Below are 57,671 nucleotides of genomic sequence, written 5' to 3'. Positions count from 1 at the left end.
AACGACAAAGCCACGACAACGGTTCAAAGTACCCAGCAACTTGCACTTTGGTACAAAGGTGCTTTCGATAGCCGTCCAAATGATTCGATTGGTTTTGGTTTGGCCAATTATGTGGTAAACGAGCGTGCACGAGATCGTCAAATTGCAATTGATGAAAGTCGTGGTTATGACCAATACGATGCGTTGGCATCGAACTATATTCCTGTTCAGCACGATGAGCTGAATATCGAACTGAATTACACCTATCAATGGTCCCCAGCAGTCATGCTTCGTCCAAATATTCAATATATTCATCAGCCTGCTGGTGTAAAGGAAGTGGATGATGCATGGGTCGCTGGATTAACTATGCGTTTAAATTTCTAGCAATGACACAAAATGAAGAATAAAAATGTCTAAAATATAGTCAATATCGTTGCTGGTTTTTAAATTTAATTCGAACAGCTAAAGTGGCTTATCCCACTTTAGCTGAATGTGTTTATACATGAGCGCCTTACTTTGAAAACATCAAAGAATGGCAATCATGATAAGTGGAGAAAGATGTATGTCTGACCCTCAAGCGAAGTCTCACATCATATTTAAAATATGGTGTTTTATTCTTGGGCTGGCGTTACTCATTACTGGTGTATTTTATATCATTGGTGGTGGAAAACTGATTAGCCTGGGTGGTTCATGGTACTTCCTGATTGCTGGTTTAATTATTACTGCCTCAGCTTTTTTTATTTTCAAGAAAAAGGCAACAGGGGTGTGGTTATATGCTTTGGCCTTCATCGGTACTGTTATTTGGGCGTTAATTGATGCTGGTTTTGAATTTTGGCCATTGCATTCACGTTTGATGTTCCCGGCAGGTTTATTTGCTGCGGTCATGTTAACCTTGCCATCTATTCGAAAATACCAATATCAAACTCCAATTAATGCGCCAGCATATATCATTGGTGGTTTAACAGTTTTAGGAATGTTTGGCGGTTTATATGGCATGTTTATTCCGCATGCAACAGTAAAAGCATCTGGTGAAGAGTTACCTTTGATTCCGGTTGATCCTGCAAAAAAACAGGTTGATTGGGACCATTATGGTAATGATGCAGGCGGAAGCCGTTTTGTTGCGCTAGATCAGATTAACCGTAACAACGTATCTAAGTTGAAGGAAGCCTGGCGTTTCCGTACGGGTGATTTTACCACTGGTACGGGTAACGGCGCAGAAGACCAGATGACACCTTTGCAAGTTGGCAATAAAGTATTCTTGTGTACACCGCACAACAATATTTTTGCATTAGACGCAGATTCTGGTAAGCAGCTCTGGAAAGCAGAAGTGAATTCTAAAGCAGATGCATGGGAGCGTTGCCGTGGCGTCGCTTACTTTGATTCGACCAAAGCGTTGACTCAACCGACATTGGCTGGTGCAACTCCTGTTACAGCGGTCGCAACCAATACCCAGTGCCCACGTCGTGTGTACACCAATACACCAGATGGTCGTCTGATTGCAGTGAATGCAGATACAGGTGAGCGTTGTAAAGATTTTGGTGTAAATGGTACGGTTGATTTGTTAGAAGGTTTGGGGGATGGCACCAAAGCACCACGCTTTGAAGTCACTTCTGCACCGACTATCGCAGGCACTTCTATTGTTGTGGGTAGCCGTATTGCCGATAACGTAGGTGCTGATATGCCGGGTGGAGTCATTCGTGCATATGATGTCATTACAGGTAAATTGCGCTGGGCGTTCGACCCACGTAATCCAGATCCAAACTATGTGTTGAAGCCGGGTGAAATTTACAAGCGTAGCTCTGCAAACTCATGGGCAGCGATGTCGTATGATCCACAAATGAACACCGTATTCTTACCTATGGGCAGTTCATCTGTCGATTTATGGGGTGCAAACCGCCAGCCACTAGATCATAAGTACAATACGTCTGTTTTAGCGCTAGATGCAACGACTGGTAAAGAAAAGTGGGTGTATCAAACTGTTCACAATGATCTATGGGATTTTGACTTACCAATGCAACCAAGCTTGGTAGACTTCCCAATGAAAGATGGCAGCACTAAACCTGCGGTTGTGATTGGTACAAAATCTGGTCAGTTTTATGTACTTGATCGTGTAACGGGTAAACCGTTAACCAAAGTGATTGAGCAAGAAGTAAAAACTGCCGATATTCCGGGTGAGCAGTACAGCAAAACGCAGCCGCGTTCTGTAGAAATGCCACAAATCGGAAACCAGACTTTAACTGAGTCTGATATGTGGGGTGCAACGCCATTTGATCAGTTGATGTGTCGTATCAGCTTTAAATCGATGCGTTATGAAGGGCTTTATACCGCTCCGGGTACCGATGTTTCATTAAGCTTCCCAGGTTCTTTGGGTGGAATGAACTGGGGATCCATCGCATTTGATCCATCGCATCGTTACATGTTTGTGAATGATATGCGTCTAGGTCTATGGATTCAGTTGATCAAACAAACCCCAGAAGACTTAGCAGTTCAAGCCAATGGCGGTGAGAAAGTTAACACGGGTATGGGCGCAGTGCCGATGAAAGGTACACCGTACAAAGTGAACAAAAACCGTTTCTGGTCTGCATTGAGCATTCCGTGTCAGAAACCACCATTTGGTACGATGACAGCGATTGACATGAAAACACGTCAAATTGCATGGCAAGTACCATTGGGTACAGTTGAAGATACCGGCCCGATGGGCATTAAAATGGGCCTAAAAGCGCCAATTGGTATGCCAACCATTGGTGGTCCAATGGCAACTCAGGGTGGTTTGGTATTCTTTGCTGCAACGCAAGATTACTATCTACGTGCATTTGATACATCAACAGGTAAAGAGTTGTGGAAAGCGCGTTTACCAGTGGGTAGCCAAGGTACGCCTATGAGTTATGTGTCACCGAAAACTGGAAAACAATACGTTGTGATTTCAGCAGGTGGTGCACGTCAGTCTCCAGATCATGGTGACTACGTGATTGCATATGCCCTTGAAAAATAATTCAATCTTTAAAAAAAAGGGACTCTCAGGAGTCCCTTTTTTATTTAAACCAAATTACGCAGCTCATTCGCAGTATTGCGTAATAAAGGTAAAACTTGATCGATAAGATACTGTGGCTGCACCCTATTGGTTTGTGACATACAATTAAGTGCTGCAATGGTAAGCCCCTGTGCGTTTAAAACGGGTACCGCAATCGCAATCACACCCAGTTCATGTTCCTCAGTAGACAAACAGTAGTCCGATTGCCGAACAGCATCTAATGTTTCTAAAAAAGTATGTTCATCGGTAATGGTATAAGGCGTGAGGCGCTTCAGACCATATTTTTTAATCCATTCAATTTGTACTTCACGATCCAGAACAGAAAGTAATACTTTACCGGTGGAGGTAGCGTGGGCAGGCAAACGATTACCCAAATGCATCCCATAGGGACTCACGCGAAGATTATCTTGCTGGGGTAAATAACTACGCGCAACAGGTACAACTTCATGCTCATCGAGCACCACAATTGAAAAGGTGAGGCTGGTTTGAGCACACAGTAGATTTAAAAATGACTGTGCCACTTTGGGTAAATGTGCCGAGCTTAAATAAGAACTAGAAAAACGTAAAACACGATGTGTAAGCCAAAAATAGTGCTCATCGGTATCTAAATAACCCAAAAATTTAAGTGTCTTTAAATAACGCCGTGCAGCTGTTCTGCTTATGCCAGTACGCTCTGCAACCTGTGTCACGTTCAGTCGTTGTCTGTCAATTCCAAATGCTTCTAAAAGCGCTAAGCCTTTGGCCAAGCCTGCAATGTAATCTTCCGTGCGTATTTCTTCACTTGAATGAGGGTGCGCAAGGTATTGGTGATGTTGTTCCATAACATTCAGATCCAAAATGGTTTTGTCCGATCATCGGACAGTTGTAATGCTAATCGGATAATTTTGAGCCTTGATTATAGATGTCTTTTTAATGAGGCGATACTTTAAAAATAGAAAATAGCAAGGATGATGTTATGCAAACTATGAAAACCAAAGTTGCAATTATTGGTTCTGGCCCAGCGGGATTACTACTCGGTCAGCTGCTTTATAAAGCTGGAATTGAACACGTTATTGTGGAACAGCGAAGTGCCGATTACGTTGCATCACGCATTCGTGCAGGAATTTTAGAGCAAGTATCGGTCGATTTACTCGAGCAAGCTGGAGTTGATCAGAACCTCAAAGAAAAAGGATTGCCACACTCGGGCATTGAAATTCTGACCAATGGCCAAAAATTCCGTGTCGATTTATCGGCATTGACCCAAGGTAAACAAGTCACGGTATATGGGCAGACCGAAGTTACTAAAGATTTAATGCAAGCACGTGAGCAGGCTGGTCTTTGCTCATTTTATGAATCGAATGATGTTCAAATCCATGATTTTTATAATGCGCCAAAAGTGACTTTTGAATCCAATGGAACTCACTATCAAATCGAATGTGATTTCATTGCAGGATGTGACGGTTATCATGGCGTGTGCCGTGCTAGCGTGCCTCAAGATAAAATTAAAACCTTCGAAAAGGTCTACCCATTTGGTTGGTTAGGTGTACTTGCCGATGTGCCGCCTGTGGCAGACGAGTTAATTTATGTTCAATCAGAGCGTGGTTTTGCACTGTGTAGCATGCGCTCAGAAACGCGAAGCCGATATTACATTCAAGTTCCTTTAACCGATCATGTAGAAAACTGGTCGGATGATCAATTTTGGGAAGAGCTTAAGAATCGCCTCGACCCTGAAAGCCGTGAAAAACTCGTTACAGGCCCTTCAATTGAGAAAAGCATTGCACCCTTGCGGAGCTTTGTCACAGAACCGATGCGATTTGGAAAATTATTCTTAGCTGGTGATGCCGCACATATTGTTCCACCAACGGGTGCCAAAGGATTGAATCTTGCAGCTTCAGATATTGCATATTTGTCGAGTGCGCTCATTGAATTTTACACGCAAGGGTCTGAGCAAGGTATAGATCAATACTCAGAAAAATGCTTGCAACGTGTATGGAAAGCAGAGCGTTTTTCATGGTGGATGACCCATTTGTTACATCGCTTTGAAACCGAAAGCGAGTTTGATCATAAAATTAAACAAGCAGAATTGAGCTATATCTTAGGTTCTACGGCAGGTCAGACCACACTCGCTGAAAACTATGTGGGTTTACCCTATGAAATCAAATCCCTTGACCATTTAAAACATGCCAGCTAAAACAAAAAAGAGAGCGATTAGTCGCTCTCTTTTTTATCTCGGTTATGTTTATTTACAAGTGAAATTTTCGGCTTTTTCACTGTCACCTGTACCGTTATAACGTGCGATTTTTGGATATGGACACAGTGGTCGAGTTCGATTGGCCGACCAGCTCGATGGTAACTCGCTATTGATTTCGCCACTTGCATTACCGACACCGCGTGCAGAAGCGAGAATTTGATCTGGTGCTTGACCATATTCTACCCAGTTCACCAAAGCAGTAAGGGCATCAAACTGATCGGTCGCAAGCCCACCACGCGAATGATTCATTCCCGGAACGCGATAAAAACGAGCAAAACTTTGTGCATCACCCAAACTGCTGCTCTTGTATTTTGCCATCAGCTTATCGTACCAGTTTTGTGTGTCATCTACCGAAAATACGCCATCTGCTGTCCCTTGCACCACAATCATTTTACCGCCATGCAAGCGTAATTTATCCAGATTGAGCTCATCTGACGGGATCATAAATGACATCGCGCTTTCTGAATAGGTCGAATTGGTTGCAGAAAGTTTTGGGTAATCGGTATCAAAATTATAGTTAAAGGCAAATTGTCGTGAATTTTGCACAATTGTTGGATCTGGTGGTACCTGAAATATAATGCCTACCGCTACTGGGTCGCGTGCCGTACCCACAGAAGAAACAAATTTCCAGCTTGCCCAATTGCTACCAAGTAATCCCGGATCGTAAGGCTGGGTCGCATACAATGCTTCGCCAGATGAATTGACAGGGCCGCGGTAAATATTAGCCACGACATCGATCTGGTCTTTACTCAAACAGCTTCCATCACGTGAACCCGAGCAGACAGGCACATCTTTATGAATATCAAAGGCGGTTCGGCAGGCTTCAACGTCTTGTACCATACCATCTGCTATACCATCGAGTGCATCACAGCGTGTTAAAATCGCATTGGCAAGTACGTTACGTTCTGCATAGGTGAGGGCAGTGCTTAAATCATTTTCATCGGTGGCAACACGACGTAATTGCTGCGCCGTGTATAGCTGTGCCGCTGCTGCACGTGGTAGATGAAATCCGGGTGTACTGGCTAAGATGCCATCGTACTGATCGCCTAAGCGTGTTGCAGCCATCATGGCATGTCGACCGCCGTTAGACGTACCTCCTGCATAAGATCGATCTGGCAATTTACCGTAAGCTGTTTTAATCAGATCTTTGGCCATAGGCGTTAACTTTGTAATAGCACCATAGCCATAGTTGATACGAGCTTGCGGATCTAAACCAAAAAGAGGATTTTGTGCAGATGAATGTCCAGCATCGGATGAAATTACCGCGAATCCGTCGTTTAAAGCATTGCTTAACATCCCGCCGCTGCCCACTTGTCCGGTCGCTGTGGCGATGTTGCCGTCGGTACCACCATTTCCTTGATATAGAAAACGTCCGTTCCAGCTCACTGGAAGTCGCATTTCAAAGCCAATCTGATAGGTTTTACCATCGATTGAGCTAATACGTTGCTCCATATAACCTTTGACCAAACAATGCGCCGGAATATTTTTTCCTGCAACAGTCAGAGCGCCTGCATTTTGTAAAGTTGCACTTTCAACTACGGTGGTATCAAATTTGAAACCGCTTAGATCTGTACAACTGCCTTTGAGCTGAGCACCTACTGCTGGGCTCAATTGTGGAATACTTTGGCTCGACTGTGCCGTATCATGATCGTTATTGTCATTACATGCAGCTACACTGATGCAGACGCCGAGCAATGCAGCATGTTTAAAAAGATGTTGAAGTTTTTTCATTGCAATATCCTTATGCCTGAAATTTATGCATGTGCCAAGACCATGAAATTTGCGGTACTACGCGCCACAAGTTTATGGTTTTGCCACGCTTCACTTTCGATGTTTAAAATGGATTTTCCTTGTTTGATAAATCTACATTTCGTCACTACAATCCCCACCAGACACGGCCTTAAAAAATCTGTGGTCAGATTAATAGTCGTGGCTGCTTGCTGCTGATTGGCATAGTAGGCAAAGAGCCCCATGACATCGTCCAGCATGGCGCAAAGCATTCCACCTTCAATGGTGCCTCGCGGGTTGGTAAAGCTCTCAAGTGCCTGATATCTGACTTCAAGTTCAAGTTGATCTGGGTTCCATTGAATGCTATGACCACCTAGTAAATGATGAATGGGGGGTAAGTGTGCAGGAACAGATAGATCTGGCAGCATAATGAATCACTCCTCACGACTTATTGAAGCGCATACGCGTCATATACAACAGCTTTTCCCAGACGCATGGCACTTCCCACGCCAATGGTATGGTTCAACCACGCGTATTGAGGCGCACTGGTTTCAAACTGCATGGTGACTTTAAAATAATAAGTTTTGGGGTCGACCTCTTTGCCTTGAGCCAGTTGTTTTAAAACGTCTGGCGGACCATATCGATAACCTTTGGTTTGCAGGTAAATCAGTGCACCATCATCGGTTTGAAGTAAATAGCGCGTATCAATAATGGCATGACCTTGCGCATCAACAATTTGCCAATCTGCACCATTGTTCAAAATTTTGCCTTTGAGTGTTTTGCCTTCAAAAGTGCCTCCTGTAATGGGGATAATACGTCGCTTGCCTGCATCACTGGTTGAACCAAGTTCCCAGACAGGTGCGTTTAAATCGACACTAAATGTGGCCAATGGTTGAAGATGTAGCGGTGGTGGTGCAAATTGGGGTACTGCATGTGTTTGGTGTGCACAAGCAAAACTAAAGCAGAGCGCTATTATTTTTTTATTCATATTATTGTTCCTGAAAAAACAAGGCGCTAGCATCATGCTAATGCCTTGTTTGAGTCATTATTTAAATTTCCATGTGTAATCGATGTTAATTCGGGTTTCATTGACTGGCTTGATGTTGGCTGTGGCCAGCATGTTGTTGTCATAGATCGCATAGCGTGCGCGGAGGGAAAGGTTCTTAAGCCAGCCAGTTTGTACGGTGTAGCCAATATCGAAATCTGTTTCGCGCTCTTTTAAATCCGTTCCACCCAAGTTAGGCGCATAAATATTGCGGCCCATGGTGTAGCGTGTCATGAAACGTAAACCCGGCACATAATCTTTAAAATCATATTCGTAACGAAAGCTGTATGCTTTTTCTTTCGGATTTAAAAATTCGCCCGGCCATGTATCGATGAGCAGTCCTGTTTCACCGCCCGTTAAATATGGAAAAGCGGTTTCACCAAAATGCTGAAAGGTACCAAAAATAAATTTATGATTTTGGCGTTTAAGCTCAAAATGCGCATGATATAAATCGTTGTCGACCAAACCAGCCTTTGCTTGGCCTTCATCGCGGCTACGATAGTAATGTAGATAGCTGCTTAAACGAGTTTGCGGATTTATGTCCCATTTGTATAAAAAGCCAGTTGTCATCTGATCGTATAAATTATTAACATCCAGATAAAATAATCCTAAGCGTAAAGCCGGACTTACATTGTAATAGCCACCTGCGTAGTAAAGACCATTTGTTTCAGCACTTTTGAAACGCCCATTCACCGCTGAAATCTTGATATTTTCATAATTGGTCGAGTCGCGCTGATTCACCTTGTCTATAAATGCTCCTTGCAGCTCAAAATTCTTAATATCTTTCGATTCCAGTGAAATACCACGGTAGGTTTGCGGTAGTAAGCGTGCAGGAGAGGCCACCAGCACGGGATTCATCGGTCTGAGTGTTCCTACTTTTAATTCGGTCTGACTGACTTTTGCTTTACCGGTCAGGCCAATTTCGCCGTAGCTGCTGGCGGGTTCATTGGTGATCGTGTCGCGAGGTAAATTGCCTGTACCCGCATATTTGGCACTGGCATCGAGCTTAAATCCTGCTGTAGCCAGAACATCGAGCCCAAAACCAATGGTTCCTTCGGTGTAACCAGAATTTGCTTTAAAAATAAAGCCTTGTGTCCAGTCTTTTGCAGCGGGATATTTAGAAACTTCTTGATAATCGCGATCGAAATAGAAATTTCGTGTGGTGAGTTCGACTGTACTTTTATCAATAAAGTCTGAAGCAAATACAGAACCCGAGAGCATCACAGCAGAGTACATCCATAATTTTGACATTGTATTTCTTCCTGAAACATCTTTGTTGTTTTGACAGGGTTGGTCGTACCAACCATGAGGTTTAAAAAAATATTGGTTATTTTCCGAGTACGTCTCGCGCCACGATTTCCTTCATGATTTCGTTGGTGCCACCGTAAATTTTTTGCACACGTGAATCGACAAAAAAACGAGAAATCGGATATTCCTGCATATAGCCGTATCCCCCAAATAATTGCAGCAGTTGATCGATCACGTCGCACTGGGTATCGGTAATAAAGCATTTCAATGCAGCAACATGGCCCACAGTCAGCGCCCCCTGATGGTACATTTGGGCACATTCATGAATAAACGCTTGCGCTGCTTTGGCTTTGATTTGTGCATTGGCAATCACAAAGCGCGTGTTTTGAAGCTGCGCCAGTGTTTGGCCAAATGCTTTGCGCTCTCGTACATAACTGGTGGTCAGGTCAATCGCGCCCCAAATCGACCCCATACCCATCATCGCGATACTTAAACGTTCACGGGGGAGCTCTTGCATCAGATATGCAAAGCCTTGGCCTTCTTGACCAAGGCGCTGAGTTACTGGTACATGAACGCCATCAAAAAAGAGTTCGGCAGTGTCTTGTGCATGCAGTCCAATTTTTTTAAGCGAACGTCCTTTTTCAACGCCTTCAAGTTGCGCATCGACCAAAAACAGAGAAATACCTTTTGCGCGTGCCTGTGGGTCTGTTTTGGCAACCAGAACAATTAAATCGGCATGTAGTCCGTTGGAGATAAAGGTTTTTGAACCATCAATGATGTAATGCTCGTTGTCTAAAATCGCTTGAGTGCGAATAGCTTGAAGGTCTGATCCGGCATTGGCTTCGGTCATGGCAATTGCTGTTACCACTTCGCCCGATACCATTTTGGGTAACCAGTATTTCTTTTGCGCCTCACTACCCATATTTTGGATATAAGGAGAGACCAGTTCATTTTGTCCACCAATGGCAACCGCAAGTGAGCCAAATCCTGCGCGTGCAGTTTCTTGCACCAGCATGAGCGAGTAGTGAACTGGTGCGCCATATCCACCGTATTCTTCTGGAACATCGATACACAAGAACCCATTTTCACCGAGTAAGTTCCAGATATGTCGAGGAATCAGGCCATCGTGCTCCCATTGCTCGTAATAGGGCGCAACATGATCGTTTAAAAAACGTTTGTAAGTATCGCGGAACAATTCAAAATCAGTATCTTGCTGCATATTTCACCTTTTTTTAGCATGATCAAGGCCTAAGCCCATACGAAATGAGCTTGAGAACAAGAAATAAACTTAGGAGTGATTTAAAACGGGTATACGTACAATCAATGGATTATCTGTTTGTTTGTTATACAGTTCTTCGACCAGTGCAGCACGACGTTTTAAGATGTTACTCTGATTTAAATTGCCTTTATCGGTTACTTCACCTGCATCGAGCTGTGGTGCTTCAGTCATTAAATACAACATTGATACCCGATTTGAACTGCCCGTGGCATCTTTGTTGTACTGAATTAAAAACTGTCGAAACCACTGCTGTACTTTAGGGTGTTGCAAGATATCTGTTGCACTATGATTTTTCATATTCAGACCAGCAAAATCTGCACAGGCATCAAGCTTAGGAAAAACCAAGAAGCCAATCGCATTTAGATTTGACCCGGTAATACAAACATCTTGAATTAACAAATTACCTTGAATGAGTGCCTTGTTGCGTAAAGTACCGACATTAACAAAGGTGCCCGTGTTGAGTTTAAAATCTTCTGCAATACGGCCGTCGTACATCAGGCCCTGTGCAGGGTCGTTTGGATCGACCAGACGTACCGCATCGCCGGTATGGAAAAAACCGTCTTCATCAAAAATTGTGCTTTGCTGATCGGGTTTTAGTCGCCAGTAGCCTTTCATGACATGTAAGCCACGCACGCAAAATTCAAGTTTATCGCCATATGGTACCAGCTTGATTTCGCAGCCTGGAGCAGGGTAGCCAATAAAACCAGCCATTACCCGCGGGCCTGTGGTAAAGGCGCACGATGGTGCCGTTTCGGTCATGCCCAAGCCACTCATGATGCGGATTTTTTCACCGCAATGTGCCTGCGCAATTTTATCGAGTCGGTTCCATCCTGCTTCAGATAATGCAGCACCAGCAAAAAACAAAATTTTAACGTTGGCAAAGAAGCGATCTCTGAGTTCGGCATCTTTTTCCAGTGCATCGGTGAGTTCTTCCCAGCCTTTGGGTACATTTAGATAAACCGTCGGTGAAATTTCTTTTAAATTTCGAATCGTTTCATCAAATTTTCCCGGAACGGGCTTACCGTCATCGATGTAAATGGTTCCGCCGTTATAAAGCGCAATCCCAACATTGTGGCTTCCACCAAAGGTATGATGCCAAGACAACCAGTCTAACAATACAGGCGGTGTGTCTTCAAACTCTGGAAAAGTTTGAAGTAGCATTTGTTGATTGATACACAGCATCAAATGTGTGGTCGGAACAGCCTTTGGAAGCTTGGTCGAACCGGATGTAAATAAAAACTTGGCAATCTGATGCTCATCTAGCGTTTCATAATGCTCTTGAACATCGGTCACGGGGGTATCTAATAAAGACTGAAACGATGTACAGACTTGATCGCCTATAATGCCTTTATTGGTCACAATTTCAATATGATCTTGCGTACAGCTTTGAATGGCTTTAGCAAAAGCTTGTCCATCATTTGCATACACCATGCCTGGGGTGAGCACATCAAACACATGTTTTAATTTGCCAAAATCTTGAGATACCAGTGAGTAGGCTGGCGAAATAGCAGAAAATGGTACACCTGCCAACATCGCGCCCATCGAAAGCGTTAAGTGTTCAAGATCATTTCCCGATAAAATTACCAAAGGTCGTTCTTGGCTTAAGTTGCGCTGATGCAAAGCTTGTGCAATATGCCAAGCACGTTGCAAGGTTTCTGCATAACTGAGCCTGATCCATTCGCCTTGTGTATTGCGTTTAGCGGCAAAGGTATGGTCGGGCTTAACTTTAGCAAAATGAATCAAACGATCGGTCAGTTTTTGCGGATAAGCCTTGAGTTGTTCTTTGGGTTGAATATGTAAAACCGGACCTTTATAAAAATAGTCAATTGCATGTTGTCCAAGTTTTACAAAGCGCTCTCTGTCTTGTGATTGAGTGGCATTCATTTGCATTTCGTTCACTCCATGTTGTACATCGCTGTACTTTTTTGCATCATGCAATTTTTATATCGTTATTTTTTTAAAACCATACCCAATGGTTAAATTGGGTAATGGCGTGGCTGTGTTTGTACGGTAATCCAGCGAAGCTCGGTAAATTCAGCAATGGATGCTTTACTGCCAAAGCGACCATAACCACTCGATTTAGTGCCACCGAAGGGCATCTGTGCTTCATCGTGTACGGTTGCACCATTGATGTGGCAAATCCCGGAGTCAATCTGTTTGGCAACATCCATCGCCAAGCCAAAATTTTGACTAAACACAGCCGAAGATAAACCAAACTCACTGTCATTTGCCAAGCGAACACCGTCTTCAATGCTAGCAAAACGTTGTACTGTACAAACTGGCCCAAATGATTCTTCGCGATACAATAGCATTTCAGGTTGAATATCCAGTACGAGTGTCGGTTGCATGAGGGTATTTTGAATCTGGATACCCAACGGAAGGTTGGCACCTTTTTGCTGTGCATCTTCAAGTAAGTGCTGAATTCGCTCTGCTGCGCGTCGGCTTTCAAGCACACCCAACATACTGCCTTGCTGCGTTGGATTACCTGCTTTAAGTGAGGCTGTTTTTTGAATGAGCTTTTCAATAAAGCGATCTGCAATGCCGTCTTGAACCAAAACACGTTCTGTCGACATACAGATCTGGCCTTGATTGAAAAATGCACCAAATGCAACCGCATTCACAGCTTCATCCAGATCGGCATCATTTAAAATCACCACAGGCGCCTTACCACCAAGTTCTAATAAAACAGGTTTAAGATGCTTTGCTGCTGTTTCGGCAATAATTTTACCCACTTTGGTCGAACCGGTGAAATTAATGCGTTTAACTGCAGGGTGTTCAATCAGACGCTCAACGACTTGTGGTGCATCTTGAGGTGCATGTGTAATCACATTAACCACACCTTCACCCAAACCAGCTTCATTTAAAATTGCACCTATCAAGCGATGGGTTGCCGGGCAAGCTTCCGAGGCTTTGAGTACTACCGTATTGCCACAAGCTAAAGGCATTGCAAGTGCTCGGGTTGGCAAAATAACAGGTGCATTCCAAGGTGCGATCCCGACTACAACACCACATGGCACCCGAATTCCCATTGCCAGATTGCCTGGTACATCAGACGGAATTAAGCTTCCGTCAATTTGAGTGGTCATCGCGGCGGCTTCGCGTAGCATGTTGGCTGCCAGATGTACATTAAAGCCATACCATGTGGCTGTTGAACCTGTTTCACGCATACCGATTTCGATAAACTTTTCGGTATTTTGATCCATCAGATCTGCCGCTTTGAGCAAGCGTAAACGACGTTCAGTCGGCGAAACTTTTGACCAGATTTGAAATGCACGGCCAGCCGATTCAAGTGCACGATCAACATCCTCAAGTGTTGCAGCAGCAACACTTGCAACATGACCGTCTATTGGGCTAATGCGTTCAAAGGTGGCTTGATTGGCAGCATCGACAGACTGACCATCAATAAGTAACTGTACATGTTGCATCGAGTGTATCCTTACTTGAGCATTGATGTTGCGAACTTAACCTGTACGCTTATAGCTTTGCAAACCTGGCTTAATCGATTTTTCATCTAAGAACTGTTTTAAACCCTCTTGGCGGCCGCCCTCAGTATCTCGATGATTACATTGATCCAGTTTGGCATATAAGTAATCTTCATTCTGATCCCATGTCAGCTCACGACAGCGCTTAAAGCCATTTTTAGCTGTACGTAAAACGACAGGGTTTTTCTCGACCAGACACTGTGCCAGTTCTGTCACTTCTGCCTTTAGCTGTGCAAGCGGGACGCTTTTATTAATCAGACCCATTGCTTCAGCTTCTTTACCGGTAAAAGTTTTACCGGTCATAATGTAATACAGTGATGCACGATGACCAACCGTATCTGCCATCGCTTTGCTGACGAGGTTGCCCGGTGGAATGCCCCAGTTAATTTCTGACAGTCCAAAAGTGGCTTCATCGGCTGCAATGGCTAAATCACAGGCCACCAGTGGCGAGAAACCACCACCAAAACACCAGCCGTTAACCATGGCAATTGTTGGTTTAGAGTACATACGAAGTAATTGCCACTGCCAGCGACACGAATCACGTCGAATACGTTCTTGGAAAATTTCAGGTTGAGCATCTACTTCACGGAAATATTCTTTTAAATCCATGCCAGCAGTCCAAGAATCACCGGCACCAGTTAACACCAGCACTTTTGCCTCTGAATCTAGCTCGAGTGTTTCAAGCACATCGATCATTTCACGGTTGAGTGTTGGGCTCATTGCATTTTTTTTGTGAGGGCGATTAAGTGTGACCCATGCAATTCCATGTTCTACTTGTACATCAACGGTTTCCCAACGTTTATCGTATGTCATTTGTTTTCTCCTTGAATGACAAATTATGCTGTCTTGGATTTAATTTAATATCAGTTAAACTTACATTCAAGCGTTTTTTGAAGAATTTTACAATTTTTTTATAATATCTTGATTTTTAATATTAAAAATATTTTTTAGAAAATTTAATAAAAAAACATATTGATTTTTTTATAAGCTTAACTGATATTTTATGTGTGTTCTTTGAACATTGACAATAAAAACGTAAAGGATGTTTAGTCAAAATAAGGAAGAGACTATGGATACCGTATCGAAGGCGTCGGGAAGGGCGAAACTTACGTTACTGCTGTGCTTTGCTATAGCGATATTTGAAGGCTTTGATCTTCAATCGATGGGTGTAGCAGCACCGCGAATGCGTGCCGAATTTATGTTAGATAATGCCCAAATGGCTTGGGCATTTAGTGCTGCAATTATTGGAACCCTGCCAGGCGCGATTATCGGTGGTCGTTTGGCAGATATTGTAGGTCGTAAAAAGATTTTAATTTTGAGTATTATGCTGTTCGGGATCATGTCATTACTGACAGCTTTTGCCGCTAACTATAACTTATTGCTGGTGATTCGTTTTCTTACTGGTTTAGGTATGGGCGGTGCATTACCCATGATGATTACGGTTGCATCAGAAGCTGTGGCTGAAAACCGCAAGGCCACCGCAGTCAGTATTATGTACAGTGGCATTCCATTTGGAGGGCTATTGACCTCTGTTGTGGCTATGCTTATGGCTGGCGATGCAGAGTGGCGGCATATTTTTTATGTGGGTGGTATTGCGCCGATATTACTCATTCCACTCCTAATGAAGTTCTTACCTGAATCCAACAGCTATCTGCAGAAAAAAACACACCTGCAAAGTACAACACCATTTTGGGAAGTGCTGTTTGCAAAAGAAAGACGGATGTCGACCATTCAATTATGGATCAGTTTCTTTTGTACGCTGGTAGTGCTGTATTTCTTACTGAACTGGTTACCACTGCTTATGGGTTCACAAGGATTGTCTAAACTTGAAGCCAACTATGTACAGATGGGATACAACGTAGGCGGAATTTTTGGTTCTATTTTGATGGGTATGCTGCTCGACAAGATGCGTATGAGCAGTGTGATTAAGTTTATCTATGCGGGCATTCTGGTCGCTTTGTGTTGTCTGTCGATTTCACCAACAGTTGCATTGCTGGCACTTTCTGCCGTGGGTTGTGGCTTGTTTATTGTGGGTGGACAATCTGCTTTATATGGTCTGGCGGCAATGTATTATCCAACCGAAATGCGTGGCACGGGCGTGGGTGCAGCAGTTGCAATTGGACGAATCGGTTCTTTTGCCGGACCGTTGGTTGCAGGTTTCCTACTTTCGTTAGGTCAGAGCTCGACCATCGTCATTGGTTCAAGTATTCCGATTATCCTGATTGCTGCAATATCTGCACTAATGCTTGTCAGAAAGCCCAAACACCCTGTACATTTGGCGCATGGCTCAAGCGCTCAGTAACATTCTTTTAAAAGTATGGGGCTGATTGGCCTCATACTTTTTAATTTTTTATGAAGATAAATTATGCTACGTTCAAGTTCAGTTGATAGAAAAAGAGAAGAAGAGCCACGCTTAAGTTATATGATTGCTCGGGTTGACCGTATCATTAGCAAATATTTGACTGAACACCTAAGTGCGCTTGAGATTAGCTTGCCGCAATTTACTGCGCTTTCGGTGCTGGCGGCCAAACCGAATTTATCTAATGCCAAGCTTGCCGAACGTTCATTTATAAAACCGCAATCGGCCAATAAAATTTTGCAAGATCTACTCGCAAATGGCTGGATTGAAAAAGCACCAGATCCAACTCATGGTCGACGTATTCTAGTTACGGTTACACCGAGTGGACTAGACAAACTAAATCAATGCAACCAAGTGGTTCAGCAGCTCGAAGCGCAAATGTTGCAAGGGGTCGATATTAATCTGGCTTTTCTGATTCGTAATAACCTTGAATTAATGGTAAAGAATTTAAGTTCATTTTCTAGTTTAGACCAATCAAAAGAGGAGCTTTAATTATTGTTCAGCTTTCTTAAGCTCGGCATTAATATAGCTCATAATCATGGTTTTCAGTCCATCTACCAACTCGTCAAAACTGATGTAAGGATTGGGCAAAATCAAATGCCGTGCAATATTAAAAATGCCGCTGTTAATACTGACATAGGCTGTAACTGCAAGATTATTCACCTTTAAGTACTTTGGATTATGCATCATGTATTTCATGACAATATTCATCAGTTCCCGCTCAATCTGATTAATATACTTGTCATAACGCAGTTCATTGGCATGTCGTAAACAAATCAGATAGCGTTCATTGTTTCGGGTGAGCAAATCTCGAAAATTATAAAAAATAAGTTCAATGACAGATTCTAGCTCCATATCCATAATGACAGGCGTAAGATCTTTAATCATTTTTAAAATTTCTTGTACAAATGATGCCGCCATCGCATCGTAAATTTCTTCTTTATTTTTAAAGTATTCATATAAAGACCCAACACTGACACCTGCAATATCTGCAATATGCCGAGTTGTGGTTCCACTCATACCATGCAATGCTACAGATATAAATCCAGCCTCAATAATGGTATCTACCGTGACTTTTGCTCGTGTTTGGCGTGGCTTTCGAGTGCTCAATGGATATTCCTTAAATCCGAACAATAATTCAAATTATCATGTTAGGCCAAATACAACAATTTAAAAAACATAAATCCGAACAGCAAAAAACACAACAAACTTCAGCCACTGAGCACCTCAAAAATCGAAGATTGTCAGTTGCGCAAAGCATCAAATTTAATGGTACTTTTAGTCAATATGCTAAATAAATTTATTAAAAATTAATAATTTAAAATAGATGAAGGTTTGAGTATGAATAAATAGCCTAAGCTACATTAAAGTTTATCAGATGATCTAGACCCGAATTGAATCCGAATAACACATCGGATTAGCATGAAGATATGTAAGAAGTCTGAACAATCTTTCAGCTTAATCCATTGAATGCTTTAAGAAGGTGTCGCCATGATCTCGACCGCAGTAAAAAAATCAGTCCAAGCTTTCAAGCCTATGCCTAAATTTGAGTTACCAGATTATACCCAAAAACCTGCAATTCCAATTCGTCATATTGCAGTTGGATTTGATGGAAAAGAGATTGATTTTGCGTTTTACATGAACAATCAATTTGCCAGTACTTTTTTCGCAACGCTCTCTGTGTTTTTAACGTATGGTGAAGATCTGGTCATTGAAACCGCACGGTATCATCGTGATTTCGTGAAAGATCCGCTATTGAAACAGCGTGTGACATCGCTGATCGGACAAGAGGCGATTCACTCTAAACTTCATAATGAATTTAATGACGCGATTGCACATGAAGCCGTTAATTTCCCAGTAAAACTATATCGCTTTTTGGGAGAGAAGTTTTTTGACAATATTTTCTTAAAATTTCCACAACCACTTAAGCTCTCCATGATGGCCGGAATCGAGCATTTTACCGCCGTGCTTGCAGAATACATGATGAAGCACGAGAAAAATTTCTACTATTCAAATGATGCCAAAACACGTGCGATGTGGATGTGGCATATGCTTGAAGAGTCGGAGCATAAAGATATTGCGTATGATGTCTATCAATTACTCAATGGAAACTATGCATTACGTGCAGCAGGCTTCTTTATAGCCTTTGGAACTATTTTGGGATTGATTCCGTTTTCAACATTGTTTGTGCCAGTTTTACGCCAACCAAAAGACCTTGTGACACGCAAATTCTGGAAAGATGCCAAACGCGGTGTAGCGCTGATCTTTAGTCCAAATGATGGTGTTTTTGGTAGCACTATGGGGCAAATCTTTGACTATTTACGTCGCGATTTTCATCCAAATGATCACGATACCAGTGAATACCTTGAGTATTACAAAGAAAAACTACTCAAAGAAGGTGGTGCCATTGCGCCGTATCTTGTGAAAGTTTTTACACCAGCGCTTCGTAGCTAAATCGATGCAATTGCAATGCTCAGAAAAAAGGACACATCACGATGATGCTATTTGGACGGAAAAATAAAAAACCAAGTTTTAACGCCTATGCAGTGGTTACAGGTGCGGGAAGTGGTATCGGGCGCAGTTTTGCTTTGGAGCTTGCAAAACGCAAAGCTACAGTTGTCTGTGCAGATATTAATCTGACTGGTGCTGAAGAAACGGTACGCTTAATCGAGCAATTAGGTGCAAAAGCGTTTGCGATTCAATGTGATGTGAGTCAAGCAGAACAGGTCAAGTCTCTGGCGGAGCAAGCCGAGCATCTCATGCAGCATCCGGTAACGTTGGTGATCAACAATGCTGGGGTAGGCTTGGGTGGAAAGTTTGATGAAATCAGTTTAGACGACTGGCAATGGGTGACCAATATCAATTTATGGGGTGTCATTCATGGTTGTCATTACTTTGTGCCTAAGTTTAAACAACTTGGTTATGGTGCCATCATTAATGTTGCATCTGCGGCATCGTACACTGCGGCACCTGAAATGACAGCCTATAACGTCACTAAAGCCGGTGTTCGTGCTTTGTCTGAAACTTTGTACGCAGAGCTTGGTAAGTTTAACGTAAAGGTGAATGTATTGTGCCCAACTTTAGTACCCACCAACATCATCAAAAACGGCCGTATACCTGGGCGCTATTCAAAACTTGCAGATCATGCCCTGATGAATTTTGCCTTGACCACCAGTGATGCAGTAGCACGTTTAACACTCAATCGTCTGGATGCGGGTGAGCTTTATACCATTCCACAACTTGATGCCAAACTTTTCTGGCTGATGAAACGGACGTCACCTGTGCTTTACACCAAATTTTTAGGTCTATCGTACAGTTTATTTAAGTAAGTTTGATTTGAAGGTAAACCACCATGACAGCAAAATTAAAAGAAGTGACAACTGCTGAAAATGCATCAAAAATGCCGCAACATATTTATGATACTTTTATTGTAGGCGCAGGTATTTCAGGCCTTGCTGCTGCAAAACGTTTAGATGATGTAGGCTATGAGAATTATAAAATTATAGAGAAAGCCACTCGTGTTGGCGGGACATGGCGAGAAAATACTTATCCTGGCTGTGGTTGTGATGTGCCATCTGCCTTGTATTCGTATTCTTTTGCGCCCAGTAGTAAATGGAGCCATTTATTTGCACGCCAGCCTGAAATTTTGAGTTACTTGGAAGAAGTAAGCCAAACCTTTCATATTGATCAAAAAATTGAATTTGGAACTGAGCTCATTAAAGCCAGCTGGAACACCGAACAAAATCTTTGGGTACTGGAAACTTCAAAAGGAACCTATTTGTCACGTACAGTTATTTTTGCAACAGGCCCGATTACCGAAGCACAAATTCCCAAGTTAGACGGTTTAGATACATTTAAAGGTGAAATGTTTCATTCTGCAAAGTGGAATCATGACTATGATTTAACTGGAAAACGGATTGCGGTCATTGGTACCGGTGCTTCGGCCATTCAGTTTGTGCCGCAAATTCAGCCCTTAGCTAAAGAACTGTATGTATTTCAGCGTACTGCACCATGGGTTATTCCAAAACCTGATATGGAATTGGGTAATGTAAGTAAATCGCTTATTGAGCGCTTTCCTATTATTCAGGCCACGTGGCGTCAGGCCGTGGCGCAGTCACTTAACGCTATCAATTTCGGTTTACGTAATCCTGCTGTGTTGAAGCCAGTGGGTGAAATATTTAAGCAAGTACTTAAAACACAAATCAAAGATCCTGAACTACGTGAAAAAGTTACACCAGACTTTACCATTGGTTGTAAGCGTCTATTGTTTGCAAACAACTATTATCCAGCATTGCAGGCAGAAAATACCCAGTTGATTCCTCATGGCTTGGTCAAAGTTGAGGGGAATACCGTGATTGCAGCCAACGGTGAAAAACATGAGGTCGATGTCATTATTTGGGGTACGGGTTTTGAAGTTTCACATCCTCCGATTGGACGACGTGTTTATAACGAAAAAGGTCAGTGTTTACACGATTTGTGGAAAAGCACATCACCGCAAGCATATTTAGGCACTAATATTGAAAATGTACCCAATGCATTTTTGGTTCTTGGTCCGAATGTACTGGTCTATGATTCTTTTATTGGCTTGGCAGAGGCGCAACTTAATTACATTGTAGATGGTTTGCAAAAAATCAAAAAACATAAAATTAGTAAACTGACCGTCAAACCGCAAGTCCTTAAATACCACAATGAGCAGGTTCAACAACACCTTCAAACCACGGTTTTTAATGCTGGTGGCTGTAAAAGTTACTATTTAGATGCCAATGGTCGTAATTTTGCTGCATGGCCGTGGTCGTTGAAAACATTAAGACAGCGTTTAGCGCATTTGAACTTACGCGATTACGATGTGAGCTACGAGACTGTTGGCAAACATATTCGCTAGGTAATATCTTTTATCGGCATCAATCCGGCATATAGTCGGGTTGATGCCGATTTAAATTGTTCATATATGGTTATGATTAGATGAAAGCAATTAAAAATATGCTAATTTAAGTGTATGCATTTAGTCGTTAATAAATCTATGAAAAATATCTATATTGTTGGTTTATTGTGCTTCTGTTCCACATGGGCCATGGCTGAGGCGCCTTTAAAAGCACCTGAAGCTTCTGAACAACCGCAAACTATGGATTTAAATCCGAGTACTATTAAAATTGTGACTCGTCCTGAAATTATGGGCTTGTGGGGAATGGAAATTCCTAATAATAAAAAATGTACTGAATATTACAACTTTCGAAATGCCAATGAAGTGATTGTAAAAAGTGGCCAAGAGTGGTCGTACGGTATTTATGATTATCAACCATCACCAGATAAAAATGAGCAGTTGGCTGGCTTGATTATGCAAATCAAGTACGACAACAACGAAACTGATTGTTCTGGTCAAAAAGTCGATCAGTCAGGTGAGGTGTCGCAGTATTTTGTACACTGGAAAAATGCAGACACCATTAACTTCTGTGCCAATGAAAAAGGTCAGCAATGTTTTGCAACGCTGCGCAGAGTTTTACCTTAATTATTAGCAGAAATAAAAAACCTCTCATGAATCCATGAGAGGTTTTTTTATGAAATGACGATTACGCCTTTTCAGTTGTAGCATTTTCTTGTGTTGCAGCTGCAGCAGGCTTTTCAGCTTCAAGCTGTTTTAACAAGTGCTTTTCAAGATAATGAATATCCATGGCTTGTTTTAAAAACTCGGGATCTTGCAAGATCAAGTCTTTATGCAATGGAATATTGGTTTTTACACCTGTCAGAATCATCTCGTCTAATGCTTGACGCATACGAGCCATAGATGTTTCGCGATCTTTACCATGTGCAATGAGTTTTGCAATCATTGAGTCATAGTAAGGCGGAATGCTGTAGCCCGAATAAATATGCGAATCTAGACGGATGCCTGCACCACCTGGTGCGTAGAAGCTATCGATCTTGCCTGGAGAAGGTAAGAAAGTGGTTGGATCTTCTGCGTTGATACGACATTCGATGGCATGGCCATGAACTTCAATTTCTTCTTGTTGCAGTTCTAAACCTAAACCAGCAGCAATACGTAATTGTTGTTCAATAATATCGATACCTGTCACCATTTCAGTTACAGGATGCTCAACCTGAACACGTGTGTTCATTTCGATAAAGAAGAATTCGCCGTCTTCAAACAAGAACTCAAACGTACCAGCACCGCGGTATTGCATGAGTTTACATGCATTCACACAAGCTTCTAAAATATCGGCACGTGCTTGTTCAGGTAAACCAGGAGCAGGTGCTTCTTCTAGCACTTTTTGGTGACGGCGCTGAAGCGAGCAGTCACGATCGTACAGGTGAACTGCATGGCCATTACCATCGCCCAAAACCTGAACTTCCACATGACGTGGCTTCTGCAAGAAACGCTCCATATAGACCGTATCGTCGCCAAACCACATTTCTGCGTCACGCTGAGCAGCCTGAACAGATTCAAGCAACGTATCTACACGCTCAACAATACGCATACCACGACCACCACCACCAGAAGCAGCTTTTACAATCAGCGGAAAACCGATTTCTTTTGCTTCTGCCAAGGCATTGTGAATAGTGACGGCATGATCACATCCTGGTACGGTTGGTACGCCTGCTTTTTTCATGGCAATAATCGCCGAAACTTTATTCCCCATCAGGCGAATATGTTCAGGACGTGGACCGATGAAAATAAAACCAGAAGATTCTACAATTTCTGCAAACTCTGCATTTTCAGAAAGAAAACCGTAGCCAGGGTGGATGGCATCTGCACCTGTAATTTCTGCTGCAGTAATAATTGCTGGGATGTTTAAATAGCTATCACTACTCGCACCCGGCCCAATACATACCGCTTCATCAACAAAACGTAAGTGCATCAAGTCTTTGTCGGCATCTGAATAGATACCCACAGTCTTAATGCCTAATGATTTGCAAGCCCGGGTAATTCGTAACGCGATTTCACCACGGTTTGCAATTAATACTTTTTGCAACATAGCTATCCCCGTGAGATTATGCGCGGAAGCGGAATAATGGTTGACCAAACTGGATTACATCACCATTTTTTACCAAAATTTCTTCAACCACGCCACTTTGAGTTGCTTCGATCGGGTTCATGATTTTCATTGCTTCGATGATACCCAAAGTTTCACCAGCAGAAACCGTTTGACCAACTTTTACAAATGGAGCTTCACCTGGGCTTGGAGCAGCATAAAATACGCCGACCATTGGAGAAGTCTCTACCGCACCACGAGGGGTTTTAGGCGCTGGAGCCGCTGGCGCTGCCGCCGGCGCAGCTGCAATTGCACCTGCTGCAATTACTGGTGTTGGACGAGTAAGAGCGATAGATTGATCACCTTCTTTAACCTCAATCGCTTGTAAGTCAGATTCAATCATCAAATCGATGAGTTTCTTAATTTTGCGAATATCCATAGGTGAATGTTCCTAAATCGTGTTGGATTAAATAGATGGTTGAATTTTGTGGATGGCGAAATCGAGAGCAAAGGCATAACCTTTGGCTCCCAAACCGCAAATTACGCCAACCGCTTTATCGGACAAATAGGAATGATGTCTGAAAGCTTCTCGAGCATGAACGTTCGATAAATGAACTTCAAGAAAGGGGATATCTACACCTAACAGTGCATCCCGCAGCGCAACCGATGTATGTGTGAGTGCTGCTGGGTTAATAATAATCAGTGAAATTCCGTCAAGTCTGGCTTGATGAATACGATCAACAATGGCACCTTCCCAGTTACTTTGAAAAGTTTCTAATCCGATACCTTGAGATTCTGCTTGGGTTTTGAGTTGCTGATTGATATCATCAAGTGTCAGATGACCGTACACCTCTGGCTCTCTTGTTCCTAAGAGGTTCAAATTCGGTCCATGAATTACCAAAATGGTTGAACTCATTCAACTTGCTCCAATTTATCAATGTGCAAACCATACTTGCAAAATCTATGCAAAATTTGCTCTTTCAGGCATATATTTCTGCTTTTGATTATCAATTTTGTTAGTAATTGAGCAAAGACTATATGCCAAATTTCATAGCATATATTGTAAACTTTGCGAGAAATGCGCAATGTTAAAAAATGACAAAATTCGAGTCTGTTTGTTTGTCACACAATTTAAACAGAATTGACTAAAACATCTCGCTGAATGGATAGTAATTAAGATGTAGCGAATCGAAATATAACATCCAAAATGAGAAAGCTTTAGATTCGAAATGTGGAAAAGGGATTAAAAAGTGTGCTCAATTCTGCATTTCATAGGTCTTTTTTTGTTGCCAAAGAATGCATAATCAATTCAAGTGAAGTTAAAAAATTAGGAGAATTATTAAGAGGAAATAGCTTTTTATATTTATAAACTATTGAAAAAAATAAAAATTATTATGAAGCGTAAAAATTCAATCTATTTAAAATCCTTTTTAAATTTAACTAACATATTGTTTTTTAGTCAGAAAACTCAATGACTCTTTGAAGTTATACGCTTCGATTTTTTTTCGTGGTCTGGCTTAAATAAATGGCCTTTAAAGTCATGAACTGGCTGTAGTTCATATTACAAGACAATGCTAAATGACTTTTTTGATCATTTTGACTGATCAAAAATGATATAAAAAGCCATTAACGATTTAGATCGTATTGGCAAAAGATAAAAACAAGCAATTTCAGTGATTTCCTAGACACGAAAGAATGATCTTTTTCTAATCAATTGTATTTCTATCTCAAAGATTCATCCGGTATTTTATTTAAATTGAGCTATTTTGATACTATGTATCAAAATAGCCTAAGCAAAGCAGATAAATTTATAAAAGATCGTAAACTTACCTTTAAAAAATTACGAGTCAAGATGACATCGAAATTGCGACTGCATCATGTGCGTGCAAACTTTCTTGATGAATCACTTTAATTGACCATTTTAATGATGTTTTATCAAGTTCACTCGATAAACGCCTGACGGCATCTTCAACAAACATTAAATTTTGTCCGTTTAACTGCGCAAAAGCTTGTTCATCAGCTCGTTTTACCGCAGTTTGAGTCGGTGTCTTTAAGGCTTGCTCAACGTTATCAATCAATTTAGTTAAATTTATCAATTGCTTGGCATCATCTGTTTCAATCTTAATCTGCGCAATACTACGTTGGCTATGAGGCGTTGCATAAGTTGCATGTTCTTCAAGCCATTGCTTTATGTCTGATTTTGGCAATGTGTACGTGTCTTTAAATTGTAGTTCAAATGCCTGTGCAATCAATTGGCGCGATAATGCCGCTGAGCAGGGGCAGGTCGATGAGTACGAGACATCAACTGCATAATTTATCTGAAATTTATGCTTGATCAGCTCTGCTTCGATGCAAACAGGATAGCTTTTCCATCCATTCAGATCTGCGCTGACCAGTGCAGATCTGCTTAGCATCAAATCAAATTTCAGCACAATCTTTGCAGCATCACTATCACAATCTTGATGGCTAGAAATGATGTCTTGCAAAAGTGAATGAATGACCGAAGCATCTAAGTCATGTAATTCATTGAGTAAGCGATACAGACGCGACATATGAATGCCTTTAATATCGCTTTTTGGCAGATTGACATATATATCAACTTTGGCACTTAATGGATAATAAAATTGTTGAATAGAAAGGGGAAGGTCAATGCCTTCCATACCAACCCATTTCAGTGCGATCAATTCATTTGGTAATTGTGAAACACAAACGTCTGGAAGTGATGAGTTCATAAAAGTTCGTACATTGGTTAATTGAGTGAAGGCCAGTTAAATGGATTTGAAAATTTGATCCATTGCTGTGGACCAAGTGCCATTTCGGTGTCTGTGAGTAAGCATTGATCGAATTGCATGATCAGATCTTGCTCATTCATCTCCATGCCAATCATGACAATCTCTTGACGAGCATCACCCACTTTTTCATCCCAGTTTTTTTCAATTGCCGCTAGAGATTGATCATCTTGTGGCCAGTTTTCTGGTTCAGTTGCCGCCCACCAACTACCCGCTACGCCATGGCGTGCCATTGCACCTGCTTGCGACCATGAGCATGCAAGTGTTGGCTCACATGCCAACCAGAAAAAACCTTTTGACCTGACAACCCCTGGCCATTCAGAATTAATAAAGGCATAAAAGCGCTCAGGATGAAATGGACGGCGTGCACGATAAACAAAACTGCTAATACCGTACTCTTCAGTTTCTGAAACATGCTCTCCACGTAGTTCTTTTAACCAACCCGGTGCCTGAGATGCTTGATCGAAATCAAATAATCCAGTGTTTAACACAGTATCTAGTGATACGCGTCCAAATTCAGAAATTTCGATTTTTGCGCGTGGATTAAGCTTGTTCAAAATAGCAATCAGACGTTCTTTTTCTTCGATATTAATTAAATCAATTTTATTAAGGATAATCACATCACAAAATTCAATTTGATCGATCAATAAGTCGACCACGCTACGCTGGTCATCTTCACCTAAAGATTCCCCACGATCATTTAACTGATCATAAGAGCTGTAATCTCGAAGAAAATTAAATCCATCGACTACAGTCACCATGGTATCTAATTGTGCAAACTGGTTAAGAGAAATACCGTCTTCATCTGCAAAAGTGAAGGTTTCAGCCACAGGGAGAGGCTCTGAAATACCTGTAGATTCAATCACCAATTGATCAAACTTATTTTCTTCTGCCAAGCGTTTAACTTCAATCAGTAAATCTTCCCTTAAAGTGCAGCAGATGCAGCCATTACTCATTTCGACCAGTTTCTCATCGGTTCGAGAAAGTTCTGCGCCACCATTTTTGACCAGCGCAGCGTCGATATTGACTTCTGACATATCATTGACAATGACAGCCACACGGCGACCTTCACGGTTGTTTAAAATATGATTCAGTAATGTGGTTTTTCCGGCGCCCAAAAAGCCAGAAAGTACGGTAACTGGGAGTTTATGTGACGGATTGGCTAAGGAGCTGACCATTTGCTATGTCCTTTTTTAAGAAAACACACCGATATCACTGCGACGGGTTGCCAACAGCAGTAATTTAATATCTTAATGTTATGTTATAATATAACAAATAATCAATCAGATTTTATGTGTTTATCTTTCTTGGGCTACTTTAGCTGCTTAAATGGCTTATTTATTCAATTTTTTCACCACAAATTGAGCTATGCCAAGTATGGTCTGGTCCCCATGTTCGAAAGCCCTTGGTATCGATATGAATTTGACCAGAGCTATAAACGCCTAAGCCCATGTTGTAGTGCTGACCTTCAGTTTGCCAAAATTTACATAATTTGCGTTTGCTGCTGGCGATGCGCTGCTGATCTGAATCTGATGGAAATTCTGGCCCAATGCGAAAATCTATCGCCGAGTTTTGCATATGAGAAGACTCTTTTGCGCCACCTACGCAAGCATTAAGCACTGGCGAACGATAAGCAGAGGTCAGTTCGATATCTGAAATGATATTGGAATTTACCAAATAGGCGAGTAACTTGAGTGTCGGTACAGCATTATTCCATACAGATGAATCAGGAACATCGTATTGATCGTACTGACATGCTTGCCAGCCACGCGCAGATCGGAATAACTCAAAATCTGGTGCAACCAGATTAACGCCTTGACTTATTAAATAGTTTTTATAGTCAGAAACACGCTTCTGATTGGGATTACGTTCTAACCATACAATATAAGAGACAGGTGTTGGTTTGGCGAGAGCAGAGGATTGTATTGCATTTGGGCGTATAGATTGAATCTGTTTCGCCGATTTTGGTGGATGTTGTATAGATGTACAAGCGCTTAAAGTTAGCCCAAAAAAAGTGAAAACGGTTAAAACGTAAAAATGCTTCATTTTTGTTCATGATTAAATCTGATGTTATAGTATAACAATTAATTTGGTGTCACTCAGTCACTTTTTTTGCCATAAATGATATCTCTTTGTTTAATAATCGAGATTACTTCTAGTCAAATAAATCATTCAAAACACATAACATTAAAGAGGAACAGACAAACTTCAACTGTATTTCAACTCTTTTCATTTTATAAATAGAGCAAGAGACTATATTTTTTAGGAAAAACATGAGAAGCAGTTCTATTGGGATAGATCTGGGCGGTACAAAATTATTATTACTCTGTGAACATGCCGAGGCAATTTATAGTACTGGTATTGGGTTTACACCAGATCAACTTTTGGCTCATCTTGATAATTTTATTACGCAAAACGAACTCACGCCGAGCAGTATTGGTCTTGCAGTTCCGGGGTTGGTCAATGCTTCGGGTGATATAGTGTTATCTGATGTGTTGCCAGCATTTAATGGTTGGCAAGCGACTCAAGCGTTGCAGCCTTGGTGTAACACTATAGCTGTACTAAATGATATCAAAGCAGCACTTATACAAGAATTTTCGCACGCTTCGAAAGATGTAACCGCTGGTGTTGTAATGGTGGGTACGGCTATAGGCGCTGCTTTAATGGTGCAAGGGCAACCGCTCACTGGTACATGTGGATGGGCAGGGGAATTGGGTTATTTGCCGATTGTACAGCATGATCAGATTCGAAGATTAGACGATTTGGCAAGTGGTGCAGCACTGGTCAAAGCATCTGGCTTGCAACCAAAAGATCTGGCTTTAAGAGCACATGCAAACGATCGCCAAGTTTTAGACATGATTCAAACAGCAGGAGCTGCATTGGGGTTGGGGCTGGCCAGTGTAATCCACCTGTTTAATCCATCAAAGTTGAGTTTAGGAGGTGGCACCTTACAATTGCCCGGTTATTGGGAGGCTGCTTTACAATCAGCACAAGAAAATACCTTGCCTATGTTATGGCAAGCATGCGAGCTGAACTGGATAAAAAATGCAGCGCATGTTGTGGCGCTGGGCGCCATTCAAGCTGGCTTAGATTATTCTCAAATTCATTCATAATCTTTCACTTTCTCCATTCTAAACTATTAAGTAAAGCTGAATCAAAGCAGCCTAAAATGGAGAAAGGAAAGCAATTACTCAATACTCTATTTAAGTTTTGCTCATCGAAATCACGATTTTTCCAATATGCTCGCTTTTCTCCATCGCGGTATGTGCCTGCGCTATTTGATCAAATGTAAATGTTTTATAAATGATTGGTCGGCATTGACCTTGCTCAATCAATGGCCAGACTTTTTCTTTTAAGGCTTTGGCGATGGTGTATTTTTCTTCATCGGTGCGTGCACGCATGGTCGAACCCGTCACTTTGGCACGCTTTAAAATAAGCTGCTGAAGATCAAAGTCTTTCGCGAAACGCCCTCCCATAAAGCCCAAAATAACCAAACGTCCGTCGCGTTTTAATACATTCATATTTTGCTGAAAGTATTTACCACCCACAATATCTAAGATGACATCGACACCTTGCTTTTGAGTCTGTTCCAAAATCACGTCTTCAAAGTTGTCTGTTTTGTAGTTGATTGCAGTGGTGATCGCATTTAAAGCCTGAACCTTATCGTCTGTGCCGACCGTGGTAAACGTTTTGATTCCCATGGCATGGCATAAACTCAGTGCTGTCGTTCCTATTCCGCTGGCTCCGCCATGAATAAGTGCCGTTTCGCCAGCAGTTAAACCACCAATATCGAACAAGTTTGCCCAAACGGTAAAGTAAGTTTCTGGAACGACGGCCGCTTCTTCAAAACTTAACGAGCTTGGAATCGGTAATGTTTGGGTTTCAGGCACAGCACAAAACTCGGCATAGCCACCACCATTGGTGAGCGCGCATACTTCATCGCCTATATTAAAAAGCGAGACGGCACTGCCTTTGGCAACCACAACACCTGCGACTTCAAGTCCGGGAATGGGGGTTACACCTTTTGGCATTGGGTACAGCCCCATGCGCTGCAATACATCTGGGCGGTTAATTCCAAAAGCTTTCACCTGAATCAACAGCTCATGATCTTTGATTTCGGGTAGATCAGCTTCGGTTATTTTAAGTACATCGGGATCACCGGGTTCTGAAATTTCAATGTGTTTCATGCGTGTTGGTAAATCCGTCATGTGTTTAATCCTTATTTATAAGCGTAAAAGCGATGGTATCTTAAAGTAGATACGGGTAATTTTGATCAATGCTACCGTTTAACTTGTGATTGCTCTATTAGATTAAAGTGAATAAATGAAAACTTGTTATCGTTTTTTAGATGAAAAATAAGTGCAAAAAAAAGGAGCGATATACGCTCCTTTTTTTATTTGAAAGATTAAGCTGTTTCAGCTTTAGGTTGTACCATGTTATCAATGGCAAGAATTTCGGCCAATTGATCATCAGATAACAAATTTTCTGCTTTAATCAGGCTTAAAACACTCAATCCGCTTTCATTGGCTGTTTTAGCAATACGGGTCGTGGTTTCATAACCCAAGTACGGGTTCAATGCAGTCACAATCCCGATAGAGTTATCTACCAAAGCTTTACAGTGTTCTTGATTCGCTGTTACGGTATCTACACATTTGGTTTGGAACATCACCAACGCATTCGATAGCAACTCAATTGATTCAAATAACTTGTATGCAATCAATGGTTCAAAAGCATTTAATTGCAATTGACCTGCTTCTGCAGCCAAAGTTACAGCCAAGTCGTTTGCGATTACTTGGAAGCATACAAGGTTAAGTGCTTCAGGAATCACTGGGTTTACTTTACCTGGCATAATTGAACTGCCTGGCTGGCGTGGTTCAAGATTGATTTCGTTGATACCAGTGCGTGGGCCACTTGAAAGTAAACGTAAGTCGTTTGCAATCTTAGACAATTTAGTCGCAGTACGTTTAAGCAAACCAGAAAGTAAAACGAAGTCGCCCATATCGGAGGTTGCTTCAATTAAATCTGGAGCAGATTTAATGTTTTTCTGGCTAATCTGAGCAAGTGCTTCAATTGCTAGCTCTGTATATTTTTGCTCAGTATTGATACCTGTACCAATCGCGGTACCACCTAAATTCATGTAATTTAAAGTGCTCGGTGCAATTTCTTTGAGCTTAACCAAATCTTTTTCAAGCGTTGTCGCAAATCCGTTAAACTCTTGACCAAGGGTCATTGGCACAGCGTCTTGTAATTGAGTACGGCCCATTTTCAAGATATGTGAAAATTCGTCGCCTTTTTGACGCAAGCTTGCAATCAGGTTTGCAAACGGGGTGTACATTTCATCTAAACTGAACAATAGACCTAAGCGAATTGCAGTTGGATAAACATCGTTGGTCGATTGCGACATATTGACGTCGTTATTTGGGTGCAGGTGTTTATATTCACCTTTTTTGTAACCCAAATGCTCAAGACCAATGTTTGCAATCACTTCGTTGGCGTTCATGTTGGTTGAAGTACCTGCACCACCTTGAATAAGGTCGATAGGGAACTGTTCATGGTAAGCACCATGAATCAACTGATCGCAGCTGTATTTGATGGCGTTTAGTTTTTGATCGCTCAATTTGCCCAGTGTATGGTTTGCTTCGGCACAGGCATGCTTGACCATAGCCAAAGATTTGATCAAATTCGGGTATTGGTTAATTTTATTTGAGCTTAAATTGAAGTTTTCAATTGCTCGTAGTGTCTGGATTCCGAAATAAAACTGGTTTGGTACTTCACGCAGACCAAGTAAATCCTTTTCTGTACGAGTTTGAATTTCAGCGTTCATTCTAGTATCGCTATCTAAACAAGATAATTCATCATAGATTTGGGTATGCATAATTTCTAATGCATAGATTAATTTTAGTATGCAATTTTTGCATAGCATGATTATAATGCGCCAAACATCATATGACATGAAGCAATGAGTCTTGAAATTCGCTGGATTGAAGATCTACTCACCTTGGAACAAGAACGTTCATTTTCAAAAGCAGCAGAACGTCGGTTTGTTAGTCAGTCTGCATTTACCCGACGTATCCAACAACTCGAACAAGCATTAGGTTATGCAATTCTTGAGCGCAATTCGAGATACATGGAATTTACAGATGCTGGACAGATTTTGCTGGCAACGGCCAAAAGCATCGAACAGCAACTTAATGCGACCTTGGCTTTGCTCAATAACTTAAATCGAAGCAATGAAGTGACGATTAAGTTTGCGGTGGTGCATTCATTAAGTTCTACTTTCTTTTCAAAGTTTTTAAGATTATTTCCAGATTATATTAAAGATTTTAAAATTGAATTGGTGGCTGCAAATGTGGGGGAAGGATTTAAACTATTAAAAGAAGGTGCTTGTGATTTTTTAATTTGCTATTCAGACGAAACTAAGCTTAAAGCTATTAATAGTGATGTACTTACCCATTTAAAACTTGGTGATACAGAAATTGTTCCTGTAACATTGATTGATGAAGATGGTAATGCAAAATACGATATAAATCATAGATTTCCGCTTCTTTCGTATAGTAAAAACGCATATTTAAGAAATCTGGTTGATCAGGTAATTTCAAACAAACTTGAATATCGAATTTTATATGAAACCGATCATGCAAATAATTTGAAGGATTTTGTTTTACAGGGCGCAGGAATTGCATGGTTACCTAAAATTACCATTGAAGAAGATTTACTCAAGAAGAAATTGAAAATCATTAATGCACGTGAATATATTATCAAACAGCAAATTTTTATTTTTAAAAATAAAATTCGAAAAGATGATTATTTAAAAATCTTCTGGGATTCACTCCGAAATATCGAGTTCAATGCTGACTGATTCGTATTAGACTCGCCAGAGATGTGAGTTAGCGAGGCCATGTCATCAACATGACCTCGATTAAATAGGTTAGGCCAAATTTTTAAGCACAAAATGTGGAGATTTAATCAGCAAGCGAATTAATGCTTTGGCTGAACTAGAGGGATGTCTTACCCCGCGTTCCCAGCTTTCAAGCGTTCTGACTGAAATACCCAGCATCGTGGCCAGTTGGGTCTGAGAAATATTCATTTTAATAGGCGAGCTGTAATAAGAGTCGAAAGGCCATTGCAATCAGCAATAACCCAAAGAATCCGCCCAGCCATAAAACCACGAACCATTGAAATTTCGATAATTTCATACTTATTCGCTCCTAGTGATACCCTTCATCACCTACGCGTACTTTGTCTCGAAAAACCCAGTACGCCATGATGGTGTAGGTGATAATGATCGGAATCAAAATCAGTGCACCAATTAAGGCAAACAATTGACTATTTGCCGGAGCGGCAGCGTCCCAAATGGTCACTGATGGTGGAATTATATACGGAAAAATACTGATTAAAAATCCGCTATAGGCCAAGAACAGCAGAGCCAGAATATATAAAAAGGGAGCCGATTCCTGTTTCTTGGCACATGCACGAAGTGCAAGCACACTACATATCACGACCAAAATAGGAACAGGGCTAAAATACAAGAGTTGAGGTAAGCTAAACCATCGCGCTGCGATTTGTGGCTGAGACAAAGGTGTATACAAACTCACACACGCAAAAATAAACAGCAATGCGAGTATGAGCTTTGGCATAATCTTAAACATATCTTCTTGTAAACGATGATCAGTTTTCATGATCAACCAGCCACACCCAAGCGCGGCGTAAAGGACAACCACGCCCACACCCGTGAAAAGAGAAAAAGGTGTCAGCCAGTCCAGACCGCCACCAGCGTAGCGACCATCCACAATATGTATGCCTTGGATGTAAGCGCCTAGCAATACGCCTTGTAAGAAGCTCGAAAGAACAGAGCCACCAATAAATGCTTTGTCCCACAAGTGTTTGGTACGATTGGCCTTGAAGCGAAACTCAAATGCTACGCCACGAAAAATCAGTGCAATTACCATCAGCAAAATAGGTAAGTAAAGCGCAGATAAAACAGCAGAATAGACAATTGGAAACGCTGCAAACAAGCCTGCACCGCCAAGCACCATCCAGGTTTCATTACCATCCCACACGGGTGCCACGGTATTCATCATCACGTCGCGTTCTTGCTGATCTTGAATAAATGGAAATAAAATTCCGATTCCCAAGTCGAACCCGTCTAGCACTACATAGATAAACACGCCAACAGCAATAATCACGACCCAGATTAAAGATAAATCAATCATGATGTTGCTCCTTTGTCCTCATCATCCAGTTCTTCATCAGCCGCACTCAACGGTCGCATTGGGGTTTTGAATCGACCAACCCCGCCTGCTTCTTGTGGCGTGCTATGAATAAATTGTGGCCCTTTATTGATCAGTTTCAGCATGTAATAAATACCGATTCCAAAGACAACAAAGTACACCAGTACAAAAATGATCAAGGTGAGACCAACTTGTTCGGCAGAGACAGGAGAGATTGCATCTTTAGTGCGCATCACGCCATAGACGACCCAAGGCTGACGACCAACTTCGGTGGTAAACCAGCCTGCAAGCAAGGCAATAAATCCAGATGGCCCCATCACCAAAGCAAAACGCTGAAACCATTTGTTTTCATAAAGCCGGTCTGAACGTCTGAGCCATAGACCTGCCAACGCCAACAGTACCATCAACATGCCAAGCCCGACCATAATTCGAAAGCTCCAAAACACGATGGTAGAGTTTGGGCGATCTTCCGGAGCAAAGTCTTTAAGGCCTTTAACTGTTCCGTCCATCGAGTGCGTTAAAATTAAACTACCCAAATGCGGAATCGCGATCGCATATTTGGTTCGCTCTTCTTGCATATCTGGAATCCCGAACAGATACAACGGCATGGCATGGTCGTGATTGGTTTCCCAATGACCTTCCATTGCAGCGAGTTTTGCAGGTTGATGCTCTAAAGTATTGAGACCATGTGCATCACCTACAAATACTTGTAATGGTGCCAAAACCAAAATGAGCCAGAGTGCCATGGAAAATGACTTTTTGACCAATGCATCACGACGCCCCTTGAGCAAATGCCATGCTGCGGTTGCTGCCACCAAAAGTGATGACACCATAAATGCAGCAATCGCCATGTGAGCCAGTCGGTAAGGGAAAGATGGATTGAAGATAATCGCAACCCAATCTTGTGGTACGATAATGTCATTTTCAATGCTATAGCCTTGTGGTGTTTGCATCCAGCTGTTGGACGATAAAATCCAGAACATGGAAATACAGGTACCAATCGCCACCATTAAGGTTGCGAAGAAGTGTGCATTTTTGCCCACACGGCCCCAGCCAAACAGCATAATCCCTAAAAAGCCGGCTTCAAGGAAAAATGCACTTAATACTTCATAGCTGAGTAATGGGCCTGTGACACCTCCGGCAAAGCGAGAAAACTCGCTCCAGTTGGTTCCAAACTGATAGCTCATCACAACGCCAGAGACGACACCCATACCAAAAGCGACAGCAAAAATCTTAACCCAAAACTTAAATAAGTCTTGATAAACCGGGTTTTGAGTACGCAACCAGCGCCATTCAAGCACAGCAAGAAAACTTGCTAAACCAATTGAAATTGCTGGAAATATAATGTGAAAAGATACTGTGAACGCAAATTGAATCCGCGCTAATTCTAATGCGGTTAATCCTAATGTCATGAGAGCACCTCATACAACGGATGATGTTGCTCGTGCAATTTTGCAGGCGAGTTTATATCTAACCAGTATAGGCTATTTTTTAAGCAAAACATAATGATTCGTCTCTACAACTCATTCAATTTAAAAATTAAGATAAAAAATTTAAATGGCGAGAGAGAGCGGTGGAGCGCGTCCTTGAGGAATAAGAAAGAGCTGCTGAAGTACAAAGAAAACGTGAAAAAAAGTACGTTTAAAGGCGAGATATCGAACCTGAATACGAACCAAGACTTCACTTAAATCTACATCAAGAAGAGGTACCACATGACCATAGACCACGCAATACTGACATTGATGATTCATGTCGTGATGATGATGTGATGTATCAGTTTTTATTTTCTGTTCAGCTAAATGATGCGCTGTAGCATGATGCGAATGCATGTGATTGGACATTTCAGAGTGTGCAACTGATGTGGTCGCAAAATCACCAATCTGTAGTGCTTGGGCAACAGTTTCACAGACCGGAGAAACTTGGTATTTCTCTGGTAATAGTGGCTGTAAAAACACAGCGATTTGTAAGAAGACTGCAAAAAAACCGAGCAGCCGACCATAACTCATCAACACCCAAGTGATCTCTTTTGGAAATCAATAGGCCTAGACTATACTAAAAATGTTGAATTCTCAAAGCCTTAAAAAAATTTAGCTTTAATAATTTGTTTTTTAATAAAAAATACAAAGTATTACTTGATTAACATCTTAATTAAATCTTTTTTGAGTACAAATTACTTCAAGATGATTTGTTTATTCTTACAAGATAGATAAACCTTTAACGATTTAATCGAAATAACCGCATCACTTTTTGTTGTGCAAATGGGTTGCACATCAAGATTGCAATCAAAATAATGGCAATCCCGATCAGTGTAAACAGGTCGGGAAGCTCTCGCCAAAAAACATAGCCCCATACACCTGCAAACACAATCGCGATATAGTTCATCGGGCCGATTTTACCAGCCGGTGCTAAGCTGTAAGCATAAGACATAAATAATTGACTAATATTAGCCAGTAGCCCAGCTGTAATAAGTAAAGCCAGTTCGTGTAGGGTGAACATTCGCCAGTGCCAAAACATCGGGATTGATGAAATCAGCGTACCAAACATACAGAAATAAAATACGATGCGTTCTGGAGATTCGGTGCTGGTCAGCGCACGGACAGTCACAAAAGCCATCGCAGATAAAAAGCAGGCCCCAAGGCCGATAAAAGAAATCAGATTAAATAAGCCCTGATCAGGTTTAGCAACAAACATGACACCCACTAAACCCAATACGGCAGCAAAAATCATAGATTTGGTGATTTGTTCTTTAAGAAATAACCATGCAATCAGTGGAATGAAAATAGGTGAAGAGTAACTAAACACCATCGCATTGGAGAGCTTTAGATTGGCAATGGCATAAAAGAAACCATACATCGCGGCCAATCCCACCACACTTCGCCACGTATGCATCCATAATTTTTGCGTTCGAATGAGTCCAAATCCATTTTTAATTAACATGGGAATAAAAATGAATAGACCCACCGCGTTTCGAAAAAATACGATCGTTGCGTTGTCGACACTTTGTGATGCAAATCGGATACACACTCCCATAATCGAAAAAAGTAAGGCGGATGTCATTAGACACAGCAGGGCCTTTCCGATATTGTCAGACGACGAAGCAGGAGTGGAGAGATTTTGCATAAGATCAAAGTGGCAACAAGTTTCAGTGTTTAGTTTAGCAGCGATCTAGAAAATGAGTGAAATGTATCGCAATCAAATATTGAAATAAAAAAGATGAATGCACAGAATTCATCTTTTTTTATGTGCCTTAGGTAACTGGTGCAGGATTAAACACGGCCAGCGAGTTGTGAATTCCCCATTTATCCGACCACGTTTGCTGTTCGCCACTCGCGACTTTCAAAATCAGTTCAAACAGTTCCCAACCCACTTCTTCAATGGTTTTTTACCAATCGCAATATCGCCCGCACTAATATCGATGAGATCATACCAGCGATTGGCAATGCTATTGCGGCTGGCCATCTTGATGACAGGCACCGCCGCCAATCCATAAGGTGTTCCGCGGCCTGTAGTAAACACTTGTACTGTAATACCCGAAGCCATTTGTTGTGTACCGCAAATAAAGTCACTCGATGGTGTAGCGGCAAAGATCAGCCCTTTTTTAGTGGGTTTTTGACCCGGTGACAACACCTCAACAATCGCAGAGCGGCCTGACTTGGCAATTGATCCCATGGCTTTTTCAACAATATTATTTAAACCGCCTTTCTTATTGCCAGGCGTGGTATTGGCACTTCGATCAACTTTGCCTGCGGCCAAATAATCATCGTACCACTGCATTTCACGAATTAAATCTTTCGCGACTTGTTCGTTTTCTGCGCGTGGAGTAAGTAAATGGATACCATCACGAACTTCGGTCACTTCTGAAAACATGACTGTACCGCCGCAGCGGATAATCAAATCTGAGGCAAAACCAACAGCCGGATTAGAGGTCACTCCAGAAAAGGCATCTCTACCACCGCACTGCATACCGACGAGTACATGTGATGCAGAAGTAGCTTATTTTAGTGAAAATAGAAGATGAGATAACTTAAGCTAGCCTAAATTTTTAACATAAATTGTGAAATTTAAATTAAATAAAAAAGATAATTAATTGGTGTAAATATTAAAAAATGTGATATATTTAACAAAATTGATTTCCATTGTGGGAACCCTGTAATGGTTTTGCATTCCCGGTTACAGGTTTTTTTATTTTGTAAAACTATGTCTAATAAAAAATGAAAGTGTATGAGATGATTTTTTCGATCAGTTCAGATGAGCAAGAACGAATACTGTATCACGTCAATAATGCTTCAACACGAACAGATTTTTTAGCTAGATTAAAATTGATACTCGAGCAAGAATGGATTTCTTCAAAAGTTGAAAGCAGTAGTTCAGATCAAATTGCCTTCGATGAGCAAATCTATTATGAAAGTTTACAGCAGATCGAAATGATGTCTGATGATTTTATTGCTCATGGCACTGCACGTTTAACAAAAAATATTTTTATGTCGGTTTTGGTACGCGACGTCATTAAAATATAGAGAATTTAATTATTAAATAAAAAAGATATAAATCCACTTCCTCAATATTTTAACGATACTCTGAAGTGGATTTATGATGAGGGGAATAACCTTAAGGTACTTTTTTACAAGATTCAGATGGCGATTGCAAAATTTGGCTTCCCGCAGGCACACTGTGCGTCAGCCATACATTTCCGCCAATCGTAGATCCTTTACCAATGATAATTCGGCCTAAAATCGTGGCACCTGCATAAATTACCACTTCATCTTCTACAATCGGATGACGCGCATAATCTTTTTTCAGGCCACCATCATCGGTAAGCTCAAATCGTTTTGCACCCAGTGTTACTGCCTGATAAATACGCACACGCTCACCAATAATACAGGTTTCTCCAATCACGACGCCTGTTCCATGATCGATAAAGAAACCTTTACCAATTTGGGCACCCGGATGAATATCGATACCTGTTGCAGAATGCGCCAGTTCAGAAATAATTCTAGACACCAGCGGCACATGCTTATACAGCTGATGTGAAAGGCGATGATAGATAATCGCCAATAATCCCGGATAACAAATCAGTACCTCATCGACACTGTGAGCAGCCGGATCGCCCTCAAAAGCTGCGAGCACATCTTCATCGAGTAAACGGCGGATATTTGGCAGCGCATTGGCAAAATCTTGGACTATGGTTTTGGCATATGTATCGATGTCTTGATCGACAGTACTTGGGTGCAGCTTTGCCTCATAATGCAAGGCCATACGTACTTGTATAAAAAGCTCGTTTAATACGCGGTCAAGCGTATAAGCAATATAGTAATTTTCGGTTTCTTGGCGAAGTTCTGCAGGCCCAAGTCGCATCGGAAATAAAATGCCGCATAAGTCATTAACCACGACCCGAAGAACTTCCTTAGATGGCAGTTCGCGATCTCCCATCTCTTTGGTGCGATGTTGACTTTCACGCCAGTCGTGCCGTGCTTTTTGCAAGCCGTCTACAACGGAGTGGATATTCCATGAGGCCATTTTTTTAATCCTAATGATTTGCTACATGTGTAATAGAAACTGACTAAGTTATTGTTTAAATCAATTTTTGATTTTTTTCAAATTTTTAGCTTTTAATTCTGTATTTTACTCAACAAATAAAGCAAACAATGCGTTTGATCTGGACATGACTCCTATATACTCTGCACATATTTTTACTTACGCAAAGTTACATTGAGTTTTGAGTATTCAGGATCATTTATGATAAACGCCCAGATGTTTCCCACCACATTTCTTTTTCGTTGTTTAAAAATGATCTTAGGTACAGGTATTGGTACTTTAAGTACACTCAGTTTTGCCGAAACTCAATCTAAGCAGCTCGAAACCATTGTGTTGAGTGCCGATCAGCAAGATTCTGGTTATTTGCGTCAAAATGTTAATCTGGAAGGTTTTGGTACAACGCAGTTAAAAGATATTCCAGCTTCTGTATCTGTCGTGAGTTCAGCACGCTTAGAGGATCAGCAAGCCAAAGTGCTGACCGATGTGATTAAGAATGATGCTGCTTTGGGAGATGGATATGCTGCAATCGGTTACTATCCGAATTTTGTCTCGCGTGGTTTTGCGCTGGCTTTAGGTTCAAGCTATCTGCTCAATGGCTATGTGGTTCGTGGTGAACAAAACATTGCACTTGAAAATAAGGATCGAGTAGAAATTCTAAAAGGCATTTCGGCCATTCAAAGTGGCATGTCGACACCCGGTGGCGTCGTCAATTATGTTACAAAGCGTCCAGAGGATATTCGTTCAGTTACTGTGGGTACCAACAGTGAGGGAGGAACATCTATCGGGCTAGATGTCGGTGGCTTTTTAGGCAAAGCGCAAACCTTAGGTTATCGCGTAAATCTTGCCGAAGAACAGATTCATCCTTATGTCGAGCATGCTAACGGTCAACGTGTGTTCGGCTCACTCGCACTCGATTGGCAGATTGATGATCAATCACAGCTTCAGTTTGATATTGAATCACAACGCCAAAAACAACGTTCAGTTCCGGGATACCAATTACTCGACGGCTCAACAGTTCCGACTGATGTGGCTTGGAGCAGATTGCTGGGTTATCAAAGCTGGAGTAAGCCAGTCACCAACGTTGCGCTGAACACCAGCCTGACGTATCGCTATCAAATTAACTCAGACTGGGCTGCGAGCATCGGTGCGAGTTATAGCCATGTCAAAATTGACGATTATATTGCCTTTCCATATGGTTCCTATAAAGGTTTGAAACCGATTGAAAATACCTTTGATGCCGATGGAAACTACGATCTTTACGATTACCGTAGCCCAGACGATGTACGTATGACCACACAACTCAAATCGAGTTTAAAGGGCCAAATTGAAACGGGAACTGTACATCATCATTTGAATTTTGAACTGGCTGCTGTAGAAAAAAATCAAAAACGTTATGTTGGTATTAATACACCCGTTGGAACAGGGAATATTTATCAAGACACCACCGATTTTGAGCCCGCTACATTTGATTTAGGAAATCGATATAAGCCACTCGAAAGTAAGCAGCTTTCTGTGGCATTTACAGATCGAATGGAGCTTGATCCACAATGGACAGTATTACTGGGTGGAAAATGGATCGATTTAAATGAAAAAGCGTATGACAGTGATGGTACGGAAAATCGTCATACAGACATTCAAAAATTTTTACCACAAATGGCATTAAGTTATCGACCACTTGAAAATACAATAGTTTATCTTTCTTATGCGAAAGGTTTAGCGGACGGTGGAACAGCACCATGGTATACAAGCAATGCCAATCAGGTCTTGGCACCTGTTCAGTCACGACAATATGAGTTGGGCTTCAAACAGCAGTACAACAACGCTTTGCTCAGCTTGGCACTTTTTGATTTAAAGCAGAATAATCAGTTTGTTGCACCTACTGATGACGGCAATCTCATATTTATCGAAAAAGGTGATCAGCGCTCTCAAGGAATCGAATTCGGATTGACGGGCAAGCTTTCATCACAAATTGAACTGAGCTCAAGTTTGGCATTGATGAAGTCTCGTTGGGAAGGAAGTGAAGTTGATGCTTACGAAGGGCATCAAATTCAAAATGTACCCAAACTGCGTTTTGCAACGCATGTGTCTTATGATGTCGCGCAAATAGACGGTCTACGACTCTTGGCGGGTATGCAATATAGCGCCAGTAAATATGCCAATAAGTCTGGAACTGTAAAAGTTGGTGGTTATAGTGTGTTTGATCTTGGTGCAGCTTATGCTTTTAAAGTCAGTGGTTATGACTCTACACTCAGACTGACCATTGATAATCTGTTCAATAAGCAATACTGGCGTGATGTAGGTGGATTTATGGGCGATGACTATTTATTTTTAGGTGCACCACGAACGGCTCAACTTTCACTTAATGTGAAATTTTAAATCAAGAGCACATCTTCATCATTTCGGTGCTTTTTTTATTCGGCATGTGTCATTTTGGGGTGGGTTTTTAAAAACAGGGTTGAGTTCAGTTGCAAGTGAACTCAACCGTTTCTATTCTTGATCAGTCAAATGACGAAAATGGAAGATTTATACGTAAAATGACGTAGAGACAAATTTTGACAACACATTATAATCTAAGATTTGTATTTTATTTTTTTTATTTCCCTACTATTAAATTAATAAGAAGATAATTTATTTTAAACCTAATTATTATTATTATTTAAGATTATGATTTTAATTAAAATTATTTGAATTAAAGATTTAATATTTAAAATATAAAGCTTAAAAATTATTTTTTGGCATGCTCTTTGAATGATATTTCATCGCAAAAAATTATTTTAATTTAAAGATGATCAAATTGGAGAAGAAGTCATGTTACAGCAAAGAATGATGTCCATTTCATTGTGTATTGCAGCGGTAATGGGGGGATTATCACTCACAGGATGCTCAAAATCATCAGACAAAACGGCAGCCACCGAAACGCAGGCCACGTCTGCACCAGCCAGCAAAAGTTCAGACACCATTAAAGTCGGTATTTTACATTCCTTATCTGGCACCATGGCCATTTCAGAAACTTCGCTTAAAGACACGGCCTTGATGACCATCAATGAGATCAATGCGAAAGGTGGCGTATTAGGTAAAAAGCTTGAGCCAGTTGTGGTTGATCCTGCGTCTGACTGGCCGCTTTTTGCAGAAAAAGCACGTCAGTTGATTACTCAAGACAAGGTAGCGGTCATTTTTGGATGCTGGACATCGGTTTCGCGCAAGTCTGTTCTACCTGTAGTGGAGGAACTCAACGGTTTATTGTTTTATCCTGTTCAATATGAAGGTCAGGAACAGTCTAAAAATATATTCTACACGGGCGCTGCACCGAACCAGCAAGCAATTCCTGCGGTGGAGTATTTGATGAGTGAAGAGGGCGGCAAGGCGCAGCGCTTTGTGTTGCTGGGTACAGATTATGTGTACCCACGTACAACCAATAAAATTCTTCGCGCATTTTTGAAATCGAAAGGCGTTGCAGATGCCGACATTATGGAAGAGTACACGCCGTTTGGTCATAACAACTATCAAACTATTGTGGGAAATATCAAAAAATTTGCTGCGGGTAAAAAGACCGCGGTGATTTCAACCATCAATGGTGACTCCAATGTGCCTTTTTATCGTGAGTTGGGTAACCAAGGCATTAAAGCATCCGATATTCCAGTAATGGCATTTTCTGTGGGTGAAGAAGAGTTACGCGGTATCGATACCAAACCGCTGGTGGGTCACTTAGCGGCTTGGAATTACTTCATGTCGGTTAAGAATCCAAAAAACACCGACTTTATCAATAAATTCAAACAGTATGCAGTGGAGTATAAACTGCCGAATGCCTCAAAAGTGGTCACCAATGACCCAATGGAAGCCACCTATGTAGGGATTAATATGTGGAAACAGGCAGTCGAAAAAGCAGGCTCAACCGATGTGGATAAAGTCCGTACAGCCATGGCGGGCCAGACGTTTGCAGCACCGTCTGGATATACCCTAAAAATGGATGAAACCAATCATCATTTACAAAAGCCAGTCATGATTGGTCAAATTCGTGCTGATGGCCAATTTGATGTGGTCTATAAAACACCAACCACGATTCGTGCGGAGCCATGGAGCCCGTACATTCCAAAATAACAAATCAACGAGGGCCTGTACGCATTGATACAGGCCAACCTCAGTCAAGCTTAAAAAATATTCACATAGCAAGGGTTTACTATGTTTAACCATATTCGGCGCTGGGCAATGATGATGCTTTTCATACAGCTTTGTTGTGTGTCTGTGTGGGCAACTGAAAATAGCAGTCAGCCACAGACATCACTCTCCCATACGGCGGCTGTAGCGCACGATGATGCGATACAAACTTTTGTTCGGTCGGATTTTACAGCCCGTCGGACGATGCTTAATCAGTGGCCTGCCAGTCTAGAATCACTGGACAAACTTGTTGGTTATATCGACGACAATCAACTTTATACCGATAGTTCGGGTAATACCTATCTACTTAAAGATGAACAAACGCTCTTGAGCTATCCCGATGAAAAAGTCATCACCACATGGCCTTCAGATTTATCTCAAGTCACACTGGTGAATACTTTAAGAAAAGCACTGACGTTTGGGCAGGCCAAAGCCAAGCTTAATTCTGAAGATGCCACTCAACGCTTACAGGCAGTAGATATACTAGAAAACAATATTGCAGAGCTCGACAGTGGTTTTATCAAACAATTATATTTAAAAGAAAACAACAATAAGGTGAAAGCGCGACTTGCACAGCTTAAGGCACGTCTAGATTACAACAGCTCAGATGTATTCACTAAAATAGCAGCCATTAAAACCCTCTCAGCCTCCAACCGACCAGATGTTCTGGCTTTGATCGAACATGAGTTGAGCCTTGCTCAAATTCATCCTGAACTCACAGTGGCATTACAAGATGCCAGAAACCAAATCAAAACTCGTTTACAGATCAGTGAATGGTCTGGTCATCTTTTTTCAGGTTTAAGTACGGCCAGCATTTTATTGCTTGCGGCGCTAGGTCTGGCCATTACTTATGGCTTACTTGGTGTGATCAATATGGCACATGGCGAGCTGATCATGATTGGTGCCTATACCACCTACGTGATCCAGAGTCTGTTTAAAGCGCATTTGGCTGCTTGGGTCGATTGGTACTTAATCGCTGCAATACCAGCGGCATTTTTGATCAGTGCATTAATTGGCATGCTGATTGAACGAACCATTATTCGGCCCTTATACGGAAGACAGCTTGAAACTTTGCTGGCTACATTTGGGGTAAGTCTAATTTTGATGCAACTGGTACGCATGGTATTTGGAGCACAAAATGTCGAAGTATCCAATATTGCATGGTTAAGTGGTGGAATAGCACTCACACCGAGTTTGATGTTGCCGTATAACCGAATGGCCATCATTGCTTTTACCGTTGCGATTTTATTGATTCTGCTTGTGCTACTCAACAAAACCCGTTTTGGATTGTTTGTACGCGCAGTGACTCAAAATCGTCAAATGGCTCGTGCAGTCGGCATACGTTCTGCACGCATTGATATGCTTGCATTTGGCTTAGGCTCTGGGCTTGCAGGTTTGGCAGGCTGTGCCTTGGCGCAGGTTGGAAATGTGGGGCCAGATTTAGGTCAAAATTACATTATCGATGCATTTTTGGTGGTGGTAGTGGGTGGTGTGGGGCAGGTTTGGGGCGCCGTACTGGCTGCGCTTGGATTAGGGGTAAGTGGCACGATACTTGAAATTGGACTCGGTGCTGTACTTGCAAAAATTATTCTTTTGGTGCTTGTGATTTTGTTTATTCAAAAACGTCCACAAGGGTTATTTGCCATCAAAGGCCGGTTTGTGGAGTAAGACGCATATGAAATTCACTTTATTGTTTGCAGACAAACCCTTGAGCGCCGTACTCATCGTACTTTGTTTTGTGGTGCTTTTAGTTCTACCTTGGTTGCATCTGGCACCTGTTGATTCTGCTTTTTATTTGTCTGCGTACTGGGTCACACTGATTGGCAAAATTATGTGTTTGGCACTGGTGGCACTTGCACTCGACCTTGTTTGGGGCTATGCCGGAATTTTAAGTTTGGGGCACGGTCTTTACTTTGCACTGGGCGGTTATGCTTTTGGCATGTACCTTATGCGTGAGTCGGCTGGTGATGGATTGCCCGATTTCATGCGTTTTTTAAGCTGGAATGATTTGCCATGGTTTTGGTTGGGTACCGAGCATTTTATCTGGGCGCTGCTATTGGTGGTTTTAGTCCCTGGTGTGATTGCGTTTGTATTTGGATTTTTTGCATTTCGCTCAAAAATTAAAGGGGTATATTTTTCAATCATTACTCAGGCCATGACCTTTGCTGCAGCATTATTGTTTTTTCGAAATGAAACAGGCTTTGGCGGTAATAATGGCTTTACTGGATTCAAAACGATCTTAGGTTTCGACATTACTTCAGCACCTACACGCGCCAGTTTGTGTTGTATGACTGCACTGATACTCATGTTGTGTTTTATTGGCTTACGTAGCTTGATGAATCGTCCTTATGGGCGGGTATTAGGTGCAATTCGGGACAGCGAAAACCGCTTGCAATATTTAGGCTATCGTACGCTTTGGTACAAACTTTCGGCATGGGTGTTATCGGCCGTGATCGCTGGAATAGCAGGCGCGCTTTACGTCCCACAGGCTGGGATTATTAATCCGAGCGAAATGAACCCTGTCAACTCCATTGAAATGGCCGTTTGGGTGGCTGCAGGCGGGCGTGGAACGCTAATTGGACCAATATTGGGAGCAGGGTTGATTAATGCAGTTAAAACATACTTTACCGTGGCTGCTCCAGAGTATTGGTTACTTATTTTGGGTGGTTTATTTATTGTAGTGACCTTATTTCTGCCAAAAGGTGTGGTGGGGTTGTTTGACCGCTTTAAAAAGGAGAAAAATTAAATGAGCGAAGTGCAATTCGAAACACCACCGCATGGCGGACAATATGGTGAAGGATACGGCAGGACTAAGGTTCAGGGTGCAGATTTTAGTCATGGTATTGCGCTCTATCTTGAAAATGTTAGTGTCTGGTTTGATTCCTTTAGAGCCTTAAACGATCTGTCTTTATACATCAATGAAGGCGAGCTACGCTGCATTATTGGCCCAAATGGTGCGGGAAAAACAACACTGATGGATGTCATTACTGGCAAAACTCGTCCTACTCAAGGTACTGCATTTTTCGGTCAAAACTATAATTTAGCCAAAATGACCACGGAGCAAATTGCTGAGGCTGGAATCGGCCGCAAATTTCAAAAACCGACAGTATTTGAAAATTTTAGCGTGATGGAAAATTTACTGTTGGCAGCACCGAAAGATAAAACTGTAAAACGGAGTTTTTTCGCAAAATTGTCCGCTGAAACTCAAGTGGCTTTGGAGCAAACACTCGAACAAATTCGATTAAAGGACTTTCGCCATAAAACTGCGGGATTACTTTCACACGGTCAGAAGCAGTGGCTTGAAATTGGAATGCTGCTGATGCAGCAGCCAAAACTGATTTTATTAGATGAACCCGTTGCGGGTATGACCGATGCAGAAACTGAGCGTACTGCGGAGCTTTGTTTGGAGCTTAAAAAGCAACATACCTTGATTGTGGTGGAACATGATATGAGTTTTATCGATACGATCAGTGAAAAAGTGACCGTACTGGCTCAAGGCGCTATTTTAGCAGAAGGAACATTGGCAGAGGTACAAGCCAATGAAGACGTTATTGAAAAATATCTAGGTCGATAGGATAGACACATGCTCGATATTCAACAAATCAATCAGTTTTATGGTGGCAGCCATATTTTGCGCGATGTTTCATTGAGTGCAGCGTGTGGACAATGCAGTGTCGTACTGGGGCGAAATGGAGTGGGTAAAACTACCTTGTTAAAATGCCTGATGGGATTACTGCCGATTAAATCTGGGCAGATTATTTTGGATGGTAAGGATATTTCAAAACTGTCGCCCGAACAGCGTGTACGAGCTGGTCTTGCATATGTTCCGCAAGGGCGAGATATATTTTCGACGCTCACCGTTGAAGAAAATATTCTCATTGGAATGGCTAAATTTTCAGGTGCTAAAACTAAAAAGGTGCCGAGCTCTTTATACGAGTTGTTTCCAGTTTTAGAGGAGATGAAACATCGCCGTGGTGGAGATCTCTCTGGTGGGCAACAGCAGCAACTGGCAATTGCAAGAGCATTGGCATCTGAACCTCGTATCTTGATATTGGATGAGCCAACAGAGGGAATTCAGCCGTCAATTATTAAAGACATTGCCAAAGTAATTCAACGCCTGACACAAAAGGGCGATATGGGAATTATTCTGGTCGAGCAGTTTTATGATTTTGCTGAAGAGTTAGCTGATACGTATACCGTGATGGCACGTGGACAAATTATTGCATCCGGACGTGGAGATGAAATGTCTGAAAAAGGAATTAAGGAGCTGGTCGCGATCTAGGTTTAAGAGTGGCTAAATAGGGTTACAGCACCTATTTTTCGCTTTTTAGCTACATAGACTGACACTTTATTAGCAGTTGCGTAACTTATGTTGATCTAAAATTACAGTTGTATATGAATGGGTTGTAGATTGACAGTCTCTTTGCAGTATTTCGGGTATAGCTCGAATTCTCTATGCTATAAAAAAGGCTCAAATGTTCTCAAACCTTATAAGGATCAAGACAAAATGAGTCTTTCTGAAAAAATAATAACTGTCAAAGATCAACATGGTAATGAGCGCGAAGTTGCTGCACTGTGCGCCTCAGCACGATCAGAGCCAGAATTAGACCATGGTTCTTCACATATGGTTCATGCTGTGAAACTGATCTTTATTGATGGACATCAAGTAGAAGTAGATGCTGAAGGTAAATTTTATCACCCAGATACACGTATTGAGTACTCGGTTTAGTTCATGAGTGTTCAAAGAAAAATCTGAGTATCCAACTGAAACGATATTTAATAGTGTTTCAGTGAGAGCATACTCATTATAACCAACAACATAATTAACCAACAACATAATAAGGAAGACTTAATATGATCGATGAAGAAAAGCCTCTTGATTTTGATGATGACAGTGAACCTCACGATTTTGAAGATGAAGAGTACTTAGACGACAAAAAAGAAGATGAATTGTACAATACCATTACCAAAGATGGTTCAAGTGTCGATCCCGCAGATGATGGAGAACGTCACCAACGACCTGAAGACGATGATCCTATTGAAATAGAAGACACTTAATATTATAAATAAAGCCCAATCAAAAATTGGGCTTTATTTATAATAGATTTGAACCCGATCAAATATGACGCGACTTCGTAAAAATATGAAAGCTGTTCCAGTAATACGACAATGGACGACCGAGCAAGACGGTTTCCTGATTGAACATGCAGATCTTGCAATATCGAAATTGATTCAATTACTGCCGTATACAGAAGAAGAAATCAAAGCCCGTAAAAAAGTATTGGGCTTACTAAAGCGTGAAAGACAATTCCGAAAGATCATGACCAAGTAAAAAAAGAACCTATCAATGTGATGAAATCAAGCTTCTTAAATATAGGTATGTTTGCTTTGTTATCGCGTGTTAAAAAATTTGGTCATCTAAATCCAATCTGTACAATGTGAAAACTTTGATTACTGTAGAAGTGTTTTTTGGTTACTTAATGAACAATATAGAATTAGAACTCACATGGATATATACATACGTTGTCGATAAATTGGAAATAAGCAAACGTATTGGCAGACTTAAAAATGAAACTATTCGATATGTTCACCGGGAATTCAAAAGAAAAAAATAGATCAGATTTTTCAAAAGTAGAATTTGATCAGATCGTTCGTAAAGCTGTTGTAAGTAGCTTTTTAGTCAAAAAGAAGTAAGTAAATTTAAGCGTCTTACTATTTTAAATGAAATAAAAATCTGGGCTAGAAATACTCTAGCTCAGATTCATGATATTGATTTGAGTAGATACGAGAAACAATACCAGTAACGTTTCAAATGGATTTGATTTCACTCAGTACAAATATATCAACTTTTGCTATGATTGATCTTGTAAAAATGCAAGATAAAGCAATCACATGCAAGCACTCACAATACAGACCAAACTTGGCGGATTTTACTTTTTCTATTACGCCATAGTGGGTACATTCATGCCGTATTGGAGCTTGTATCTTCAAGATCAGGGCTTCAATTATCAAGAAATTGGAATTCTATCTTCAATCGCGATCATCACACGTTTTTTTGCACCGTTCATTTGGGGATGGGTAGCAGATAAAACGGGCAAACGAATGTTATTGGTACGAATCGCAACTTGGATGGAAGCATGTATTTGGTTTACGATTTTTTTAATTTCAAAAAGTCTTCAATCGATTGCCTTACTCATGCTGATTTTCAGTTTTTTTCAAAATGCAATCTTGGCGCAGTTCGAAGGCGTTACTTTATTTTGGCTAGGAGACAAGCGCGCCGAACTATACGGTAAAATTCGAAAATGGGGATCTGTCGGGTTCATTAGCAGCGTATTTGGTATAGGGGCATTATTAGAAATTATTCCTGTTTCAATGCTGCCAATTTTACTACTCTGTATTTCCTTTCTTGCGTTTATCTGGTCATTTCAAATTAAAGAACCAACAAAGGCACCAACAGCCCAGCGGCAACTAGAACCGTTATGGCCGATTTTAAAGCGGCCTAGTGTCATGGCTTTTTTTGCTATCGAATTTATTATGCTGTTCTCACACGCGCCATTTTATAGTTTTTACAGTAATTTTTTAAAAGAAGCAGGGTATAGCACCACACAAATTGGTACTTTGTGGGCCATAGGCGTGTTATCAGAAATTATCATGTTTGCTTGTGCACACACATTATTGGCGCGTTATTCAATGCGCATTTTGGTATCGGTGTGTCTTGTCATGACCAGTATTCGGTGGATACTTGCTGGATATATGGTCGAGCATTTTTGGGGGCAATTGCTCGCCCAGACGATGCATGCCTTTAGTTTTGGTTTATTTCATTTGCTGGCAATGCGGTTGGTTTTTAGTCATTTTACCGCAGGTCAGCAAGGTCGGGGGCAAGCATTATATAGCACCATGTGGGGCTTGGGGGTGGCTTCTGGTAGTTTATTGGCAGGTCACTTTTGGCAGACGTTAACTGCGCCGGTGATTTTTTTATATGCTGGTTTATTGGTTTTATTGGGGCTCGGTTTTGTAAAATGGTTGCCCACACATGGTGCACAACCATCTTAATTCATCGATTAAACAGCTATTACACCGCGTCGTTTACAGCGTGCGCAAGAGATTTCATATCGGTACCTGAAGGTGCCTGATAAATTTTCAAGCCAAATTCAGGTGTAATAGCCAGTAAATGATCAAAAATATCAGATTGAATGGCCTCATAAGCATTCCATGCGGTTGTATTGGTAAACGCATAAATCTCAAGTGGAATCCCTTCACTAGTCGGTTGAAGCTGACGTACGATTAAAGATTGATTCTGTGCAATTCCACTGTGTTGCTTCAGATAAAATTCAATATATGCGCGAAACGTACCTAAGTTCGTTAAACGCCGCTGGTTATACACTGATTGATTACTCAGTTGCTCATTAAATGATGTAATTTCAGATTTTTTTAGATCAAGATATTGATTCAGTAAAATAAAGCTTTTGAGTTTGTCTTGTTCTTTTTCCGACATAAAGTGAATACTGCTTTGATCGATAAACAACGAGCGTTTAATGCGACGACAGCCAGATTCACTCATACCGCGCCAGTTTTTAAAGGTATCTGTGATGAGCTTATTGGTAGGAATTGTTGTAAAGGTCTTATCAAAGTTTTGTACGGTCACCGTATGTAATGATATATCAATGACATCGCCATCCGCATTGAGTGAAGGCATCTCAATCCAGTCACCAATACGTACCATGTCATAAGATGAGATTTGTACACTCGCGACCAATGACAAAATCGTATTTTGAAAAACCAACATGAGCACCGTTGCCATGGCACCAAAGCCGGCCAATAAGGTGAACACATCTTTTTTTAAGAAAGTTCCCAAAACCATTAAAGCACAGACAATGAAGATCATGAGTTTGATCAGCTGCAAATAGCCTTTGATGGGTTTATTTTTAGAATTAGGATTACGCTGATAAGCCAGATTGAAAATATTTAAAAATTCACTAATCGCAAGCGCAATGGTTAAAAAGATAAATGCCTGTGCACCCATTTGTACTAAAGTAATCATTTTACTGGACAAGTGAGGAACACTACTGATCCCGTTCATAATCACGATAGCGGGAACAATATTTGAAATGCGTCTAATCACGCTATGCTGGGCAAAAAGGGACTGGTTAATAAACTTTAGCTTACTAATTGCTTTACGAACGCCCCGAACCACAATTTGTTTTGCTATAAAGTTTGCCAAAACGGCAAAAAAAATCAGGATAGCAATCGAACACAGCATCTCAAGCCATGGATATTGGCCGATCCAGTTTTGTATTTCTCTTATATATTGTAAAAAATTCAAACCTCTACACCCATGCTTAGTGAAAGAGTATAGTGTAAAGGCTTGATATTTAAGATGTTCGTATTGCTACTTTTTTTGTACGTTTTATTAATAAAACCATACATGCCCAATACATGCGGTTAAATTTACTTCAATTTCTTACCACATCAAATCATCAGGAATCACATAATCTGCATATGGATCTTCTTCATCTGTAGCCTGATCATTTTTCTGTGAATGATTTACCAAGATAAAGCCTTCCATTTTCTGATCAATTTTATCTGCCAATGGTTTGGGTAAGTATGCATAACTGTCTTGATCTTTTGCAATGACCAATGAACCAGAAACTAATGCATTATAAACTTGCTGTGAAACATACACTTTTTTAATCTTGTTCTGATCAATAAACTGATAAGCCACATCTCCTGATGTATCTTTGATTTTATGTTGTTTGATCATTTGTACAATCGAAGCAAGCAACGCTTTTTGTTCAAGTACCTTCTGTTTCTCTTGATTTAAACTCTGGTCTTTTTGTAATTTTTCAAGCTGAGCTCGTTCAATATTGGCTTTCAGTTCTGCTTCATTACTTTGACCAGTTCGATGCTCATGCTTTGCCTGCTTGGTGAGTTTGTTCGCTTTTTTGTTATCGACCAAACCTGCTTTTAAAAGCTGAGCTTGAAGCGCATTTTTTACCATAATGACAATCCAAAATTTAACTGTGTCGTTTTAAATGTTCATAGCTCAAAAACCAATAAACTGCGCTGAGCAATACCGTAAGTAGTGCTGGTAGCAAGAAGGTATTCATGAGCCAATGCGAATAGGCTATTGTAGCAATGACGCCACCAAGAAAAAATCCGAGTACGATTAAAAGATGCAAGATTACACGACGTCTATCTGCGGGTAGGCCTTTTGCTTTGTAGCCCAGTGATAAACCTAGATCAGTGAGTACTCCAGACAGATGTGTAGTGCGTATAATGGCCCCTTTATAATGACTCATCATGGCGTTTTGAACACCCATAGCCATCGACGACCAGAGCAGACCAAGATGAGGATCGTATCTGACTGTCAGCCAAGTTAATACCAACAAGAAAGCGACTAAATTTAAAGTTAAACCATAACGACGATGAAATGATAATGGGGTATTACCTAGAATAAAACCACTACAAAACGAACCCATCAGAAAGCTAATAACGATCAAAAACAAATACAGCATGGTATGTGGCTGCCATTTTACGAGATCAATCGCAAGCATGCTGATATTGCCTGTCATATGTGAGACAGATTGATGAATGACTGTAATAAGTGCCAATACGTTAATTGTGCCGGCATTGAGTGCCAGCACAAAGACAATACATTGAATCCAGTTCGGTAACCTTTGAAGTGGCATAAAAAAACATCAAATACAAATCAACAATTTGAATGTATTATGATTTTGAAGCCTGATCAACTGCAATAACAAATAACACATCTGTAGATGAATTTAGGGCCGTTTCAGTTGAATCTTGAAGTACGCTAATAACCATACCGATTGCAACGACTTGCATTGCAATATCTGAAGATATACCAAATAAGCTACATGCGACTGGTACTAACAGTAGGGAACCACCTGCCACACCCGACGCACCACATGCTGAAATACTCGCTACAACGCATAAAATCATCATGGTCCAAATATCAACATGAATACCTAAAGTATTCACTGTTGCAAGTGTGAGTACCGTAATGGTAATTGCTGCACCACACATGTTAATAGTAGAACCAAGAGGAATAACGACGTTGGTTGTCGACTCATCGACACCACAGCGTCGTGCAAGATCCAAATTGACCGGAATATTTGCGGCTGAGCTTCTTGTGAAAAAAGCAGTAATTCCACTTTCGCGTAAGCATTTAAATACCAATGGATACGGATTGCGCTTGGTGACACATGCCACAAGGAAAGGATTTACTACCAGTGCGACAAAGAACATCGCTCCGAGTAAAACAGCCAATAAATGCGAGTAGCTTTTTAGTGTTTCCATACCTGAGTTGGCAAAAGTCACTGCAACAAGACCAAAAATACCCAGTGGTGCAAAGCTAATGACCAAATGAATCACTTTACCAATCGCGTCGGCAGAATCTTGTAAAAATGTTTTGGTGGTTTGACTACTATGACGAAACGCTGTACCCAAAATAATTGCCCAAGCTAAAATACCAATAAAGTTAGCTTCACTCAAAGCAACTACTGGGTTAGCAACAAAGCTAAGCATTAGGTTTTTCAAGACATCTGATAAACTACCCGGTGGCTGAAATGCTTGATCACCATGTGAAGCTAGCACCAAAGTAGTCGGGAAAAGCAAATCGGCAATCACTGCTGAAAAAGCAGCCAACAACATACTTATCACATAAAGTGCAATAATTGGTTTGATGTTCTTAGCACTCTGCCCAGTCTCGAAATTGGTAATTGAAGAAATTACTAAAATAAATACCAAGATAGGTGCTACAGCTTTCAAAGCCTTGATGAAAATTTCACCAAATATGCTCAAATAAGGCGTAACGTCTGGAAATAGAAACGCAACAAGGAATCCCAAGATTATGGCAATAAAAATCTTGGTCACAAGACTCAAGCGAAAAAATTTAGAAAACATAAAGCGCAGCCTACAAGCTTTATCGGCCAGAAGAAAATAAGGCTGCTATTTTATACATAACTAAAAAAAATCCTAAATGTTTTTTAAAAAAATGATGGGTTTTCAGGCGTTATGATATTTTTTAAGCGATTTAAAAGAAAATATACTTATTTAGGACAGTAAAGTTGATACAACGTAGATAGTAAATTGATCATTTTTTCATCCTTAATTGAATAAAAAATTTGTTTACCATCGCGTCTAGTGTTCACCGTACCGCTCTTACGCAGCATCATTAATTGCTGCGAAAGCGTAGGCTGTAAAATATTGGTGCTTTCTTCAATTTGAGACACGTTAAGTTCTGAATTTGCCAAATGGCATAAAATCAGGAGCCGATCTGTATTTGCAAGAGACTTCAAAATTGTCACGACATCATCGGCAGCATCTCGCATGGTTTCAATTTGGAGTCTTTGGTTCATTCAATCACCCACATTTTTTCTGAGAAATATTATAAATGAAAGCAAAGTATGATAGATATATTTCTGGTTAAATAGCGTGTAAGAATTGATAATATGAATAAATCTTATAAAAAACTGAATTTTATTCATCAAAACAATGAGTAAAATTCAACATCCAGACTTATTTTTACGTTACAATACAAAAAACAGACAAGTCTGTATAAAAGAATAATAATAAGTGTAAATTTAAATTTACACAAATCGGTTGGCTGCTAATGATTATTTTGGTGGTTAATTGGGAAACTTCAGACGCAGGCGTGAGATATAAAAAGAATAATACTCACGCTAAATTTTTTAAGCGCAGGTTTGCTCAAATTTAATCAATCGCTGTACGCGTGACCAGTATTCCTCAATTTTAACCGAATTGCGCTCAATTAAGGCTTGCATGGTCATGCCATCTAAAATATTGATGAGTAGATTCGCGAGTTGTCCTGGGTTTTGTATGTCCAGCTCAGTGAGTAGGGTCGTGATGAGTTCAGTCAGCCATTCTTTGTACTCAGTTGCAGGTTTGATCGTAGAAGGATAGATCTTAAAAATCTCCTCCACAGCTTTTTGAAACATACAGCCATTAAAATCTTCGGTTTCGAACCATGCCGAATACCAGAGATAGATTGCTCTGATTTTACTTAGAGGATCGTTATCATCACAACCATTGATCGTTGCATTCAGAGAAGCTTGCAAATTTTGATTACGTTGATTCAAACATTCTTCAATTAACTTTGCCTTAGAAGGAAAGTATTTGTAGAAAGTCATTTTTGCAACACCAGACTCAAGAATGATCCGATCAATCCCGACTGAGTTATAGCTATGGGAATTAAAAAGACGCAAGGCGGTATTAATAATGTCATCTTTTTTCGACATGTTTAGAGGTTCCTGCCAAAGACATGTATGTACTCAAAAAATGCAATTTCGAGGTTTTTTTCATGGGAAATGAAATGATGAAAAATCCGTTTAAGTCTACACTTGAAAGAGCATAGTAAAATCTGAATAAAGTCTAACAGAATCAAAAAGTATTTATAAGTAGGGCTTTTGGCAAAGTTTAATAAGATTTTGTACTGATCGAAGAACAATTGATCTGTAAAATTAATATAAAGTTTCATAAATAAACTTTGAATAAATGTTATATTTATGTAGATTAATATTTCAAAATATCTTTAACACACAGGTGTTTCTGTGTACAGAATAGACAGTTGACGATGAACAAGTTCTCATTCACCCAATCAGAAAATGCACGCACTGAAGCATTAAATTTCATCAAAAACTCCCTAACATTAGATCAATGGAACCTTCATCATGTACAGATTCAATTGCTTAAACAAAGCGTTGAACAGCATGCATTATTCCAACATCCCATATTAAATCAGCTGCAAAGTTCTACGCTTAGCCTTCATCATTTAAAAACAATTCATTTAAACTACTTTGTTGCAATCGTAAAAATATTTACAGATGCGCTGAGTATGCTCATTTTTGATGCGCATACTTTGGAAAAAAACCAAAATATTAAAACTGATATGCGAGTGAAAGCAAAAGTTTATGCTCGTTATTTATTGTCTTTAAACCTGATTGATGAATTAGGATTTAATACACTTGATTTGGCATTGAGTTCGCCTAGCAAAGCACACCTTACCTATTTTTTACAGCTTCTAGAAGCATTGTCTTTAGATACAAATGACCTTACGCAGACTGTTTCACAGGCACATCGAGTAAGCGATTATATCGCGTCACATTTTCATGATTATCAAGCCTTATTACTAATCTTAGCGATTACCGAACAGCAGGTCATTGTTTATAGTGAAGCGCTTTCTATTAATGTGGCGAAATTCGATCCGAAATTTTCATCTGGTTACTATGAGTGTCATGGGGTAGTGGGCTGTGGTCATAGTCTTGCAAATGACGATAATCATGAAGATGATATTTGGATGTTATTAACACAAGCACTAGATACATCACGCACGGATGAACTAAGCGCTATAACCCATGAATTTCTGGATATCTGGCATGATTTCTGGGAAAGCATGTATGTGGCTTGATTCTGGGTTTTAAAATTTAGAATAAACCGAATATTGAGTGAATTAAATAGATATACAAATCTGTATAGAAAATCACATTAAATCTGCGTAAAATTCAACATAAGTATGAGTTTTACTGATAATAACAATGTCGATTAATCTATTTGGCGTATTAGAACGCTTGGG

52 protein-coding genes and 2 pseudogenes (1 of these 54 running past the window's edge) are annotated in these 57,671 nt (G+C 40.8%); 23 read left to right on the top strand and 31 right to left on the bottom strand.

From position 1 onward, the window contains the following. Both QLG00_RS05230 and QLG00_RS05225 read left to right on the top strand, forming a co-directional pair. Positions 1–363: the end of a carbohydrate porin gene (locus QLG00_RS05230; protein ID WP_282470616.1), read on the top strand. 957 nt of this gene lie to the left of the window's left edge; only the last 363 of its 1,320 coding nucleotides appear in the window; its start codon lies off the left edge, out of view; it ends in the stop codon at positions 361–363. A gap of 178 nt (positions 364–541) precedes the next feature. Beyond that, positions 542–2,971, top strand: coding sequence for a glucose/quinate/shikimate family membrane-bound PQQ-dependent dehydrogenase (locus QLG00_RS05225; RefSeq protein WP_119026575.1), 2,430 nt, complete (start codon positions 542–544; stop codon positions 2,969–2,971). 44 nt (positions 2,972–3,015) lie between these two features. Here the strand turns inward: QLG00_RS05225 and QLG00_RS05220 are convergent, their stop codons facing one another. Continuing rightward, positions 3,016–3,831 carry an IclR family transcriptional regulator gene (locus QLG00_RS05220; protein ID WP_250365652.1) on the bottom strand — a complete coding sequence of 272 codons (816 nt, stop codon included), beginning with the start codon at positions 3,829–3,831 and terminating at the stop codon, positions 3,016–3,018. 134 nt (positions 3,832–3,965) lie between these two features. Here QLG00_RS05220 and pobA point away from each other — a divergent pair, with 134 nt between their 5' ends. Continuing rightward, positions 3,966–5,180, top strand: coding sequence for a 4-hydroxybenzoate 3-monooxygenase (gene pobA / locus QLG00_RS05215; RefSeq protein WP_025094429.1), 1,215 nt, complete (start codon positions 3,966–3,968; stop codon positions 5,178–5,180). Positions 5,181–5,228: 48 nt separating this feature from the next. Here the strand turns inward: pobA and QLG00_RS05210 are convergent, their stop codons facing one another. From QLG00_RS05210 to QLG00_RS05175, 8 genes are all read right to left on the bottom strand, one after another. Beyond that, a complete protein-coding gene (locus QLG00_RS05210) occupies positions 5,229–6,971 on the bottom strand; it encodes a tannase/feruloyl esterase family alpha/beta hydrolase (RefSeq protein WP_282470615.1) in 1,743 nt (580 codons plus the stop codon). Between the two features lie 23 nt (positions 6,972–6,994). Then, complete coding sequence (locus QLG00_RS05205; RefSeq protein ID WP_048765038.1) at positions 6,995–7,396, bottom strand: PaaI family thioesterase; 402 nt, start codon at positions 7,394–7,396, stop codon at positions 6,995–6,997. Positions 7,397–7,416: 20 nt separating this feature from the next. Continuing rightward, positions 7,417–7,956, bottom strand: coding sequence for a DUF3237 domain-containing protein (locus QLG00_RS05200; RefSeq protein ID WP_282470614.1), 540 nt, complete (start codon positions 7,954–7,956; stop codon positions 7,417–7,419). Between the two features lie 57 nt (positions 7,957–8,013). Continuing rightward, complete coding sequence (locus tag QLG00_RS05195; protein WP_213062717.1) at positions 8,014–9,264, bottom strand: OprD family porin; 1,251 nt, start codon at positions 9,262–9,264, stop codon at positions 8,014–8,016. A gap of 76 nt (positions 9,265–9,340) precedes the next feature. After that, positions 9,341–10,480 (bottom strand): acyl-CoA dehydrogenase family protein, encoded by a 1,140-nt coding sequence (locus tag QLG00_RS05190; protein ID WP_282470613.1) that lies wholly within the window; start codon positions 10,478–10,480, stop codon positions 9,341–9,343. 69 nt (positions 10,481–10,549) lie between these two features. Then, a complete protein-coding gene (locus tag QLG00_RS05185) occupies positions 10,550–12,439 on the bottom strand; it encodes a feruloyl-CoA synthase (RefSeq protein WP_171063757.1) in 1,890 nt (629 codons plus the stop codon). Between the two features lie 77 nt (positions 12,440–12,516). Further along, complete coding sequence (locus QLG00_RS05180) at positions 12,517–13,965, bottom strand: aldehyde dehydrogenase (RefSeq protein WP_282470612.1); 1,449 nt, start codon at positions 13,963–13,965, stop codon at positions 12,517–12,519. 36 nt (positions 13,966–14,001) lie between these two features. Continuing rightward, positions 14,002–14,835: a p-hydroxycinnamoyl CoA hydratase/lyase gene (locus QLG00_RS05175; protein ID WP_004926700.1), complete on the bottom strand. Its 834-nt coding sequence runs from the start codon at positions 14,833–14,835 to the stop codon at positions 14,002–14,004. Positions 14,836–15,091: 256 nt separating this feature from the next. On the opposite strand from QLG00_RS05175, the gene mhpT reads away from it, so the two are divergent. Together mhpT and QLG00_RS05165 are read left to right on the top strand one after the other, a co-directional pair. Next, positions 15,092–16,324: a 3-(3-hydroxy-phenyl)propionate transporter MhpT gene (gene mhpT / locus QLG00_RS05170; protein ID WP_004926702.1), complete on the top strand. Its 1,233-nt coding sequence runs from the start codon at positions 15,092–15,094 to the stop codon at positions 16,322–16,324. 63 nt (positions 16,325–16,387) lie between these two features. Continuing rightward, on the top strand, positions 16,388–16,873 hold the full coding sequence (locus QLG00_RS05165; RefSeq protein WP_025096075.1) for a MarR family transcriptional regulator: 486 nt from the start codon (positions 16,388–16,390) through the stop codon (positions 16,871–16,873). Here the strand turns inward: QLG00_RS05165 and QLG00_RS05160 are convergent, their stop codons facing one another. Further along, positions 16,874–17,491, bottom strand: a complete 618-nt coding sequence (locus QLG00_RS05160) for a TetR/AcrR family transcriptional regulator (RefSeq protein ID WP_004937745.1) — start codon at positions 17,489–17,491, stop codon at positions 16,874–16,876. It abuts the gene before it with no gap. Positions 17,492–17,872: 381 nt separating this feature from the next. Between QLG00_RS05160 and QLG00_RS05155 the strand changes: the two genes are divergently transcribed. The 4 genes from QLG00_RS05155 (at position 17,873) to QLG00_RS05140 (ending at position 21,887) form a co-directional block, all read left to right on the top strand. Next, positions 17,873–18,835 carry a metal-dependent hydrolase gene (locus QLG00_RS05155; protein WP_076032438.1) on the top strand — a complete coding sequence of 321 codons (963 nt, stop codon included), beginning with the start codon at positions 17,873–17,875 and terminating at the stop codon, positions 18,833–18,835. A 41-nt stretch (positions 18,836–18,876) separates the two neighbouring features. Continuing rightward, complete coding sequence (locus QLG00_RS05150) at positions 18,877–19,710, top strand: SDR family NAD(P)-dependent oxidoreductase (protein ID WP_004937737.1); 834 nt, start codon at positions 18,877–18,879, stop codon at positions 19,708–19,710. Positions 19,711–19,733: 23 nt separating this feature from the next. After that, positions 19,734–21,263 carry an NAD(P)/FAD-dependent oxidoreductase gene (locus QLG00_RS05145; protein WP_282470611.1) on the top strand — a complete coding sequence of 510 codons (1,530 nt, stop codon included), beginning with the start codon at positions 19,734–19,736 and terminating at the stop codon, positions 21,261–21,263. A 114-nt stretch (positions 21,264–21,377) separates the two neighbouring features. Continuing rightward, positions 21,378–21,887, top strand: a complete 510-nt coding sequence (locus QLG00_RS05140) for a hypothetical protein (RefSeq protein WP_004937731.1) — start codon at positions 21,378–21,380, stop codon at positions 21,885–21,887. Positions 21,888–21,948: 61 nt separating this feature from the next. Here the strand turns inward: QLG00_RS05140 and accC are convergent, their stop codons facing one another. The 6 genes from accC to QLG00_RS05110 form a co-directional block, all read right to left on the bottom strand. Further along, positions 21,949–23,349: an acetyl-CoA carboxylase biotin carboxylase subunit gene (gene accC / locus QLG00_RS05135; RefSeq protein WP_004937728.1), complete on the bottom strand. Its 1,401-nt coding sequence runs from the start codon at positions 23,347–23,349 to the stop codon at positions 21,949–21,951. Positions 23,350–23,365: 16 nt separating this feature from the next. Further along, a complete protein-coding gene (gene accB / locus QLG00_RS05130) occupies positions 23,366–23,785 on the bottom strand; it encodes an acetyl-CoA carboxylase biotin carboxyl carrier protein (RefSeq protein ID WP_004937725.1) in 420 nt (139 codons plus the stop codon). Between the two features lie 27 nt (positions 23,786–23,812). Then, positions 23,813–24,262 (bottom strand): type II 3-dehydroquinate dehydratase, encoded by a 450-nt coding sequence (gene aroQ, locus QLG00_RS05125; protein WP_111813002.1) that lies wholly within the window; start codon positions 24,260–24,262, stop codon positions 23,813–23,815. A gap of 931 nt (positions 24,263–25,193) precedes the next feature. Continuing rightward, positions 25,194–26,078 (bottom strand): GTP cyclohydrolase FolE2, encoded by an 885-nt coding sequence (folE2, locus tag QLG00_RS05120; RefSeq protein ID WP_282470610.1) that lies wholly within the window; start codon positions 26,076–26,078, stop codon positions 25,194–25,196. Between the two features lie 17 nt (positions 26,079–26,095). Next, on the bottom strand, positions 26,096–27,313 hold the full coding sequence (zigA, locus tag QLG00_RS05115; RefSeq protein WP_282470609.1) for a zinc metallochaperone GTPase ZigA: 1,218 nt from the start codon (positions 27,311–27,313) through the stop codon (positions 26,096–26,098). Between the two features lie 160 nt (positions 27,314–27,473). Further along, positions 27,474–28,181 (bottom strand): D-Ala-D-Ala carboxypeptidase family metallohydrolase, encoded by a 708-nt coding sequence (locus QLG00_RS05110; RefSeq protein ID WP_048765019.1) that lies wholly within the window; start codon positions 28,179–28,181, stop codon positions 27,474–27,476. A 227-nt stretch (positions 28,182–28,408) separates the two neighbouring features. Between QLG00_RS05110 and QLG00_RS05105 the strand changes: the two genes are divergently transcribed. Then, positions 28,409–29,248 carry an ROK family protein gene (locus QLG00_RS05105; RefSeq protein ID WP_282470608.1) on the top strand — a complete coding sequence of 280 codons (840 nt, stop codon included), beginning with the start codon at positions 28,409–28,411 and terminating at the stop codon, positions 29,246–29,248. Positions 29,249–29,338: 90 nt separating this feature from the next. Here the strand turns inward: QLG00_RS05105 and QLG00_RS05100 are convergent, their stop codons facing one another. Beyond that, the gene (locus QLG00_RS05100; protein WP_151868638.1) at positions 29,339–30,343 is read right to left on the bottom strand and encodes an NAD(P)H-quinone oxidoreductase; all 1,005 of its coding nucleotides are present in this window, start codon (positions 30,341–30,343) and stop codon (positions 29,339–29,341) included. 197 nt (positions 30,344–30,540) lie between these two features. Beyond that, entirely contained in the window at positions 30,541–31,959 is a 1,419-nt protein-coding gene (locus QLG00_RS05095; RefSeq protein ID WP_025096067.1) for an aspartate ammonia-lyase, read from the bottom strand. A gap of 135 nt (positions 31,960–32,094) precedes the next feature. Between QLG00_RS05095 and QLG00_RS05090 the strand changes: the two genes are divergently transcribed. Continuing rightward, on the top strand, positions 32,095–32,994 hold the full coding sequence (locus QLG00_RS05090) for a LysR substrate-binding domain-containing protein (protein WP_004937705.1): 900 nt from the start codon (positions 32,095–32,097) through the stop codon (positions 32,992–32,994). A 69-nt stretch (positions 32,995–33,063) separates the two neighbouring features. Here the strand turns inward: QLG00_RS05090 and QLG00_RS05085 are convergent, their stop codons facing one another. The 6 genes and pseudogenes from QLG00_RS05085 to QLG00_RS05060 all read right to left on the bottom strand — a co-directional run. Further along, the gene (locus QLG00_RS05085; protein WP_308765676.1) at positions 33,064–33,222 is read right to left on the bottom strand and encodes a helix-turn-helix domain-containing protein; all 159 of its coding nucleotides are present in this window, start codon (positions 33,220–33,222) and stop codon (positions 33,064–33,066) included. Between the two features lie 121 nt (positions 33,223–33,343). Further along, positions 33,344–34,348, bottom strand: coding sequence for a cytochrome d ubiquinol oxidase subunit II (gene cydB / locus QLG00_RS05080; protein ID WP_119026636.1), 1,005 nt, complete (start codon positions 34,346–34,348; stop codon positions 33,344–33,346). Continuing rightward, on the bottom strand, positions 34,345–35,778 hold the full coding sequence (locus QLG00_RS05075; protein WP_282470607.1) for a cytochrome ubiquinol oxidase subunit I: 1,434 nt from the start codon (positions 35,776–35,778) through the stop codon (positions 34,345–34,347). The genes cydB and QLG00_RS05075 overlap by 4 nt, the downstream gene beginning before the upstream one ends. A 141-nt stretch (positions 35,779–35,919) precedes the next feature. Beyond that, on the bottom strand, positions 35,920–36,372 hold the full coding sequence (locus QLG00_RS05070) for a DUF2946 domain-containing protein (RefSeq protein WP_004937661.1): 453 nt from the start codon (positions 36,370–36,372) through the stop codon (positions 35,920–35,922). A 208-nt stretch (positions 36,373–36,580) separates the two neighbouring features. Beyond that, positions 36,581–37,486 (bottom strand): DMT family transporter, encoded by a 906-nt coding sequence (locus QLG00_RS05065; RefSeq protein ID WP_025094623.1) that lies wholly within the window; start codon positions 37,484–37,486, stop codon positions 36,581–36,583. 127 nt (positions 37,487–37,613) lie between these two features. Next, positions 37,614–38,350: pseudogene (locus tag QLG00_RS05060) on the bottom strand (galactarate dehydratase); the annotation flags it as partial. Between the two features lie 242 nt (positions 38,351–38,592). Between QLG00_RS05060 and QLG00_RS05055 the strand changes: the two are divergent. Then, positions 38,593–38,883, top strand: coding sequence for a hypothetical protein (locus tag QLG00_RS05055; protein ID WP_228154097.1), 291 nt, complete (start codon positions 38,593–38,595; stop codon positions 38,881–38,883). A gap of 91 nt (positions 38,884–38,974) precedes the next feature. Here QLG00_RS05055 and epsC read toward each other — a convergent pair whose 3' ends face one another. After that, complete coding sequence (gene epsC, locus QLG00_RS05050) at positions 38,975–39,883, bottom strand: serine O-acetyltransferase EpsC (RefSeq protein ID WP_282470606.1); 909 nt, start codon at positions 39,881–39,883, stop codon at positions 38,975–38,977. 219 nt (positions 39,884–40,102) lie between these two features. On the opposite strand from epsC, the gene QLG00_RS05045 reads away from it, so the two are divergent. From QLG00_RS05045 to QLG00_RS05000, 10 genes and pseudogenes are all read left to right on the top strand, one after another. Then, positions 40,103–42,277: a TonB-dependent siderophore receptor gene (locus QLG00_RS05045; RefSeq protein ID WP_282470605.1), complete on the top strand. Its 2,175-nt coding sequence runs from the start codon at positions 40,103–40,105 to the stop codon at positions 42,275–42,277. A 432-nt stretch (positions 42,278–42,709) separates the two neighbouring features. Further along, complete coding sequence (urtA, locus tag QLG00_RS05040) at positions 42,710–43,999, top strand: urea ABC transporter substrate-binding protein (protein WP_104125017.1); 1,290 nt, start codon at positions 42,710–42,712, stop codon at positions 43,997–43,999. Positions 44,000–44,212: 213 nt separating this feature from the next. Next, positions 44,213–45,724: pseudogene (gene urtB / locus QLG00_RS05035) on the top strand (urea ABC transporter permease subunit UrtB); the annotation flags it as partial. Between the two features lie 7 nt (positions 45,725–45,731). Then, positions 45,732–46,802: an urea ABC transporter permease subunit UrtC gene (urtC, locus tag QLG00_RS05030; protein WP_282470604.1), complete on the top strand. Its 1,071-nt coding sequence runs from the start codon at positions 45,732–45,734 to the stop codon at positions 46,800–46,802. Beyond that, positions 46,803–47,630: an urea ABC transporter ATP-binding protein UrtD gene (urtD, locus tag QLG00_RS05025; RefSeq protein WP_048764635.1), complete on the top strand. Its 828-nt coding sequence runs from the start codon at positions 46,803–46,805 to the stop codon at positions 47,628–47,630. It begins immediately after the preceding gene. A 9-nt stretch (positions 47,631–47,639) separates the two neighbouring features. After that, positions 47,640–48,338 carry an urea ABC transporter ATP-binding subunit UrtE gene (urtE, locus tag QLG00_RS05020; protein ID WP_282470603.1) on the top strand — a complete coding sequence of 233 codons (699 nt, stop codon included), beginning with the start codon at positions 47,640–47,642 and terminating at the stop codon, positions 48,336–48,338. A 225-nt stretch (positions 48,339–48,563) separates the two neighbouring features. After that, positions 48,564–48,785 (top strand): hypothetical protein, encoded by a 222-nt coding sequence (locus QLG00_RS05015; protein WP_004937601.1) that lies wholly within the window; start codon positions 48,564–48,566, stop codon positions 48,783–48,785. A gap of 125 nt (positions 48,786–48,910) precedes the next feature. After that, positions 48,911–49,114, top strand: a complete 204-nt coding sequence (locus QLG00_RS05010; RefSeq protein ID WP_282470602.1) for a hypothetical protein — start codon at positions 48,911–48,913, stop codon at positions 49,112–49,114. A gap of 64 nt (positions 49,115–49,178) precedes the next feature. Further along, complete coding sequence (locus tag QLG00_RS05005) at positions 49,179–49,388, top strand: acyl-CoA thioesterase (protein WP_282470601.1); 210 nt, start codon at positions 49,179–49,181, stop codon at positions 49,386–49,388. Between the two features lie 560 nt (positions 49,389–49,948). After that, positions 49,949–51,109: an MFS transporter gene (locus tag QLG00_RS05000; protein ID WP_282470600.1), complete on the top strand. Its 1,161-nt coding sequence runs from the start codon at positions 49,949–49,951 to the stop codon at positions 51,107–51,109. Between the two features lie 19 nt (positions 51,110–51,128). On the opposite strand, the gene QLG00_RS04995 is transcribed toward QLG00_RS05000, so the two are convergent. The 6 genes from QLG00_RS04995 to QLG00_RS04970 all read right to left on the bottom strand — a co-directional run bounded on the left by QLG00_RS04995 (position 51,129) and on the right by QLG00_RS04970 (position 56,337). Next, positions 51,129–52,379 carry a mechanosensitive ion channel domain-containing protein gene (locus QLG00_RS04995; protein ID WP_282470599.1) on the bottom strand — a complete coding sequence of 417 codons (1,251 nt, stop codon included), beginning with the start codon at positions 52,377–52,379 and terminating at the stop codon, positions 51,129–51,131. 138 nt (positions 52,380–52,517) lie between these two features. Next, positions 52,518–53,054 (bottom strand): DUF2058 domain-containing protein, encoded by a 537-nt coding sequence (locus tag QLG00_RS04990; RefSeq protein WP_025094607.1) that lies wholly within the window; start codon positions 53,052–53,054, stop codon positions 52,518–52,520. Between the two features lie 16 nt (positions 53,055–53,070). Further along, a complete protein-coding gene (locus tag QLG00_RS04985; RefSeq protein WP_282470598.1) occupies positions 53,071–53,745 on the bottom strand; it encodes a YoaK family protein in 675 nt (224 codons plus the stop codon). Between the two features lie 37 nt (positions 53,746–53,782). Beyond that, the gene (gene sstT / locus QLG00_RS04980) at positions 53,783–54,982 is read right to left on the bottom strand and encodes a serine/threonine transporter SstT (RefSeq protein WP_004947360.1); all 1,200 of its coding nucleotides are present in this window, start codon (positions 54,980–54,982) and stop codon (positions 53,783–53,785) included. Between the two features lie 146 nt (positions 54,983–55,128). Next, positions 55,129–55,437: a metalloregulator ArsR/SmtB family transcription factor gene (locus QLG00_RS04975; RefSeq protein WP_227265765.1), complete on the bottom strand. Its 309-nt coding sequence runs from the start codon at positions 55,435–55,437 to the stop codon at positions 55,129–55,131. 333 nt (positions 55,438–55,770) lie between these two features. Beyond that, positions 55,771–56,337 carry a TetR/AcrR family transcriptional regulator gene (locus tag QLG00_RS04970; protein WP_004937582.1) on the bottom strand — a complete coding sequence of 189 codons (567 nt, stop codon included), beginning with the start codon at positions 56,335–56,337 and terminating at the stop codon, positions 55,771–55,773. A 335-nt stretch (positions 56,338–56,672) separates the two neighbouring features. On the opposite strand from QLG00_RS04970, the gene QLG00_RS04965 reads away from it, so the two are divergent. Beyond that, positions 56,673–57,506 carry a hypothetical protein gene (locus tag QLG00_RS04965; protein ID WP_282470597.1) on the top strand — a complete coding sequence of 278 codons (834 nt, stop codon included), beginning with the start codon at positions 56,673–56,675 and terminating at the stop codon, positions 57,504–57,506. The last annotated feature ends 165 nt before the right edge of the window (positions 57,507–57,671 follow it).

The sequence above is a fragment of the Acinetobacter sp. V89_7 genome, from assembly GCF_029967895.1.
GTDB classification, from domain to species: domain Bacteria; phylum Pseudomonadota; class Gammaproteobacteria; order Pseudomonadales; family Moraxellaceae; genus Acinetobacter; species Acinetobacter soli.
This window is presented reverse-complemented; position numbering and strand designations above follow the sequence as displayed.

Coding starts and splice junctions, on each gene's coding strand:
- QLG00_RS05210 (WP_282470615.1), bottom strand. CDS start 6,971: ATGAAAAAACTTCAACATCTTTTTAAACATGCTGCATTGCTCGGCGTC.
- QLG00_RS05005 (WP_282470601.1), top strand. CDS start 49,179: ATGACGCGACTTCGTAAAAATATGAAAGCTGTTCCAGTAATACGACAA.
- QLG00_RS05165 (WP_025096075.1), top strand. CDS start 16,388: ATGCTACGTTCAAGTTCAGTTGATAGAAAAAGAGAAGAAGAGCCACGC.
- QLG00_RS05200 (WP_282470614.1), bottom strand. CDS start 7,956: ATGAATAAAAAAATAATAGCGCTCTGCTTTAGTTTTGCTTGTGCACAC.
- QLG00_RS05150 (WP_004937737.1), top strand. CDS start 18,877: ATGATGCTATTTGGACGGAAAAATAAAAAACCAAGTTTTAACGCCTAT.
- folE2 (WP_282470610.1), bottom strand. CDS start 26,078: ATGAACTCATCACTTCCAGACGTTTGTGTTTCACAATTACCAAATGAA.
- QLG00_RS05175 (WP_004926700.1), bottom strand. CDS start 14,835: ATGACATACGATAAACGTTGGGAAACCGTTGATGTACAAGTAGAACAT.
- epsC (WP_282470606.1), bottom strand. CDS start 39,883: ATGGCCTCATGGAATATCCACTCCGTTGTAGACGGCTTGCAAAAAGCA.
- QLG00_RS05010 (WP_282470602.1), top strand. CDS start 48,911: ATGATCGATGAAGAAAAGCCTCTTGATTTTGATGATGACAGTGAACCT.
- pobA (WP_025094429.1), top strand. CDS start 3,966: ATGCAAACTATGAAAACCAAAGTTGCAATTATTGGTTCTGGCCCAGCG.
- urtA (WP_104125017.1), top strand. CDS start 42,710: ATGTTACAGCAAAGAATGATGTCCATTTCATTGTGTATTGCAGCGGTA.
- QLG00_RS05220 (WP_250365652.1), bottom strand. CDS start 3,831: ATGGAACAACATCACCAATACCTTGCGCACCCTCATTCAAGTGAAGAA.
- QLG00_RS05145 (WP_282470611.1), top strand. CDS start 19,734: ATGACAGCAAAATTAAAAGAAGTGACAACTGCTGAAAATGCATCAAAA.
- QLG00_RS05045 (WP_282470605.1), top strand. CDS start 40,103: ATGATAAACGCCCAGATGTTTCCCACCACATTTCTTTTTCGTTGTTTA.
- mhpT (WP_004926702.1), top strand. CDS start 15,092: ATGGATACCGTATCGAAGGCGTCGGGAAGGGCGAAACTTACGTTACTG.
- QLG00_RS05100 (WP_151868638.1), bottom strand. CDS start 30,343: ATGACGGATTTACCAACACGCATGAAACACATTGAAATTTCAGAACCC.
- accC (WP_004937728.1), bottom strand. CDS start 23,349: ATGTTGCAAAAAGTATTAATTGCAAACCGTGGTGAAATCGCGTTACGA.
- QLG00_RS05070 (WP_004937661.1), bottom strand. CDS start 36,372: ATGAGTTATGGTCGGCTGCTCGGTTTTTTTGCAGTCTTCTTACAAATC.
- QLG00_RS05065 (WP_025094623.1), bottom strand. CDS start 37,486: ATGCAAAATCTCTCCACTCCTGCTTCGTCGTCTGACAATATCGGAAAG.
- urtE (WP_282470603.1), top strand. CDS start 47,640: ATGCTCGATATTCAACAAATCAATCAGTTTTATGGTGGCAGCCATATT.
- QLG00_RS04965 (WP_282470597.1), top strand. CDS start 56,673: ATGAACAAGTTCTCATTCACCCAATCAGAAAATGCACGCACTGAAGCA.
- QLG00_RS04970 (WP_004937582.1), bottom strand. CDS start 56,337: ATGTCGAAAAAAGATGACATTATTAATACCGCCTTGCGTCTTTTTAAT.
- QLG00_RS05085 (WP_308765676.1), bottom strand. CDS start 33,222: ATGAATATTTCTCAGACCCAACTGGCCACGATGCTGGGTATTTCAGTC.
- QLG00_RS05075 (WP_282470607.1), bottom strand. CDS start 35,778: ATGACATTAGGATTAACCGCATTAGAATTAGCGCGGATTCAATTTGCG.
- QLG00_RS04975 (WP_227265765.1), bottom strand. CDS start 55,437: ATGAACCAAAGACTCCAAATTGAAACCATGCGAGATGCTGCCGATGAT.
- QLG00_RS05055 (WP_228154097.1), top strand. CDS start 38,593: ATGATTTTTTCGATCAGTTCAGATGAGCAAGAACGAATACTGTATCAC.
- aroQ (WP_111813002.1), bottom strand. CDS start 24,262: ATGAGTTCAACCATTTTGGTAATTCATGGACCGAATTTGAACCTCTTA.
- QLG00_RS04990 (WP_025094607.1), bottom strand. CDS start 53,054: ATGGTAAAAAATGCGCTTCAAGCTCAGCTTTTAAAAGCAGGTTTGGTC.
- QLG00_RS05155 (WP_076032438.1), top strand. CDS start 17,873: ATGATCTCGACCGCAGTAAAAAAATCAGTCCAAGCTTTCAAGCCTATG.
- QLG00_RS05190 (WP_282470613.1), bottom strand. CDS start 10,480: ATGCAGCAAGATACTGATTTTGAATTGTTCCGCGATACTTACAAACGT.
- QLG00_RS05000 (WP_282470600.1), top strand. CDS start 49,949: ATGCAAGCACTCACAATACAGACCAAACTTGGCGGATTTTACTTTTTC.
- QLG00_RS05110 (WP_048765019.1), bottom strand. CDS start 28,181: ATGAAGCATTTTTACGTTTTAACCGTTTTCACTTTTTTTGGGCTAACT.
- QLG00_RS05140 (WP_004937731.1), top strand. CDS start 21,378: ATGCATTTAGTCGTTAATAAATCTATGAAAAATATCTATATTGTTGGT.
- zigA (WP_282470609.1), bottom strand. CDS start 27,313: ATGGTCAGCTCCTTAGCCAATCCGTCACATAAACTCCCAGTTACCGTA.
- accB (WP_004937725.1), bottom strand. CDS start 23,785: ATGGATATTCGCAAAATTAAGAAACTCATCGATTTGATGATTGAATCT.
- QLG00_RS05180 (WP_282470612.1), bottom strand. CDS start 13,965: ATGCAACATGTACAGTTACTTATTGATGGTCAGTCTGTCGATGCTGCC.
- QLG00_RS05015 (WP_004937601.1), top strand. CDS start 48,564: ATGAGTCTTTCTGAAAAAATAATAACTGTCAAAGATCAACATGGTAAT.
- QLG00_RS04985 (WP_282470598.1), bottom strand. CDS start 53,745: ATGCCACTTCAAAGGTTACCGAACTGGATTCAATGTATTGTCTTTGTG.
- sstT (WP_004947360.1), bottom strand. CDS start 54,982: ATGTTTTCTAAATTTTTTCGCTTGAGTCTTGTGACCAAGATTTTTATT.
- QLG00_RS05205 (WP_048765038.1), bottom strand. CDS start 7,396: ATGCTGCCAGATCTATCTGTTCCTGCACACTTACCCCCCATTCATCAT.
- urtD (WP_048764635.1), top strand. CDS start 46,803: ATGAGCGAAGTGCAATTCGAAACACCACCGCATGGCGGACAATATGGT.
- cydB (WP_119026636.1), bottom strand. CDS start 34,348: ATGATTGATTTATCTTTAATCTGGGTCGTGATTATTGCTGTTGGCGTG.
- QLG00_RS05195 (WP_213062717.1), bottom strand. CDS start 9,264: ATGTCAAAATTATGGATGTACTCTGCTGTGATGCTCTCGGGTTCTGTA.
- QLG00_RS05105 (WP_282470608.1), top strand. CDS start 28,409: ATGAGAAGCAGTTCTATTGGGATAGATCTGGGCGGTACAAAATTATTA.
- QLG00_RS05225 (WP_119026575.1), top strand. CDS start 542: ATGTCTGACCCTCAAGCGAAGTCTCACATCATATTTAAAATATGGTGT.
- urtC (WP_282470604.1), top strand. CDS start 45,732: ATGAAATTCACTTTATTGTTTGCAGACAAACCCTTGAGCGCCGTACTC.
- QLG00_RS05090 (WP_004937705.1), top strand. CDS start 32,095: ATGAGTCTTGAAATTCGCTGGATTGAAGATCTACTCACCTTGGAACAA.
- QLG00_RS05095 (WP_025096067.1), bottom strand. CDS start 31,959: ATGAACGCTGAAATTCAAACTCGTACAGAAAAGGATTTACTTGGTCTG.